The following is a 53522-nucleotide window of genomic DNA, read 5'->3' as shown; positions in this document are numbered from 1 at the left end:
TTCCCAATTTGCCCGGCGCTCGCCGACGAAAGTGCAAGGTTTTTGAACCTCTGGATGCTATAGTCTTGCACTTGCTTGGTGAAAAAATGCTCAAAACCCTTACCTAGACTATGTTTCACTTTTGTTCAGCAAGCCCTAACTTAAAGCCAAGTCTTCTGGTGTATTGCAGTTAAACAGCATTTCGGGTTCTGATAAAGGCAAAACTTCTACAGGATATTGCCCAAGCCATTGCTGAAACGAGCGCCCCCCTTGGTTGATAAACTCTAAAAGTTGTGGCAAACAGCGACGGCGATAGAAACCACACAGAGGTTCCCAGCCTTTGGGATGATCAGCTAAGGCTGCGATCGCATTATCCCCCACGGTATCAAGTTTAGTTATCCAATCTTGCAACACCTCAACCCGCAACCTCGGCAAATCGCAAGCTAGCAGCAGCACCCATTCTGTCTCTACTTCGGCTAGTCCTTGAGCAAAACCAACTACAGGCCCGTGGGCTAGAGATTCTCCAGATAAAGGTACTTCCCGAATCAGCTGACAACTAGGCAAAAGCAAGTGTTGATAGCGTTCTGGCCAAGGAGTTACTACATAAACAATATCAGCACAGCTTTGAGCGATCGCACAAACTTGCTCCAACAACGGCACTCCTTGGATGGGAATCAAGGCTTTATCTTGACCCATGCGAGAACTCTTACCGCCGGCTAATACAATGGCGGTTAATTCGCTTCTGGTCGTCATAGTTATTTTTTGCAGGTCGATGCAACTAAGATGCGAGTCGATACAACTAAGATGCGAGTCGATACAACTAAGATGCGAGTCGATGCAACTAAGATGCGAGTCGATGCAACTAAGATGCTCATGTAAAGACGCGATAAATTGCCGTCTCTACAGAGAATGTACTCGTCAATTATTCCTTCATAGACTTAAAAATCATCCTCTATTTTGACTTTGCTGCACTTGCTGGAATAAATGTTCTACACTTTCTGCTGGTGCCAGACACTTCAAACCTTGGCAAACTAACCCAACGCTTTTCTCTGGTAAATCAGATGTTACAGCAAACACAGCCGTTGGTAAAAACTTGGGGATCAGAGAGTTTATTTGCTCAGTTGTGCTGCGAATCAAGGTAGAATTCCGATACCAATCCAAAGCTGTAAACAAGCTAGGACAAGCTTGGGGAGCGCGATGCATCACACTGGCAAAAGCTTTTAAACCAAGTTCCGCTAAATCCAAATAATCTAGATTATCGGTGAGTAGGGCAAGACGGACAAGGTTAGCGATCGCAACTCCATTAGCTGATGGTGTGGCATTATCTGCGTAACTACGCTCTTTGACAATTAAATCTTGACTAGAATCGCTTGATGTGTTATTATATCCACCTAGTTCTATATTCCAGAGGAATTGGTTAAATTCATCTTGGATAGCGATCGCTTTTTCTAGCCATTGCTTCTGCTCAGGGTTGGAAGCTTGTAAATCCAATAGAGCTTTAATAAAAAAGGCGTAATCTTCAGACTGAGCTAAAACAGTTGGTTCTCCTTGATAATTGAGTCTGTGGAAACGCCCATCCACAAACTGATTTTTCAATATAAAATTCGCCGCTTGTGCCGCTAGTTCCAGATATAACGGTTGTTGGAAAACCCCAGCAGCCCTAGCCAGCCCCGAAATCATCAAGCTATTCCAAGCGACAATCATCTTCGTATCTGTCACCGAGGGAATGCGACCTAGCCAGTTAGCGGTTTTTGCTTCCTGGTTGTTACGAGCCGGGGGAAAAGTTTCCAGTGACTCAGAACTAACGCCATAACGAGCGGTAAACAGCTTGCTCAGTGACCTTTCCAGCGTTGCACTCAGTTGCCCTAAATGGCGTCTTTGTAACACATTACTACTTTCAAAGTTACCGTTAGGTGTCACCGTAAACTGTTGTTGTAATTCCGTTAGTTCTTCAGACGTTAGCAGTTGTTGTAGTTCGCTGTAACTCCAGACGTAAAAAGTTCCTTCTTCTGGTTCTACTGCCGTGGAATCAGTGAAACTGTCGGCATCTTGAGCAGCATAGAAGTAACCTTCAGGTGCAGTCATTTCCCGCTTCAGCCATTGTATAGTACCAGCGATCGCTCTTTCAAACGCTGGTTCTTGGACTCCAGCACTCCACAAAGAAGCTAGATACTCCACAATCTGTCCATTGTCGTAGAGCATCTTTTCAAAGTGGGGTACTGTCCAAGTCGGGTCAACAGTATAGCGATAAAAGCCACCACCCACATGGTCATAAATGCCGCCCAGTGCTAGGTCTAATCCTCTCTGGGTACAAATTTGCTTGCCATCATACCCAGATTCAAAATTAAATCGAGTTCCCCGCAGTGCTAATTCTGTATAAGGAATCATCGGAAACCTATTGCCGGCTTGACTAGGGGTAATTATGCCTGTACTGGTTTCCCAACCTTGGCGAAGTAATTCACGGTCTTCTAGCTCGGTTGTTGTACCATCTTGCAACACCGCAGACGTGAGCAGCGACTCAATAATTAAGGCTTTGCGTTGCTGTAAGTCCTCTTTTTCTGTATCGTAATAACGGCGAAGGGCTTGCAGTACTTGCATAAATCCCGGACGACCATAGCGCGGGTCTACAGGGAAGTAAGTACCAGCGTAAAACGGTACTAAATCTTCAGGGGAAAGAAAAATATTTAAAGGCCAACCCCCTTGACCGCTGATCATCTGCAAAGCTTGCATATAGATGCTATCGAGGTCAGGTCTTTCTTCCCTGTCTACCTTGATGGGAAGAAAGTTGGTATTCATGTAGTCAGCGATCGCTATATCCGAAAAAGCCTCGCCTTCCATCACAGTACACCAGTGGCAACTAGAGTAGCCAATGGAGAGAAAAATTGGTTTATTTTGTGCCCTTGCAGTTGCAAGTGCTTCGTCACACCAAGGCCACCAATCAATCGGGTTTTCGGCGTGTTTGCGGAGATAGAGGCTCTTAGCTTCAGCAAGGCGATTAGTCATGATTAAATGCAAGTAGTTGCCTTCTTTGCTCAGTCTACCCTGTTCCCCAAAACTGTAGGGGCAATTCATGAATTGCCCCTACCTAAAAATCATTCTTTTCAGCTATTGTTTGCGTAAGCTCAGTTGTGATTGCTATTAATAACACTGATGGATTAGCGATCGCCTTTAGCCCAACGGCCTGATGTTCCCGAACGACCACTGGGCTTTTTGCCACTTGCCACGGTTCGCGGTGCCGATTGTTTAACCGATGGCTGTGGTAAAGGTTTAGCAGTAGAACGAGCCGGAGGCAAGCCTCCTTTTGGTTTGGATCGATGTTTGCGTCCATCTGGAACTGCTTCCGCCTGGCTGGGGAAATTGGCTTCAAAGCCAGCGACTACTTCAAATGGCAAGCGCTGTTCAATCAGTTTTTCGATATCTGCCAACAGCTGGGATTCATCAGCGCACACCAGGGATACGGCTTCACCTGACGCACCAGCGCGACCAGTGCGACCAATACGATGAACATAATCTTCCGCTACATTAGGCAGATTAAAATTGACCACATGGGGCAGTTCGTTGATATCAAGACCGCGAGATGCAATATCGGTTGCCACCAGTACCCTTACACTGCCGTTCTTAAACTTTGCTAGAGCGTGGGTACGCGCCGATTGGCTCTTGTTACCGTGGATGGCCAATGCTTGAATGCGATCGTCGGCCAATTGCTTTACCAGACGGTCTGCACCATATTTGGTGCGAGTAAACACCAGCACTTGCTCCCAATTGTTTTGCCGTATCAGGTGAGCAAGCAATTGATGCTTTTTGTCACGGTCTACCTTGTAGACTTTCTGTACCACTGTGTCGGCGGTAACGTTGCGGCGTGCCACCTCGATTAGCGTCGGGTGATTGAGTAGCCCAGCAGCAAGTTCCTTGATTTTTTCTGAGAAGGTGGCGAAAAATAGCAAGTTCTGTCGCTGTTTAGGCAGAAGCGAGAGAATGCGGCGAATATCACGAATAAAGCCCATATCTAGCATCCGATCTGCTTCATCCAGCACTAACACCTCAATCTGCGACAAGTTCACCGTGCCCTGCTGCACGTGGTCTAGCAGTCGTCCTGGGGTAGCAACCAGAATATCCACGCGGCTGTTTAAACGCCGTTTTTGCTGACTAATGCTGACCCCACCGAACATTACCATTGAGTTCAGTTTTAGGTACTTGCCATAAGAAAGCACGCTCTCCTCTACTTGTGCAGCGAGTTCACGAGTCGGCGTGAGAATTAGCGCCCGGATCGGGGAACATCCATTAGATGTGCTTTTAACGGTTTTGTCGGACGACAACCGATGCAGGAGCGGCAGGGTGAAGCTAGCAGTCTTTCCAGTCCCAGTTTGGGCACCAGCTAGCAAATCAGCACCCGACAAGACGGCAGGAATCGCCTGCATCTGGATTGGTGTGGGTTTGGTGTACCCTCGCTCGGTAACGGCACGGATAATTTCATTGGACAAGCCGAGAGTAGAAAAAGACATAAAACTCCAGAATTAGCATCGGCCTGTCGCCAGTGGCGGCATCAGTTTGAGGCGGACGGATGGTTTGAAAGGCTTTCTGGGCAGTAAACGCCAAAACTGAAAACGAATGACCGCAATTCTATATTTTAACAGAGTGTAGTTCCTTGTGTCGTGATGTTTTCAGACTTTATATCAGTGTTTGTCTGGTTGCCTACACCTGTACAATTTGTGAACTATTTTTACTGAAAAGATCGTAATACTAAGCTAACGAGATTTATTGACGTTTCCGGTATAGGTGATGCTGTCTTTGTCTGTATAGTATTTGGGCTAAGTCCTGCTATCAGGTGCAGTAAGAAGGTGATGATGGCAGCTTGTACAAATTTTTCCAGCATGGCACGTCTCTTTGGGTGGATAGTATTTCAAATAGGAGTCAAATAAGGTAGTTATTCTGAATACATCTCCGTACTATCTATTTACCGAATTTAACAAAAATAACTTGATATCTATTCAGGATTTCCTTGAAAAATGTTTAAAATGTTACTGATCGGTAACAAAATTCCCTGAGCAAGTCGAATTTCGGTTATCGGTCTGATACCACATCATCAAAGTTGTAAAGTAAATGCCAAGACGTGGGGTTGGGGACAGTAAGAGTTTTTAGATTTGTTCTTCTATTAAAAATGGGGACATTTTTTTAGACACCTTTTGCTGCTAAAAAGTGTCCTTGTCATAAATAAAAACCCCTTCGTCCCTTCAAAAAAGGGGACAAAGGGGGTTAATTATTGTGATCAAGCCTCATACTTACAAAATTGTAGTTCTGAGCGCCAGTCAGTTACGTTACCTAAAAAGATTTAGCCACGAGTCGATTCAACCCGGCCATAAAATATCCCACGAATCTTGACTTCTTTAGGTTCGCCAGCACCTAAATCAGTATCAGATGGCTGTTCGCTCTGGAAAGTACCAGCAATTTCACCACTACCTCTATCTATTTTAGCTATTTGCAGAGAAATCTTGCCAGTAAGATTTTCAGCACGCTTGACGTTAGTGCGAGTCAGTTCTTCATCATCCGCTTGGGCGGGGAGAGCCACGGCATTATCATAGCCACTGACGACACCACGACCTTTAGGATCTAGGAAGGCAGCACCACGATAGGAAGGAACTTTGAAAGTACCTTCAAAGTCGGTGGAGGTGTTAATACTGGTCAAACTGGGTTGTGTTTGAGCAACCAAGTCTTTGATGGTGAAGAGGAAAGGTACTCGCTCACCACCAGGGAGTTGCACAGTGATGGCTTGGAAGTCAAGACCATCAGTTTCGACAAAGGTCAAGCTATTATCTGGGTTGATTTTTAGGTCGCCTTGCACCTGGTCAATGGTAGAAGTGTATCTAGTCAACAATTTGCCAGCCACAAATTCTGCTTGTTGCCGTTTATTAGCTGGTTCTTCTTTGATGAAGAAGCTAGTTGGTTCTAAGCAAAGTTCTTTGATGGCATAGGACTGGCTAGAATCAATGGAAATGGAACCACGGCTTGTTTCTGCTAGTTGGGGGCATTTGTTAGCCAAGCCAGTGCCTCGAATTTGGTCGTAAGTTAGTACATCTCTACTACTAGTAGCAGGAGCATCACTACAAGCAGTTATTAGCCCCAGGCACAAAGCCAAGAATGCAACAATTAAAGCGCGATACCTCATGGTCAACCTCAATCTCAAAAATTAATATCTAAGTTGTAAATTGGTAGCATTTGTTAGAGTTGGGCGAGTGACTAAGCCCCACAGAGGAGCATAAGTCATTGCCTCAAGAAACGCGAAGAGAAATGTCTGCTTCGCACTTTGCTTTTGCCGATCACAAAAGCGGCATCGCCCAAGTCTTTTTGTATTATGTATGTGACGCTACTACATACAGCCCATTGTTTGATGGGCAAATTAGCCAGATCATACGATTTTTTTTAACTCAAAATCAAAGTACTCAAAATTCAAGAAACACATCTAGCTGCTGTGGAGGCGATGCTAAAGGTTACTGCGCTCTTTTAGGAGCGATCGCAATTACCTTTGAAAAGATACAAATCTAGTTATATTCACCCCTGGCTAAGGCAAGTCAGGGATGGCGGGACAAAGTGAGTTCAAAAAAAACCATCTAGAAGCTCATAGAAAGTAAATCTTATTTACTGCTTGTCTAGAGTCACAGCTAATAAATCTCGGCTGGTAGACTAGGGAAAATTAAAAATCTCCGGTAAATTTGAGTTGACCTCATTTATACGGAAGGGTGGCATGAACGATAACAAAAATATGGAATCAGGGAAGTTGCCCTGTAAACTCCAAGCGATCATAACTGTGGTGGATGATGCAACTACAGGTTGTCAAGGCGATACTGTAGCTCTTTTGGCTTTGCTGCGGCAATTGGAGCAGTTACACCGAGAGATCCGGGATGGGGTTTTTCAAGAGAGTTTGCCTGTTAACCGTCAGCAACTCTACTCACTACTGAAAGATATTGAGTCTGAGGGAGGCTGGCCTTACATTGAGCGGATGAAAATACAAGCATTTTTAAAGAATTTGCCACAAGAAGCTGCCAAAGAAAATAGCGATGAGGTGTTGGAGAGCGATCGCTCCCTTGCTGATTAGCTAGAAAATTATTTTCTAGCTCTAAATTAACAACTCTGATCGCCTCATCAGCCGCTAAATCAAGAGCGGTTATTCATTGAGGCTTTAAGAGTCATTAATCAATTGTAATTTTCCCCCTGCCCCCTGCGGTTTATGCCATCACAAAGAAGGCGATCGCTTTTTTCCAGATTGCGGTTGTGCTTGAGATAATCACCCACCCAGTCGCAACCACGAACAAGCAGATCACCAAGATTTAAATTCCACAGAATTATCGTGTTGTCATCACTAGCTGATGCTAGTGTTTGACCATCTGGGCTAAAACTGACACTTAATACTGGGGCGTGATGCCCATTGAGACTTTTAATTAATTTGCCTTCCCGACTCCACAGTTTCACTGTACTGTCCCAACTGGCAACGGCGAGCAATTCACCATTAGGATTAAATGTTACAGCGTTAACGCTATCGCTATACCCCTTTAATAAGGTTTTTAACAACGTACCATCCCGTCGCCACAGTTTCACGGTGTTGTCCCAGCTGGCAGAAGCTAGCAACTCGTCAGTGGGACTAAAGCTGACACCTAACACCCAGCTGTCATGGGGCGAGAAAGTTTTAAGCAAAGTACCATCCCGTTGCCAAAGTTTAACAGTTTGGTCGTCACTGGCAGAGGCTAGAACCTGACTATCAGGACTGAAATTCACGCTATTCACCCAACCTTCATGCCCCACTAAGGTTTTAAGCAACTTGCCCTTGCGGTTCCAAAGTTTCACTGTTTTGTCTTTGCTAGCTGATGCCAAAAACTGACCATCAGGGCTGAAATTCACGCTCATCACACTATCACTATGTCCGTGGAGAGTCATGATTAAAGTACCGTCAAGCCGCCAAAGTTTTACAGTTTTGTCATAACTTCCTGAAGCCAGCATTTCACCTTTTGGATCAAAACTGACACTAGGGACTTTATCTGTGTGGCCAACCAAAGTTTTGTAAAGTCGGGTTTTGACCTCGCCATTACTGGTGTATCGTTGCCAAAGTTTGACAGTGCGATCGCCACTACCAGAAGCTAGCATATGGCCATCGGGACTCCACGCAACGCTCAAAACTCGCTTCTGATGTCCTTGGAGAATAGACGGTGTTGGGGCATCTAAACTCCATAGTTTCACGCTTTTGTCGAAACTTCCTGAAGCCAGCAATTTGTTATTTGGACTGAAAGCTACGCTGGCAACAGCATCGCTGTGTCCCTTGAAGGTTTTGAGTAAGATACCAGTAATACTCCAGATGTTTATGGTATTATCTTCGCTTCCTGAAGCTAACTTTTTACCATCGGAACTGAAACTCAAACTCCACACTGTATCAGTATGCTGCTGTAGAGTTTTGTAGAGGCGAAAGTCAAAACCGTCTTTACTGCTGTTGCGCTCTTCCGAACTTCTGAGCGGCCACCGAGGTTCTGAGCGCAGGCTTCCTCGGTTCAGACTTCTGAAAAGCCGCTGTTCAGACTTCTCTGTGCGCCAAAGTTTCACTGTCTTATCTCGACCTGTTGACGCCAACAATTTACCATCAGGGCTAAAAACAACTACAGTTACACCTTGCTGATGTCCCTGTAAAGTTGTAACGAGGCTACCATCCCGTCGCCAGATTTTCACTGTCTTGTCGTCGCTAGCCGAGGCGATGAATTGACCATCGGGACTGAAGCTTACCCAGTTAACCCACCCTCGATGTCCTCTGAGGATTTTTACTAAGCTACCGTCTTTGCGCCAAAGTTTTACGGTTGCATCCTTACTGCCAGTAGCCAACAATTCCCCGTCAGGACTGAAATTAACGCTATAAACCCAATCTCCATGTCCTTTGAGAGTTTTATCTGGCTTGGGGTAAAATTCACCTGTAATCGGATTTTTTCGCCAGATTTGCACTGTTTTATCGAGACTAGCTGAAGCTAAAGTTTGACCATCAGGGCTGAAATTTACACAGGTTACAGCATCAGTGTGACCTTTGAGGGTTTGGAGTAAGGTGCCGTCAGGACGCCAAATTTTCACCGTCCGATCTCGGCTACCTGATGCCAACAACTTACCATCTGGGCTGAAAGTTACTCCCCAGACAATATCAGTGTGTCCTTCTAGGCGGTTAACCTCCGTGACTCCATAAACTGCCTGTTGCAGGGCTGTCACCACCCGCATTCGGGTATCTGGCTGCACGACCTCTGCCTGTTTAAGTCCTCTCCAAGCCCGCAAACCTTCTAATAGGGCATCAAATTCTTTATTAGAGGCAAATAAAGCTTCGCTAGCAGCAGTGATTCCACTAATGTTCAAATTGGTTTCACTGCGTTCAGCTCGTAGAGTTTGGCGGATTGCTGCTCTTTTCTGTAAGTTAGCTTGCCACCATAATGCTGCTATTGTTCCCCCCATGATTGCCAGAACTGCGCCCGCCATCCGTGCTTCCCCCAGTCGCCGTTGCAACACCAAATTGAGTTGCTTTTGACTAAGTTTTTGGGCTACTTCAGCTCTAGTTTTTTCAAGTTTGATTTTTTCTAATTCAGCGAATATACCATAGTTGTTCTGTTGGCGAATTGGTTCAACTAAATAATCGTGAACTAACTGGTAGCGATCGCCTAATTCTTCTCTGACTCGCAACACCAACCCAGAACCCACCAATATTTCTAATATCAGTTCCCCAACTGTCTCAAAGCTTGATCTTGTATCTATATCGTGATTATTAACTAATATACCAGCTAAATCAGCTTTAGTTTTTAACGGTCGTGTGCCCTTTTCATCAGTTAACTCAAATAATAATCTCCAACTTAACTCTTCATTTTCCTGACCACAGTCTTTGATAACCTCTCCAAGCCAGCGTTCCACCAATTTTGCCGAGCCACCGCAAAGCTTATATTGTGCAAGTGTGGTAATATTTTCTATTTGTAGTTGAGCGCCGACTATTTGTAATTCAATTGGATGTACTTCGTCTAATTCTCCTGTTAAATCCTGCACTAATCGATTAATTAATTCCTCACTCAGTTCATAATGTGAACGTTGAGTAAGACTGTGAATTATAGCTTTAGCATCCTGGCTAGAGAATTTTCCTAAATAGTAGCGAATGTCCTTATCGAGAATATTTTTATTAATTACGCCTAAATCATATGATCCAGCACTATTTTTCTGGCTCAAACGTTCAAATTCTAATAAATGATGTAAATAATCTTCTCGTAATGAAAGAATAATTTTTACAAATGAAATATTTAAACATTCACTAAAAAATTTATAAAATTCTATTCTTTGTGTGGCAGGATTACTAACAAAGAAAAATTCTTCAAACTGATCTAATATGATAATTATTGTATAATTACGCTCACATACTAAACGAATTTTTTCTAAGAGTATAGTAGGTGTAGAGTCAAAACTAACCGATATTCCTGTGTATGCCAGCGCTTGGTTTATACTGCTGATTAAGATTGTCATCCAATCAGTATAAACAGACAAAACAATAGGTACAGGAATGCGTTCACCGATAAGTTTTCCCTTAAGTGCTGGGACTAAACCAGCTTTGAGAAGTGAACTTTTACCTACACCGGATGGCCCATAAATTACTGTGAGTTTGTAGTCAGCGCGGGTAATTCTTTCAATTAAGCGATTCACATCTTGTTGGCGTCCAGAAGCAGATATTTCTTGGGCAACTTCCTCAGGAATAAACGGTATTTTGTGAGGTTCCAGTACTGGGTTAATTCTGGGGCGTTGCGGCTGCAATTGACTTGCCCCAATGAAGGCACGAAAGCCATACTGATGTTCTATTTTAATTTTTTCTTGCTTCAGGTTAAAAGCTTCTGTATATTCATGACGCTCAAAAAAGTAAAGCGATCGCAGTTCCTCTAAAATCTCTAAGTAAAGTGATGGCTGATATTGTAGCTCACAAACGACCTTCGCCCATTCCAGGTTATTCATAGCTTCTTCAAATTGACCGAGATGCCGCTGTGCACGTGCTAGCAAGAGAAGATACCAACTTTCTTGTTGTCGTCTTCGCAAAGCGTCTCGCAGAGACACTTGTGTTACTTCTTCAGAGATAGAAAGTGCTGTATTTGCTAATTCGTGAGTTAGTATCCAATTCGACTCAGAAGCCGCCACATTTGCCAAAAAGCCATAATTTTGAGCAACTTGTGCGGGAGTTCCATAAGTTTTATGTAGATGTAATGACTTTTGAGCTAATTCTTTTAACTCATCCCAGGCTTGTAAGCGTTGCAGCATTTCACAAGCAGGCAAAATGAATTTAGCAACTAAGTCTTGTCTTTGTACCTCTTCCAATAACTCCAAGCATTGTTTAAACCACAACAGAGCATGTTGGCAATAGCTACTAGTATTCTGGTATAAGTCTGCCATTCGGTGATAGCAAAGCCCCAGGTGGAATAATACTATTGCTTGCTTGAGTAAAGACGAGCAAGGAGTAGGTTGTGGACATGAGAGGGATAAAGAAGAATCACTCTCCCACTCTGCTACTCTGCTTGCTTCCTGCTGCCACAACGCTAGGCTTCTTTGATAATTAGCTAAAGCACCATTGATTTGATCATTGGCGTATTTATCTCGCCCCAAAACAAATTCTAAACTAGCTTCTAATCCTGGTGTTAATTGAACGCTATACAGACGCAGCAAATCATTACGGGCTGATTCTATTTCGTGGCGGTGTTGGGACTTGGGATCTAATTCTAAGAAGGCATTAGATAAAAATGTTTCAGCACCTGCTTGTAAAACTTTGGCAAATAGAGATTCTTCTTCTTGATGGATCAAAGCAACTAAATCTGCTTTGGCCATTTCAAATTTAATCGTGGTTGCAGCCCAGCTTTTGAAATCAGGCGCTAATTTAGAAAGTAATGATCCCACTTCATCTTGTAGCCACAACACTACTGGAAATGGGAAAGTTATGGCATAGATATCTCGCGCTTTATTGATGCCTGTAAGTAAGTTTTCCAAGTCGATAGTTGCCTCAATACCAAAAACCATCACAGCAGATGGCAAAGAGTCTGTAACGACGGCAGGATTATCTAAAGATAGTTCTGAAATTATTGTGCTGTGTAAGGAAGTAATTGATGGATTGAGAACGATTTCTCTAATATTGATGTCTTTGGTGGTCGAGCGAATATTATCTAACATTTGCTCACGTAATTGCCCATAGTTACATCGAACTAAAATTAGGGCAAATTGACCTTCAGAAAGTGCGATCGCTCTAATCAGTCTTTGCAAAGTATCCTGATTTTCTTTGGCGTGGACGTGTAGCTGCTTGTCATTAGTCATTGGTTATAGGGCATTGGTTATAGGGCATTGGAAATTGGTCATTAATGCAATGACAAATGACATTTAATTACGAATTAGAATTAGTAATTATTGTTGACTCGCCCAAGACTGTTACTTGTTTTGTTGCCAAGCCAAAACTTTTACTGTTTCTGCCAAGGCTGGACTGATGCCAAACCAGCGCCCTAGAGAATCACGATATTCAAATAGATACATACTTCTTAGTAAGCTTTGGTAGTCAGACTCGCCTTTAACTCTCTGCTGCTGCACTACTTCAAACAATAATTCCCACTGGGATTCATCAATAGCTAATAGCAGATCATCGCGGTAGTCCTTAATCACGGCTTCTAAGCAGTCCTTAGAAAAAGGTGGATCTTGTCGTTGCAAGCAGCTATAAAGTAGACCCAATAAGTTACGAATGTGACCACCACTAACGCGACATATACGATCCAAGGTTTGGGAGTGATCAAATAATTCTGTAATTAGTGAAAGCCTTCCATTCAAAGGAACTTCTGGAAAAGCTCTAGCTAGAACTAACTGGCGCACTAATGACATCCCTGGTTCATAGTCGCTGCCATCTCTTTGCCGAACCAATACCATCGGCAGTACTTTAGGCGCAATCCCTCCCCCCAGGCGATTTTTCAGCGTCTCGTACTCATTAGAAAAAATTAACGTTAGGGGAATTGTGTAAACTACGTGGCACTTGAGTCGGCGTAACTGTTCGCCTCGGTCGATGAAGAGATATTCTGGTTGCGATCGCCCCGATGCTAAGGGACGCATATCTACCCGATCCAAATTATCTACAATCACTACCAGTCCTTTTTGGCCCCGTAGCTTTAGCTGTTCAATAGCTTTTTCTAAAATTTCTTCGTTAATCGCTTGCAAAATACTACTGGTACGTGGTTCCAGATATTGCCTCAGTTGATTACGCGTCTGGGTGCTATCTTTGGTTTTGGCGGTAATTTTGGCAATACCCAAGGACAACTCTGCTTGTCCAGAAAGCTCTATTGGGGTTTGCAAAAAATCACCCACTTCTTTAAGCAAATTGGTAAAGTAACCAGCTTTAAGTTTGATGGCAATGCCTTCTAAACTAGCACTGACTTGACGGGCTACACTCAGCAAAATATCGCTGATATCAATATCCGCCATGTCTAAGTCTTGACTGGACTCAAAATAAACCACATGAAATCCCGCCAATTCTAGTTCTGTCTTGAGGCGCTGCAATTCCGTTGACTTACCGCAGCCAATGTGACCCGTAAATAACTGGCAGGTAGGCTCATCAGGGGAAATCCGGCAGATAGTCCGTTGCAATTCTTCGACAATCTTGCAACCACGTACATCAGCAAAATCTATGTAATACTGCCGATCTAGGACGTTGCTTATATTTAGCGTGTAGCTAGGGTTACACGCTTTATAAAAACGTGACAAATTTAATGTTGTTCTCATGTATGTATATGTGTATGTAGATGCAGGTAAGCTTAAATTTTTATACAAACAATCTCTACGTAAGATGTAAATATACGACTAATTCGCAAGTTGGTAGTGTCTTACAAGGGACAGCATTTCGTGCAGGATTGCTGTCAGGAGTATGGTAGAGATTTAATTAACCCTAATAGCCTTAAGCATATCTGTCCTTTTTGCACCTGCTATTGAGATTTTGACAATCTCTAGTTTTGTTTAATCTGGCAAAACCTTTAAGACTTAGTAAATTAGTAAAAAAAGCTACAAGAGTGCATGGTTCTCAGTTTGTATAGCTGACGAGTATAACTAGTATGAATTATAGCAAGGCACACAGAGATTTAGGAGTGCTTGTTAAGCATTTCACATTTTATTTGTCAAGAAAACAAAATCCTAGACATTTCAGTTAATATTTTGTAATCTTTAGGGAAAAATCTTCAAAAATACTTGTCAAAAAAACTATAGTGAGTTAAGAATGGACACCGGAAACTTTAATAGGAACGATGACTAGCGCGATGATTTTTGTGTAGTTACTATAAAGTGTTACAAAAAATCTTGAGGAGAGTAGCTAAAAAATGCCAACAGTGTTTACTGAAATTAAGAATGATCCGAGCGCGTCAAGGAATTTGGATTGTAATCAGAAAGGGGTTTGAATGGCTGGCATAATATCAGTTTCCCGCACGGATCTAGCCCAGCGTCGTCAGAAATTACGTCGGCAGCGGCAAATGAGGATTATTCAGGCTATTTGGCGAACCTTTGCGATTACTGGTTTAGCGGGTGGATTGCTGTGGGTGGCAATTCAACCAGTGTGGATGCTAAAAGCTCCTAAACAAATAGTGATGAAATCAGGTAATAAATTACTGTCGGATGAGACTGCTCAATCATTGTTGGTGCTATCTTACCCTCAGTCTTTGTGGCGGATTGAACCGTCAGCGATCGCTAACTCTTTGAAGAAACAACCAACTATTGCCCAAGCGCTCGTTAGACGCCGCCTGTTTCCTCCTGGACTAATCATCGAAATCCAAGAACGAGTTCCTGTAGCGGTGACTCAAACACCTGGCAACAAAAAAGTAACAATCGGCTTACTAGATGCAAGTGGGGTCTGGATGCCCTTAGAAAAATATACATCATTGAATCCCACCAGCAAATTACCCAATCTTAAAGTCATTGGATCACCAAAACAATACTGCCTCTACTGGACTCGACTTCATCAAGCTGTCAGCCAAAGTCCCGTAAAAGTGATGGAAATTGATTGCCAAAATCCGACGAATTTAATTTTGAAAACAGAACTAGGAAATGTGCATCTCGGTGTTTCGGGACTCCAATTGTCTAAACAAATTAAGGTACTCGCCCAAATGCGCCATTTAGCAGCAAAACTTAATTCTAGTCAAATAAAATATATTGATCTGAAAAATCCAGAATTTCCCTTAGTACAAATGAACCAAGAAGACCAAAAATTAACTCCCAAAATCTCTAAAAACATCTAGTGTGTTTAATGTATTGATAGCTCTTAGTAAATTAAGAAGCTCTATGCTGATAAATATATTTATTATTTTCAGTTTTTCAGCAAAGGGTACGAAAACTGGCATTAACTTCTAATTAAAATGAGAAGATAAATCATAAAATCTCTATTGCGAGTCAAACACTCTCAATTATCACCCTAACATCTAAATATAAGGGTGCAAGATGTCGGACAATCCAATGATGGTCTGTGGCGTGCAAAACTCCTTCTGTCCATACATTCTTTGACTGAACCCAATGCGGAAAAAAGAAAAATGCTTAAGTTTTTTATTAATATCCGACTACGAGCCGAGGACGCTGATGAAAACGGCTTGCGCCATCATCGAAGTGCAGAGCCAAAAACGCTCTAGTTCTGGTTTAAACATTGCCTCTAGGCAATCAGTTTGGACTAATCTGTGCCGTAATTCCTATTGGGTGACGAAACCTCTTGGGAAATATTGATTTGTTGACCGCACTAGTGTAGGTTCTCGTAGGATAGACTATTGCTTCAACAAAGTGTCCATTAAGACCCCCAAACAACAAATTAATCAGGTATTGTCTGACAAGTAAATTCTTGCTTATTTTAACCTTAAAGATAAGTAATTAGAAGGTAAAATTTGTGTCTAAAGTTGCAATCATCCCCAATGGTGAAACCTATTAACAATATTATTATTGAGGCAGAGAAGAAACGCTGTAGTGTATCTTTACAACTTATACCCTCTGCTAAGAATAATGAAGAGATTAGTGTCTGCTTGAAGTTATACAGGTCAATTTTAGATAAAGGTAAGTATACTTTTCTAGAATTGGCTATGCGATCGGCTGCATTAAAAGCTCATCCCATAGCAAATTTTCGTACCGCCAATTCTGTTAGGCTTGGCAGTAGTGAAAACAATAAAAGACAGTGCCATAGTATTGTGGCACTGTCAAACTATAGTTGACTCTTAAGTGAATAACACCCGAAAAAGCCGTTTATCTACCCCTTCAAAAATCCAATGACGCTTGATAATAACCAAGGACTTACCTATAAAAATTCCCAATCTACGGGACAACCGGGGTTTTCTCTGTCAGTTAACTCGACCAATCCCTTTAATAACTCTGGGCTGAACTTCGGACAAAATCACGATGGTAAAAAGATTTCTGCTGAAAATAGCCGAATTGGCGAGATTGTACCTGGTCGGGTCGCCAACATCAAAGTGATTGGTGTCGGTGGCGGCGGTGGCAATGCTGTTAACCGCATGATCGAGTCTGATGTCTCTGGGGTAGAGTTTTGGTCTATTAACACTGATGCCCAAGCTCTTACCTTAGCCGGCGCTCCAAGTAGATTGCAAATTGGACAGAAGCTAACGCGGGGTTTAGGCGCAGGTGGTAATCCTGCCATTGGTCAAAAGGCAGCTGAGGAATCACGAGACGAAATTGCTACAGCTTTGGAGGGAGCAGACTTAGTATTTATCACTGCTGGTATGGGGGGTGGTACTGGGACAGGTGCAGCTCCAATCGTGGCAGAAGTAGCTAAAGAAATGGGCGCTCTGACTGTTGGTGTAGTCACACGTCCATTTGTGTTTGAGGGACGCCGCCGCACCAGCCAAGCGGAACAAGGTATTGAAGGACTAAAAAGTAGAGTAGATACACTGATCATTATCCCGAACAATAAACTGCTGGAAGTGATCCCCGAACAAACGCCTGTACAAGAAGCTTTTCGCTATGCAGATGATGTACTGCGTCAAGGAGTACAAGGTATTTCTGATATAATTACGATCCCCGGTTTGGTAAACGTTGACTTTGCTGATGTCCGAGCTGTGATGGCAGATGCCGGATCGGCATTGATGGGAATTGGCGTGAGCTCTGGAAAATCTAGAGCCAGAGAAGCTGCGATCGCAGCTATTTCTTCACCCTTACTAGAATGTTCTATTGAAGGCGCTAGAGGAGTTGTCTTTAATATTACTGGTGGTACTGACCTCACCTTGCATGAAGTGAATGCTGCCGCAGAAGCAATCTATGAAGTAGTTGATCCCAACGCCAATATTATTTTTGGGGCTGTAATTGATGACAGGCTTCAAGGTGAGGTGAGAATTACTGTAATTGCCACTGGATTTACAGGTGAAGTACAAGCTGTGCCACAACAAAACGTGGCTAGTGTTCGGGTAGCACCTAATACTCCGAAACGAACAACACAGCAACCCGCAGTTAATTCCCCAACCTCAACTCCAACTCCAACTCCAACTCCAGAACCAAAAGAAAAGCCTGGATTGGATATACCTGATTTTCTCAGAAACCGACGCACACCACGGAATTAAGAGATTTTGGATTTTAAATCTTAGATAAAATTAGCAGTCTCAGGTCAGGCTGAATGCTGTATAAAATCTGCTAGTTCCAGGGTTTTACCAAGGACCGAGGTAAGCAATGCGTTGCCATACCCAATTTTGACAATTGGTAAAAAAACTTGTCAACGCTACTTTATAGAATGAACTTGCACAGGAGTCTGCTGATTCCCTTGTCCATCTGTGCTTTTGCAACAAAAAAATAGGAAGGACTGCCCAATTACGGATGCGTAGGCGTAGCCCGTCGTAGATGTAGCGCAATCTCTAACTTTGCGAGGCATTAAACTTAATATGGCGATTGCACATGGTTAAGGTGTTCGATCTGCTGGCATAAATCACACAACTCGTCGATGGGTTCTGGGCGGTGCTTGAGAAAGTATCTCAGATTTAATTCCTTAGTACTCCAGTTGGTGATCCGGATCATAGTTAGGGTCTAGAGCCACCCTTTTATTTAAGTCTGGTAGTGGTCAAGTAGCTAGTAGCTCCTTGCTGAATACCTTATAAGGTCTGTGTTGGATTAGGAATTGGGGAGATGAGGGGGATGAGAAAATCTCAATGCCCAATGCCCTATTAAACCTTAATTTTGGCGAACAAAGACTCGTATTGTTTTGTTGCTGGTAGGAGTAAGGGAAGCAAAAATTCACTTTTATCGAAAACTTTGCGTAGGCGTAGCCCGTCGTAGACATCGCTCTGTAACAGACTCCCCAATGGTTCTTGGATATCAGAAGCGACAATATTTGTAGAAATTGGCGAATTACTTTTGGTCAGCACAGAAATTTGTTTAGCGGTGCTTGGTTGCCAACAAAAATCAATCCATTGATCTGATAACGTACCCTTAGCAATACCTGCGGGACGTACCCACAAGTCTGCCCAGATTGCTGTTCCTGACTTGGGGATAACTGCGGCAAGTTGCGAATAACGCCCCAAAATTGGCAGTACATCGCTTGACCAACCAACTGCTACCCAAGTGTCTCCCATAATTAGAGGTTCCAAGTAGTTATCGGAACTGTAGAACTTCACCTGTTGGTTTAATGTCCGTAATTCCTTTTCTAAGTCTGGAACTTGGTCAAGATTCTCTGTATTATAAGATTTTCCCAGCTTCTTTAAGACCAAACCAATAACTTCTCGTGGTTGATTGAGTAGAGAAATGCGTTGCTGTAGTCCATCTCGCCACAAATCACTCCAATCTCTGGGCGTCCATCCCAATTCTCGGAACTTGTCACGGTTATAAACAATCACCGTGCTACCCCAGCGGTAAGGTGCACCCCACACCTTTCCTTGAGTATCCAAGTTACCTTGGTCGTTGCGCGTTACCAGTTTCTTCCATCTTTCATCCAAAGCAGACCACTGCTTTAATTGGTTTCCCTGTACCTCTTGGAGTGGCTGAATCAATTTTTGCTCAATAGCTGCTTTTAGCCAGTAATCTCCCAATGTTACTAGGTCTACGTCAGTTGCTTTTTGACCTTGCCTAAATGGTATAAAGCGACTCCACCCCTGTTCATCAGAGGTTTTTGGTTTCTGCTGCCAATTTTGTAATTCCTTAAATAAATCCTCTATATGTTCAACTGGAGCAAACTTTAATTGCACCTGTTGCTGCAAACTTTTATGAAATTGATTAACTACCTGACCAGGTATTGAACCTTTTAATAACTGTACTTTTAGTTGCGTCCGGTTGTTTCCACCACAGCCAAAAAGCAGTTGTGAAAGTGCCAGTGTACTTGTACTTAACAAAAAAGACCGTCGATCCATTGATTTTGGATTTGAGATTTTTGATTATACCTAATATTAAGCAGAGATTTGCCAAAAGCTGACTAACTGAAAAAGTTTAGTTGCAAAATTTTTAACATTTTTAGGACTTACGCATTGACAGAAAAGCCTAAATGACAGATATGCTTTTTAAGCCTTTTATCTAGATTTTTCAACTACCTTTTTGCGATGCCTGGGTTGGGCTACGCCTATGCAACTAGTAAAGGATGGTTTGTAAAAGGCTGAAATGACCTATTTGTGTTACTACACAAGATGATTTGTTTGTACAGTGCGTAAGTCCTAAAAAAGTTAAACACATTGTTACATATATTTATATAAGAATGTGATATATATACTTAACTTATGCCTTTCAGTCGATACCTCACTATGCAAACAAAAAAAAAACAACTCTAAGACTGGTATCCTTAGGGTATTGTATGTTTCAAAAACCAAGATTTTCTTATTAATCTGCGTTTTTATCATTAGTGTTTTTGGCATCTTGTTATCAAATTGGTTGATGACAAGTCAGACAGCTTTCGCAAAAATTGACTTTTTGCAATTCCTCCCTTCTTCACTGATAATAAGGTTTACCCAGTTGAGAAAATTGGTACTAATCCAGCCCGCGCCCAGTCTCGCTTGGCACTGGTGAAATTCTTAGTGCCTACCAAGCTATACAGTTTCAATAATCCTGTTCCCATACCTGCTGATGCAAAAGTGTTGGATGTCCCAACCCCATCTGATAGCCCTATTAATCAACGACCAAATGGTGGTTACAAAACTACTTCCTTACGTGGCCTTTATTTAAACCCACCCTATTTACATGATGGTGGTGTAGCAGTACGGGCTGGTAGTTTAAAATTTGACTCTAAGGGCGATTTCACTATTGTTGATTCGACTGGTTTAGGGTTGCCTGGCACTCTGCGCCAAAGTATACCAGCCGATGCTGTTAGCAGCTTACGGGCTTTAGTCGATAGGGAACTTCGTGCCAAAGTCATCAATGCTAACAAAGCTGATCGGGACTTAGTAAGTAGTAACCTTGATGGTACAGGTCATAAATTTTATGTAGATAGACGGGCTGGATTTAATTCCAACCAGCAAACAGACCTGATTAATTTCTTGCTAGCACTTGATGACAATCCTGGAAGCTTTTAATTCAAGTTACGGCTGATATCTTAATGTTAATACCAAGTCGTCTACGGATACGTCATGAACGCGACTTGGTATTACTTCAAGCAAGAGTAATAGAGCAAGCATATTTTAAAGCAATCATAAATCGGAGATGCACCATGAATCTTATCGATGGATGCCTTTATGGGGCTTCTTCTAAAAAGCTACTCTTTGGCTTTCGCTTTGTCCACCAGCCAAAACCAAGAGCAATCAATGAGCCACCTACTGTGTAAGGTTCGGGAACAGATCGTGGACTGACACTAAAGCTGCCATAATCTACATCACTTGAAAGCTCTGAATAACCTTCAGTGAAACTACTGTAAAATACGTTAACGTTTCCATTTCCGTCTTCCCCGTTTCCCGAAACTATGTAAGAAAAACCGTTTTGAGTTAACAGCGGCGTACTTGCATTCAAGAAATTATCATTAATACCGTATGTACCCGGGGAGAGCAACCCGATTATTGTCTCGGTAATTCCTTGGACTTTTCTTGTGCCACTGATTCCTGTGATTGTGTAATTATTGTTTATGGCATCTAGATCGGTAGTAGTAAGGATGCCGCTAGCGAAAATCGGTGTACTATTTGCCTCATAACTGGGAAAAGAGTACTGAAAATCAAATAGCTGTACAGCTTGTGCCGCAGAAGACGCACCAATACCAGTGATGCCCATAACAGCACTAGCGGTAGCAATGCCAAGATTTTTAACTAATTTCATCAAATAACTCTCCCGAAACAAGAAAGCAAACATACTAGCATAAATGCCCAAAATTTATCCAAAGCTCTTTGAGTCCCGTAGTTTTGTTGTTAACTATTGATTTGGCGAAGGCGTTCAAGTTGGCCTTCAATGGCTGCTAAAAGTTGATGTTGCTGCCAATCTTGGCTAAGATGGGCAGCGATGCAAGCTGCCCCAGCGCCCATGCCTTCTTTGACAAAGCCCTGCTCATAAGCTCGAAGTTGGGGATAACGAGAATCAGCAAAGCTCAGATGAGTTGCTAGTAGGGGAGGGGTTCCTCCACTCTGAGTTAAACGGCCTTTTTCTAAGCTGAGGGCTAAGTCAACCGTAGCACCAGTAGGATCTTCTGCTACCCAACGGGTTGTGCCTACAAGCACTTCTTCTGGTTGCCATGCCAAGTCATAAGCTTGAGCGATCGCACTCATCAGCGCATAAACTGCCAGCATTTGCGTTCCACCAGCCAGCATTACACCACAACTACGACTAGCTGCGATCGCCATCCCAGCTACCACCACCTGCATCGGATCACCCACGGCGGCGACGAGTTCTAGAGGATCAATGGAATTTTGGATTGGAGATCGGAAGTTTATCTCCCCCTGCTCCTTGCTTTCTCTCATCTTCTCCAGCCCAGTTTGCACTAGCGCCCACTTTTGCGCGTGGTTACAAACAGGGTGACTACTGTTAATTTTTCCGGCAGCTTCTATACCCAAACCAGTTAAGATTGCCAGGGCAGTTGTAGTGCCTCCAACGACGCACTCACCGACAATCAAATACCCCTGTTGGATATTAGCAGCAAGGCGTTCTCCCCAAAGTAGCCCTTGTTCAAACAAGTGGTGTACTGTTGCGATTTCCATTGCAGCACCTCCACTTAAACACCTAGCAGGAGCGCCACCTAAATCAATTACTGGTACAGCAGGAGGCTGGGGTAAACCAGCATTAAACAAATGAATTGGGATCTTTAATGACTCAAAGACAGCGCGAGAAATCAATACAGGTGAAGCCCCAGCCGCCAATGGTGGTAGGGGATATTGGGGCTTATATTCCGCGCCGTAATACAAAAACTCGGCATCGGCACAAGCAGTATATTTCCGATCCTCTGGAGTGCTACCAGCTGCTGAAATTCCTGGAATTAAACCAGTTTCAGTAAATCCTAAAACACAGGCAAATACTGGTAGACAACCACAATATCGTCGCAGCCATTCTTGGGCTTGTTTTTTTTGGGTATAAATACTAATCAAGTCATTAGTCATTAGTCATTAGTCATTAGTCATTGGGCATTGGGCATTGGTAATTAGTCATTAGTCATTAGTCATTGTTTAACCAAGGACAAAGGACAAATGACAAATGACAAATAACTATCCTTCATTATCCATGAGGACTTGTACCCAACGTGGTGGACGGGGAATAGGGTTGCCCAGGCGCTCAAAAAGCAACCATGCTGCTAGGTGTACCACAAAAAGGTAGATAAAGTTGTTGAGTAAAATTAGAGCGATCGCCCCCACTTGAATCAAAAACACACTGGGACTCGCCAATATACTCAGCTTCAAAAATAACCACTCGATGAACTCAGTTACCTGGGTAATCACATAAATCCACAGGTCTTCACCTGACAAAACAGATAGCAACCACAGCCGAAAAAAGACCCCCAAAGTACCCAACAGCGTACCTAAGGTAATAGAAACAATCCAGGGAACACGGCGACGATACCACGTCGCTCCCAAAAGCACACCCATAAAGCCGTAGGGCATGACAAACAGCAAACTGCGGGCTGGCCCCATCAATACCATCAGCAGTAACCCGGAGGTGAGTGCTGCCATCCATGCCGCACGTTTGCCCCAACGCAGATAAACTAGAGCGATCGGGACTGGAAAAAATATCCGCAAAACTGGCCCCAAGGGAAAGTAGAAATTAATAAACCAAATCAAGCTAGCGGTACTGGCTAAAAACGCTGTTTCCACCATCTTCAAGGGCGCATCAGCTTTCAGTTGAGGATGCATTAACTGCTGTTCTTTGTCTAACCAATGATCGCGGGAAGTTTGAGATTCAGGGGATGGATCTTCCTCCGGCTGATCTGGCAGAGAATCTAAAATACTCATATTTAACAAGTTGTTAAACTATCATTTTTTCTAAGGCTGACAAATCGGGGATACAAATAGTATCTTGATCCCGTTTAATCAACCCTTTTTTTTCTAGCCTTGTCAATACTCGTGTCACCGTTTCCCGCGCCAGTCCGCTTAAACTACTCAATTCCCGATGAGGTAAATTGGGGATTTCGGTTCCTGTTTGCCCTTTTTTTCCCTGTCCTTCTGCCAGAAACAGCAACGTATCTGCCACCCGTGACTGGCTATCAGATTCCCGTAATCGCAATCGGCGATTTACTTGCCGCAAACGTCGTGCCATGAGTTGCGCCAATCGAATTCCTGCCAAGGGTTCTATATGAAGTAGCTTGACAAAATCCTGAGCAGGCATACTGCCGATTACTGTCGGAGCCAGGGTAATTACATCTGTGGAGCGAGGTACTTCATCTAGCGCCGCCATTTCACCAAACAATTCCCCTTTGCCAAGAATATTCAGCGTTACCTCTTTTCCTTCCAGATTGTAGGTGCGAATTTTTACCCAGCCGTCCATAATAAAATACACAGAACCGCTCCAGTCATTTTCCAGCAAAATCACCTGATTGGCTGGGTGAGTGCGGGCAACAAGATGGATGAGGACTGATTTTACAACAACTTCTGGCAACCCTTGAAAAAAGGGAGCCGACGTGATCATCCAAGAATTAGCCTGTGCCTGCAAGCTAGATCGGTCTTCCATTACGACATCTTTATTCAAGCTGCTATATATACAACAAACAAGAGCGTCATTTTAAGCCTAAGCTATCAAGCACAGTCTCCTTTCAAAGGGAAAACTAAACTATGCTACATAAGAAAGCGACAAGAGCGTTTTTCTAAACAATTTTTACCTATAGGTTTAAATGGGGTAAAAGTTTTGCAAAAAGTTGTTAATAACCTTGTGTAGTATTGCTTAGGGGCTAGCTAGACTGCAAACTTGATTAGTTAAGAATATAGGCAAACAACATCAATGATAACTAAAGTGAGTAAATTATTGCTCACGTATTTTAGCGGGTTTCCAAAGTTTATAGATGCAACACTTAGGGTAACGCCCAATAGTAATGTGTGTATCGCAAGACTACAATTATCTTTAAACAAACGCTGACTGAAGATTGCCACGAATCCCAGCAATCCATAACATAATGACAGTCACAAGTCCAACAGCGGCTTTTGCTACTCAAAACTTCTCCTATGGTCAATGCTGCCCGTAGCAAGATCCCCATAGGGTACGGTGATTGTAAAGTAGTTGTCAGATTATTGACATACAGTTCTAGCTAAGGTATTTTAAAGTGACTTCCAGTGCAGATGAAATTCAAAAGCTGATCGCAGACATTGACAATTTACTTGCCAGTGGTGGCAAGCGCCTGTCTAGATTTCTGCCTGGTCAGGCGCAAGAGCCTAAAGAGGTTTTAGAACGAATTCGCAACTTCTTAGTGAGGCTACAAGAAAAAGAGACATTAGAGAGCGGCATCCAAAATCAGCCTTCTGGAGAACCGCCATCGCTTTTGTTAACAAAATTACTTGATCAAGGTAATAACCAGTATCCACTACCGCAGCCCGAACTCAATCAGGAGCAGAGTACTGTTGGAGCCGGACAATTAAAAAATGAATTTTCGAGCTTGATACAGCCATTGCGATCGGAATTAGAGGGGCTATTGCAAGAGCGAAGCACTCTCGTACAGGAAATTAGGCAACTAGAGCAAAGGCGATTACAAAACTACTCTTTAGCGCAGCAGTTGACAAACCAGGAGCAGATGATTACCGAGTTTTTACAGGTACTCATGAGTCGCCTTGTGCCAAGTTTAACGCCATTGGTAGCAAAAACTTGGGAGAATTCTGCCAATTCTTCAGAAGTAACTAATCAAGCAACCTCTGCAACTCAACCTTTTTTAGAATCATCAGACGGTGTGGAGCGGTTAACCCATCTGGCTAGGGAGTTGGATCAACGTCTATTATCACTAGATGGGACTGTGAATGTTGTTTTTGAGGGACTACAGCGTAACATTAATACCTATTACGAGTCCTTATCGCAAGCGCTGGCAAGAATGCATAGCAAGGGAATGCAAGGCGAAGAGTTGATGGCCAGCTTTCTCAACAATTTGATCCAACATTTGCAGCAACAATCCCCCAATTTCCAGCCATCTTTCCTTGGGGTAGAATCTGAAACACTGCCTCCATTACCATCATTGGCTGATTCAGGCGATAGTAGCACTGGAGTTGCGCCCCAACCCCTAGAGCTTATACAGCCAGAAACTTCATCTTCACTCACAATTAATCCTGAACAACAGGATACTACTCTCACAGATGATCTAGATGCAGTACTGTTTCAGCTTGGCTTAGACTCGCCTCAATCTTCTGGAAACCCGACCAAATTACCGCAAGATATTTCTGCGTTAATTGGTGATGAAGTAGACCAACTTTACGCCAGTTTATTCGGTACTGATGATGTTAATAACCCAAGCCTTGAGGTTGCCATAAATGACTTATCTGCTTCTGTCACAGCCTCTCCACCAATATTGAAGATCGCTGAGGACGCACCTGCCCCTCTAACCGTGGATTCTGCGGTTGTGACACCAGATACAGGTCTTTTGGATTTGAGCAATGCTGACCCACAAATAAACCAAGAAACTCCAGTAGAAACCACAGATTTATCAGATTCAGCCGAAGCACTATTTTTTCAAGAGGATACTGACTTAGACTCGCCTTTTAACTTTTCTACACTACAAGAAGTTTCGGCAACAAACAGTTTGGTGCAACTTGGCACTCAGCCAGCTAGTGCTGATACAATTACTACTCTGACTGAGCTATGGGCTGATGCAGGTAGTGATCAGCAACTGTTGGAAGTGTCATCCTCTATGGATAATGTCACAACTACAGCACCAGTCACCTCCGAAGTCGCAGAAATTGCGATCGCAAAACCCATCGATCACGTAGCGTCTGGCAGAGAAGATATCGCCACAGATGATCAGCCAGAATCGTCTTTAGATAATTACATTGCTGCTTCGCCCCAGGAAAACTTGCTTTCTGTTGAGTCAAACCAGGCTTCAGTCGTGCCTGATATTTATTTAGACGAAGAACAGTTACAGCAATTAGATCGGGATTTAGCTAATTTTGATCAGCAGCTAAATTCTGAGTCGCAGCCAGCGACTAACTTAGATGGTTTCTCGGAACTAATTGGTAAAACTCAAGACACAATCTCCACAATTTCCTCTGAAAATCTTGAAATAGCAGAAAATACCTCAACTGCCGCTTTCTCCAATTTGGCAGTTCCCCAGGTAGAAACTGAAAAAAAGGAAGTCACAACTCCTGTTCAAGAAAGTTCTTTACCTCCAATTTCCAACTCCATAAACAATCCAGAAGTTTCGCTCAATGTTCTAGAATCAGTCTGGTATTTAGGAATTGATTTAGGTACAACAGGAATTTCTGCCGCATTATTAAATCGCTCGACTTTTGTTGTACATCCTATCTACTGGTCAGCAGAAAATCCCCCAGGAACAACTTCCTTCCAGCAATCATTTCGTTTACCAACAGAAGTTTATCTGCCTACAGCTTCTATACCCCAGGGCGAAAATGAAAGCATTGAAGTACATGAGCAGACAGCACCTGCGGCTGTTGCTCAGGAAAAAGTATCTGACCCCTCGCCTACTACTTCTGCACCATCTAAATCAACAACAGATCCGACGACAAACAATCTTTACTCGGCACAGTTGAAGCCCTATTTACAAGTAGCTATTCCCTACAAGAGTGAGCGACAAAAATGGGAACCTGTTTTGCAATTAAATGAATTTTCGGCAGGGCCTTTGATTTGGGTTGTGCGATCGCTCTCTAAACTCCTGTTGACCCTCAAATCCGATCAGACTAGTACCACCCCTAGTTTAATCGCTGCTGCTGTTGGCATCGACGAACAAAATTTTTCGCAGATTATCAATAATATTGCTGGTGTGATTTGCACCTGTCCATCTAGTTGGTCGGAACAATACCGCTTCAACGTCCGGGAAGCTTTACTCACCAGCAAACTGATCCAACATCCGCAGCAAGTCTTTTTTGTGGAAGAAGCGATCGCTAGTTTACTCCCGGAACTCGATGCTGCTGACGGTGAGCAAGTAAAATTAAGCGCTCGTCAAGGTTCTCATCCGGCAAAAACCAGCGAACATCCCATTGTTGGCAACACCCTCGTCATTAATATTGGGGCAACTGCTACAGAAATGTTACTGGTCGATATACCAGAAAGCCTGCTACAATTGACATACAATGATTTCATGCTCCACAGTTTTGCATACGCTGGCAAGGGAATTGAACAAGATATTATTTGCCAGCTGCTATTGCCACCGAAATCTCGGCAATCCCGAAGAGAAACACAAGGCGATGCCTCCGGCGGGCTAAACCTACGCCAAAACATTACCAGTAATCTTTGGCAATGGCAACCCTCAATTCCCGGTTTAGACCAAATGCGCTGGGAGAGTTTAAAGTTAGAAGAATTAGAACTACCGCGAGTCGGGGAGCCAGATATCACCGCTCGGATTCGCCTCCAACAGCGTCTAGAAAGTTCTCTACTGGGACAGGCGGTATTAGATGCGGCACTAGCTCTGAAGCTGATTTTGCAACACCAAGACTCTTTTACCCTGGAATTGGCTGATCAGCAGTGGATTCTGCAGCGAAGAGATTTAGAAAGTCAGGTATTTATCCCCTTTGTGCGTCGCCTGAATCGAGAACTCAACAAGTTATTGGTAGCTCGTGGCATCCCCACAGAAGCAATTAATCAAGCTATCTTGACCGGTGGTGTGGCTTGTGTCGGCACGGTGAACCGCTGGCTAAAGCAAAAACTCCCCAACGCTAAGATTATTCAAGATTTATATCTGGGCGAAAACGGCGCTCCCAATTGCAGTCGGGTTGCTTATGGCTTGGCGATGCTGCCTCTACATCCTCAGATGTTAGATATACCCAGGCAACAGTACACTGATTATTTCCTGTTTACAGAATTGCTGCGGCTGTTACCAGACCGACCCTTATCTTTTGGTGAAGTTATCCAGTTATTTGAGGGTCGTGGGATCAATACCCGCACTTGTCAGCAACGGCTGCTAGCTTTTTTGGAAGGTGAACTACCTTCCGGCTTGATACCTTCAGTCACAGACTCAACTTGGCTTACCCAGAGTTCCCAAGAAAATCCCGACTACAAAGCGATCGCTACGGCACCACTTTTTGAGAAACAAGGCAGTCTCACCTATCGTCCCAATTCCCAACAACTTTTGTCTTTGCGTCATTATCTAGATGCGATCAAGGCTAGTAATCAACAATCACTAGAGGAACCATATACAGTGAATTTTGCCTTAGCTCCTCACAAACATATTCGGTAGATGGAGAAATGGGGGTGAGAAATTCTACTCACCCGACTATTTCGCTTATTCACTCACCACAGAAGCACTGCTCTCTTGAGCTTCTTGCCAAAGTTTTTGCAAAAAGAACTCAGCGCGATCGCTCATTGTGGTGACAAACACACCTACAGCATCCTCGGAACTGTTTGATAGCCAAGAACCCCGCAGAGTGACTTCTATATATTCGGCATCGCAGGCACTAAGGGCAATGATTTCTCTGTCACCTCTTTTTACCTCAACCTTGAGCAACTCTACTTCTAGCAAATCAACAGGAAGCAAGAAGGAGGCGGTAATGGGTTCAATGCAAAAACTTTGCCCAACTCGCAGGGACAAAATCACTCGTTGCGCTACCCATTCTTCTAGCGACTGAGTAAGACATTCTAAATAAAAGCTGCTTTCAGTGTAAGTTAATTTCAGCATTCTTTATGCTCTCCTGTGATTCCAGGTTTGCTTGCACATCTATCCAAAACTATTCAACAATTGCTCTAACACTTGCATTGCGATCGCCATTAGGCGGGTGCTTTGCACATAGTTGCCTTGGCGCAACCTCTGGTAGAGAAGATATCGTCACAGATCGACTCCCAATACGGTTCGGTTAAGACTTGATCCCCCCAACCCCCCTTAAAAAGGGTGGGCTAAGAATAGCTCTATTTCCCCCTTTTTAAGGGGGAGCCAGTCCGCCCTTGCGGTTTCCCCACTTGAAGGATCTGGCGTGGACTAAGGGGGATCTTTAAGGACTATGCACCTTATCCGAACCGTATTAGATCCACTCCTGATAAAAAAACCCCCGCTTCAAATTTGGGTGAAGCGGGGGTGAGAAATTGACCGGAAAACTTTCTGGTCTTATATCGGTACAGTATTTCTTTGCCTGTACCCCCCGCTTGCTTCATCTAGTTGTGGTCTTGCAATCAGTAGACTAATGCTGAGATATCTAAAATCATAATTACCCTCTGTGATTTGCCGATGATTTTGGCTGCCATCGCCCATAAATAAATACTCCACTTCCATAGCGGCTGATTCCCAATTGCCTCGGCAATTGGTGGCACACAAAGAAGTGGAGATGGGGTAAATGGATTTCACAGAAAATTTCACCTATTAAACATTCCTTTAAACATACTACACTTGTATTACTATCCTGTCTATACCTTCTAAGGAGAAAAAGTGATGCATACAATCGCTCGCACCCCAACAACTGATATGGAAGTTACCAGCATCCGCTTGGAGCGGGAACTCAAAGATAAACTCAAAGAAATAGCTGGCAATCAAGGGTATCAAGCTCTGATCCGAGATATCCTTTGGAATTATGTCCAGCAAAAATCAGGTGAGTGGAAGCCTCGATTTTCGCAAGCTGACATTCGAGCTAGCATAGCTGCCACAGCTCAACAAGAAGAACGCTGTGTACTAACAGGTCAACTAATTCAACCCCAACAACCGATGTTGTTAGGACTGACGAGGAATGGCGATATGGTTCCTCTGAGTGTCGAGAGTTTGGCTGGATAGTCTTATGTTCGATTGAACACAGCCCAGTTATCCTTACTGATAATTGGGCTGTATTCAAAATTTAGCTTTATTCAAGGTAACACAGATAAAAAGGGTCGCCTTTTAAATATCCTAATATTAAGAATTGATATTACAATAATTTTGATTAAATTAAGTATTTATACGGTTAAATTTCTCAAGCTTTTGCCTTAATTCTAGAGAAAATACGGTTTATGTATACTTCACAGAGAAGATATCCTAAGTCAAAGTTAGTTAATTATTTCAATATAAAAAAGAAGCCATAAGTAAGCTGGCTGAGGCATTCTAGGATATCTTAAGTATTTCATTACCTATGTATCAATTTGCCTAATATAGCGAGAATTTGGCCATCTGACATGGAAAAGGGCTATAACGGGTGAGAGAAAGTATTCATCCAATATTTGTCAATTATTAGGGTGTAGTAAGACAACTAGTGGTAAAGAAGAAATATGCCAAAAGGTTGGGTACACAAACAATGGAGTTATTATCGGAGGGCGTGCCAGGAATGAAAAAGCCTTTATCGTCACCGCCACAGTACGTAGATGACATAGATCAACCACAACGTCACAAAGTCAAGCTGATGCAGCATCAGGAAGCACCTGTCCGCCAGTTAATACAAAAGATTAACCAAATTATTGTCAATAGCTCAACTACGGCATTGATGCTGCAAGATATTGCTCAATTGCTAGGAGTTGTTTTTCAAGTAGATTGCTGCTGCTTGGTTTCAGTAACGGGTGAGACATCCGACGAAGCGACTACTACCAATTGGTGTGCTGATGAGTATCTAGGTTTGCCACACCAAGAAGAGATGTTTTCGATGGAACAGTTGCTTATGCACTCGCCAGTGGTGCAATGTGCTGCTGAAACATTGACTATTGAAGATATTCCGATCATTCAGAATAGTTTGATAATTGGCTGTAAATATTTGCCACTACCAATAAAAGCAGTATTGGCAATTCCCACCCAGTTTGGTGGCAATAATAATGGGGTGATTAGTCTGATTAAATTCCAACGTTATGATTGGAGTGAATCAGAAAAGCAACTGCTTAAAGAAGTGGAGTCGTCTTGCGCGATCGCTTTTTCTCGCGTAGCCCAAGCCCAGCTAATTGCTTATCAACAACAGTCTTTGGAAAAGAGCAACCAATATCAAAACTTAATCAAGCAATTAACAATACTGAATCGCAGCAACTGGGAGCAAAATCAAATGCTCCAGTTAATTATTGCCTCTACTGCTGAATCTCTACAAGCAGATCGAGGTTTGCTCATACAGCTGAAATACACAGATCCACGATTTAGGACTCAAGGTAAAAAACAAATTCCCAAAGCGAAAGCTACAGTAATCGGCCAATGGGCTAGGGAAATACAAAGTTTCCGCACTAGTGAACTAAATAGCTTAGATCAATCTTTCTGGCTTTCAGACTGCGGTTTATGCCAGCGTGCTTTTATAGATCCAGGAAAAGCAGTAATCTTCGATGACTATACAGACCAAAACGATACCTTTACAGTAGCTCCATTATTTGAAATAGAGAAATTGCCTGCTGTATTATTAATGCCATTAGAAAGTCAAGGCCAAATCTTAGGATTCTTGGTGCTACAGCAATCTGTTACTCGTAGTTGGCAACCAGCAGAATTAAATCTTGTGGAAATGGTTTGCGCTCAAGTGAGTAAGGCCATAATTCAGTCACAGACATTGCGCCAAGTCCAAACTTTGGTAGATGATCGGACGGCGAAACTACAGAGTAGTCTGAAAATTGAGCAAAAATTGCGTGAAACACTAAAGCAGCAGTTTGCGGAAATGCGGAAACTTAGCGAACTCAAAGATGAGTTTTTGAGCAACATGAGCGATCGCTTACGCTATCCTCTGACAAATATGCGGATGTCAATTCGTAATTTACGTTTGCCAGGAATAGCACCAGAACGTCAAGGTAAATATCTGGATATCCTAGAGCAGGAATGTACAAAGGAAATCAACTTGATTAATGACTTGTTGACACTCCAAAAACTAGAGTCGCTTCACCAAGCCCCACAATTAGAAACTATAAATTTAAATACTAAAATCCAGGATATAGCAGCATCTTTTGAGACAAAACTCGCAGAGAGGGGATTAAAAATTTCGGTATGTTTACCAGAAGATTCGCTAGAACTACAAACTGAACCAGAGAGTTTTGACCGCATTCTCCAAGAGTTATTAACTAATGCCTGTAAATACTCAGAGCATGATACTATCGTTCATCTGCAAGCTAGTCATCGAGTTGATCAACTAATTGATCAAGTTATCATGAAAGTGACGAATACAGGACGTGCCATTTCCGAAGAGGAAGCGACTTACATCTTTGACAAGTTCCGTCGCGGAAAAGGGCGCTGGACTCCGGGTACTGGCTTAGGACTTGCTTTGGTCAAGTCTTTAGTTCAGCATCTAGATGGGGCGATCGCTGTTGAAAGTCTCCAAATTTCGGATTCTCAACAAAGCGAAATTTGCTTCACCCTGACTCTGCCCCAATTTTCTAATGAAAGCAAACCATAATTCTGAAAGTGATTAAAGAACAAAACACAACCGAGAATTTTGATTTCCCATCTCCTAGTGATGACACCAATCTAGAAGAGGATTTGCCTGCTGATGCAGTTGCTTTGGCAGCGAAGGTAGAGATTAAAATTGAGAAAATAGCCCAGCGACAGCGGCAAATTAGTGCTACAATCCAAATCCTCCAACCAGTAGAACACATCTGGAAGGTTCTCACAGATTATGAAGCCTTACCTGATTTTCTTCCCAACCTTGCCAAGAGTCGTCTAATCGCACACCCTAATGGTGGTATTCGACTGGAGCAAATAGGCTCCCAGCGTTTACTAAATATCAATTTTTGTGCGCGTGTAGTTTTGGATCTGGAAGAATACTTCCCTAAAGAAATTAGTTTTCGCATGGTAGAGGGAGATTTTAAAGGCTTTTCGGGTAGCTGGTGCTTAGAGCCTTATTCCCTGGGTGAGTATATAGGAACAAATCTTTGCTACACAATTCAAGTTTGGCCTAAACTTACTATGCCAGTAGCAATCATTGAAAACCGCCTGAGCAAAGATTTACGGTTAAATCTTTTAGCTATTCATCAACGTGTAGAACACTTAGCCAGCAAAAAACCTGATGTTTAGTTATACTATTATTCAGTAAGAATCCTGAATGATAGTTTTGATTGAAAAGTTACAACCAAAAACACCTTGGTTTTTTATTTTTTAAAAGTACCCCCAGGGGAATTCGAATCCCCGTTACCTCCGTGAAAGGGAGGTGTCCTAGGCCTCTAGACGATGGGGGCATAAGACTCAGACCTTTTATAAGGTAACGAATTTCCTGGCTTATGTCAACAGGTTTTGCCAAAAAAAGTTGGTGGCAGCTAAACTGGGTGAAGGCTAAAGCTTGAATAGGATACACAGCATGGAGACACAAAAAGAAGTCCATAGAAGCTTGTCCGGCTACTATACAAGTTCTCCGTTCGCGGAGCGTCCCGCAGGTGCGTCGGCATCCGGCAATGGGAACTTTGGGGAAGGCGAAGATAGAAAAAACGCTACATTCAATAGGGGATAAAGGGTATGATGTTGTACCCTGTAGAGTTAATATCTATGATTTTTTACAAAAGATTTTGAAAGAAATCGCTCAAAATCTCCAACATGGAAGCATCTTTTGAAATCACCCTACAAGTGGCGATCGCAGTCCTTGCAGGCATTAGCGCCCAAGTACTGGCTGCATACTTTCGCATACCCGGCATTGTTTTGTTATTGCTGTTAGGCATCCTGCTTGGCTCTGATGGCATAGGGCTATTGCATCCCCATTTACTAGGCAGCGGACTAGAGGTTATTGTCGCCTTAGCTACGGCAATAATTTTGTTTGAAGGCGGACTCAATTTGGATCTGCGAGAGTTAGGCAGAGTTTCAGTTAGCCTACAATTGCTCGTGACTCTAGGAACGCTAATCACACTGCTTGGTGGGAGTATGGCTGCTCACTGGCTGGGTGAATTTCCCTGGAACATAGCTTTTCTCTATGCTTCCATAGTCGTGGTGACAGGCCCAACCGTCGTTGGACCCCTGCTCAAACAAATCAATGTAGATCGGCAAGTGGCAACACTATTAGAAGGGGAAGGGGTTTTAATTGACCCTGTAGGAGCGATTCTCGCCTTCGTTGTCCTCGATACAATTTTAAACGGCGATGCTGACCCAATGAATGCGATCGCAGGTTTACTCATGCGTCTGGGTGTGGGTGCGGCAATTGGTGGTGCTGGCGGTTATGTGATGAGTTTGATTTTTAAACGCGCCAATTTCCTGTCATTCGAGCTAAAAAACTTAGTAGTGCTAGCAATACTGTGGAGTCTGTTTACCCTATCGCAAATGATCCGCAGTGAGTCGGGAGTAATGACAACAGTAGTTGCAGGAGCAGTCTTTGCTAACTCTTCAGTCCCAGAAGAACGCTTGTTGAGGAGCTTTAAGGGTCAGTTAACAATTCTCAGCGTCTCGGTGCTATTCATCTTATTAGCAGCTGACCTATCCATTGCTAGTGTGTTTGCTTTGGGTTGGGGTAGTTTATTCACCGTTTTGGTACTAATGTTCGTCGTTCGCCCGATTAATATCCTCTTGTGTACTTGGAATAGTAATCTTAACTGGCGACAGAAACTATTTTTAAGCTGGGTTGCTCCGAGAGGAATTGTTGCTGCTTCCATAGCTTCTTTTTTTGCGATTTCGCTAACACAGCGCGGCATTAACGGCGGTGACTCGATCAAAGCTTTAGTTTTCCTGACAATTATCATGACTGTCGTCTCCCAAGGTCTAACAGCTGGCTGGGTTGCTAAATGGCTACAAATCACTTCCAAAGATGCAACTGGGATAGTGATTGTGGGTTGTAATCCCTTGAGTCTTTTGATTGCCCGGTTCTTTCAAGAACGGGAAGAAAATGTGGTGATGATTGATACTGACCCCCAACGTCTTGTCCAAGCTGAGGCGCAAAATCTGCGGGTTATCGCTAGCAGTGCGTTGGATGCTGCTGTTTTGGAAGAGGCGGGACTTGCATCTATGGGTACTTTTTTGGCTATGACTAGTAATGGCGAGGTAAATTTCGTTTTGGCTCAACGCGCGGCTGAGGAGTTTAATCCGCCGCGTGTCTTAGCTGTTTTTCCTCGTGATCCGCAAGCGAGTACCTCGGTTAGTAATAAAGTTAATCAAGCTTTTATCCCAGACTTAGCAATTAAGACTTGGAATGAATATTTGAATGATGGGCGAGTCAAGTTAGGAACAACCACCTTAACTGAGTCAGAATTTTCTAATCAAAATGAGCGTATCCAAGAAATGATTAAGACTGGGGCGTTGATACCGCTAGTGGTAGAACGAAAAGAACGCTTACAGGTAGTGCCAGTAAAATACGAGTGGGAAGTTGGCGATCGCATTATCTACTTGTTGCACGATCCAAGACCTAAGCTTTTAAAACGCTTGTCTGGCGCTAACCAGTCTACTCGCCTCTCTTTAGAAAAGTTACCGGAAGTTGAAGAAGTCCCCCTCGCCAAAATATCTGAACTTTTTACTACTGACACCCCTGGGGCATAAGGGGACATCGGAGCAGGGGGAGAATAAATACTGGCTCCTCCTAACTCCTAACTTCCCAATCTGCTTGATACATTTGCCATTCTTGCCACAGTAAAGCCGATAAATGCACTATGGCAAGAATTAGCGTCACCATCGAAATTAGGTAACTGTGTATTGTGTAAAGATGTCCGACAGTAACTGTGTTAATCGCTCCACCCCCAGTCAGGATCTCGCGCAGTTGTCCACCAATAAAAGGAATAGCTTCGATGGTTCCTAGTTCAATGTTAAAACGCCAGTATCCTTCCTGAGTCCAATCTAGGATCATCGCACTCCAATCCAGTCCGATCGCACTTAGGGTAAACAAAATCCCACTAATCCAAGCCACTAGCCAACTTTTGCGAAATTGCCGACCTAAAAACATCACTACAATTTGAATCAGGGCGATCGCAATTACCGCGTTACCAGCAATATCATGGGCTCTCCGAAACAACCAGCCGTATGGCAGTTGTGTATTAATCATCTTTAAGGAATTGTAAGCTCCGCCGGCTGTCGGTTCGTAATAAAAAGCCAGCAAAACTCCGGTAGATACATAAATTAAACACAGAGTCAAAATTACGACTGATAATATCGTCGCTATTCGTCGCAAAATCCGATCAAACTGGGTGCTTTGCATAGCTCACCCCTCCTGTTCTTAACTAATTATTTATTCTTACTTACAATTTTAGCTAAGAAATATTAATAAATGTTGCATTTATTAGAAAAAATAAAGTTTTTTAAATCAAATATTGCACCCAATTTTTTAAGGGTTCTGGTGAACCATACCAAATGCCGGGACTTCTGGGAGAATGCCTCACACCTTCAATCACCAGATTTTCTGCTCCTTCCAAATGAGCCGCTTCAATGGGTGTGATTCCATCTCCCCAAGTGTTGCCCTCACCACAAGTTAATTGGTAACTACTGTAAGCTAACCAGCTACCGCGTCGTCTTTCTCCAAAGATAGTTTTGCCAGCGACACAAACGTAACGAACGTTTTTATAAAAAGCTCCTGGGTAGTTATTGGTGACAAAATCTAAATTGAAGCGCGTCCAGCGTTCTTGGCTAATATGGGGTGTACCCAAGGTGATGAGAGTGGCAACTAATGGATGCGCTTCCCTGAGAAATGGTTTAACATCACCGCGTGCTAAATAGGGCTTTTCTCCCATGTAAATGCGGGATATCCAACCTCCGGCTGAGTGACCAATCAAGTTAATTTGAGTAGCATTATATTGCTGCAATGTATCCTTGATTGTGCGATCAAGTTGTTGCAAAATCGGTGTTACGGATCTTCCTCCAAGAGTGGGAAACCAGTCACGTCGTCGCAGTGGTACTGTGACGGCAGTGAAACCTAACTGTTGTAGGGATTCTTCTAATTGGCGATAAGCGATCGCGCTTTCTAGATATCCAGGCAAAATAACTATCGGTAACGGCATTTTTAATTTTGGCTGCAATGATTGAGGGTTTGAAGTTTTTTGACGATGAAACAGTCAGGATTTAGGAGCTAGAATTGCGATCGTATGACTGACTCCTTTCATAAAAACCCAAATAGCTTGGGTGAGGTTTAAAACTAGAATGTCAATAAAATTGTACAATTTGCAACAGTTTTAGGGGTCGCTGATGTGGTAGTATTTTTACATAGGGCTGAGTCTAGGACGAGCAAGTGTGCCATCTGTTAAAAAAGTATAGTTAACTACAAAACAGTATAAAAGACAAGGCAACCTCAGCAGATGTGGTGATTTACTCAGACTTGTGCTGCTTTAACTGAAACTTTATAGATATCCAAGATACTAGTAAGTTGGCACAATAAAACCAAACTATGTAGATATTAATCAACTAGGCTAAAACCCTATTCCCTCCTGCTTTATCCAGCGAAATATTTTGACGCCGACCTACTTTTTAAGTGTGTGCGTTATTTAAGAATAAAAAATCAAAAGAAGTAATTTTTCAAATATCTCTTTAGGAAGCTCAACATTGAAAATATGATCCAGCGTCATTGATTAATTAAAAGTTTGAATAAATGGCAATTTTGGCGTTTTGATTGCCAGCGCAGGAAGTTATTATTTCCTGATAGGGATGTATATGTTGCAATATACTGCAATATATTCTAAAAAAGAAAATCGCTAGTCAACTGCAACTGATCCGAGTGAACGATAACAGTTATGTCTTACGCCTCCCTACTGAAAAATATACCAGACATCATCAGCCAGCCAATTGGGATAGCAGCTTTAGCCTCCCTTGGTATGCATGGTGCGATCGCCATGATTGTGCCATTGATGCCTATGGAGTCTAACAAGTCCAAAGAAACAGCATCATCAAAAACAGTCGGAATTCTGGAATTGAGCCAAGCCGACCAAAGCCGTTTGCCGCAAAGCACACCTCAAGTTGGTTTACAACAATTTCCCCCAGTAGCGCCGCTTTCTCCTCCGAATTTTAGCGCTCAAAGTGTTTTACCTCCATTGGCACCACCACTGCCATCCAGTCAGCTAGTGCTGCCTCCGCTACCCCCATCATCGAATAACTATCGGATCTCCTCATTGCCTACAAGGCAGTCTTTGCGGATGATTCCTAGTGAAAATCTGCGATTTGATGCCTCTAAATTTGACAGGTCTAAATTCAACGCTAGCCCCAAATTCTCTCCATCAGTTTCTCCTTTGAATGAAAGTAATTCTAAATACGATGTAACTAAGCCGCTGCCTATAAGCAGGTTGCCAGAATTGCAGTCGCAGAAAATACCTGATGATATTCTACAGAATGCCCAATCTCCGAGCCTCTCTGACACGAATTCAAGCACAATAGCACAGAGAAATACTACTCCAGAAATGACGCAAACAAGTAATGATGCGTCTAAATTTTCTCAAAACCCGCTGATAAATTCTCTTAAACAAGCTCCAAGGGTTGAGAAGACTTTAATTGGAACTAGGGGAAGTGCGCCTCAAGCAGCCTCGTTGAAGGGAACTCAACAGGCGATTGCACAGCTAGACTCCTACGCAAACCTGAGAAAAGAAGTTCTGCAAGAATACCCCAATGCTGAACAAAAACCAGTTATCCGCGAAACATTACCCGCGGATAAACCGAATCTTGAAGGTGCTGTTTTGGGTGTATTAGTGGTAGATCCTGATGGCAAGGTCTTAGATATCAAGTTCCAAGACAAGTTTATCTCCCCGGAATTGCGAACAAAAGCCAGGGAATTCTTCAACAAACAATCCCCCAAGGGAGATAAACAGATCAGTTCTTATCCATTTAACCTGCTTTTCCAAAACAACAGTAACAACACTACTGGGGCTACTCTAGAGCAAAAGCCCTCGTCATTATCTATACCAAGAGTCAATAGCAATCAGCTTTTACCCTCACCAGCAAGTACTTTTAAACCATTACCTGAGCTGCGAATCAAAAACAACCAACCTGCGTCCTCACCGACGGGTACACTCAAACCATTAGCTGCACCAAGAGTCAATGGCAATCAGCCTGCGTTCTCACAGACAGGTATTCCAAAATCATTACCTGAACTACAAATCAGAAAAAACCAGCCTGCGTCCTCATCGGCAGGTACTCTCAAACCTTTAGCTGCACCGGAAGTCAATAGCAATCAACCTACACCCGTGGCTGAATCGGAGCAAAAATTAGTAGAACAATTGCGCGAAGTGAAAGAAAATAGACAAAAGTCTAATCCAGAAAAATAATCAGCAGCAGGTGATTTTGGATTAAGAACAAGCTAAAAGTTATGAATGATAAAGATTTTGAATTTATCATTCATCTTTAGAGTATCGTTTTTAGCAGTTGACGAATTGGCGATCGCTAGTTCGTCATAAATATACTGAGCTTTGAAGTTCGTTAGAAGTTTCTAAGAAGTTAGAACTTACGCATTGACAAAAAATACCAAATATGAATATGGTTAAAAGCCACATCTTTCGTAAGGGTTTAGCAATGCTCATAGGTGTCAGCTTAACGTAAAAGCTTACCCTGATAAGAAGAGTGAAAATTTTTCCATGTACCGCCTAGCTTTTTGATCCCCCCTAACCCCCCTTAAAAAAGGGGGAAATAGAATCTTGTGCCCCCTTTTTAAGGGGGTTGGGGGATCTAAAACGACGATAAATTCTAATGTTTGAGCTTAAGTTGACACCAATGAGCAATGCTAAACCCCTACAGCGTGGTCTATTTACGTAGTATACCGCCGAAGGCATCATAAGGATAATTAATAAAAGCCTGAAACAGCCTATTTTCCTTAATTCACATCACAGTTAATTTGTATAGTGCATAAGTCCTAGAAGTAAATGCATTAAGGGATTTCCAACAAATAAATTATCGTATACAGCACTTCCGGCGGCTATGAGGTACATCCTCAAAGCTGAAAGCTATGACAGGAGAGGGGCAAAAGGAAAATTGTATTGCATAATAGCCGGAAGCGCTGTATTGTAGGGTGGGCTGAAAAGCCAACCTTTAAATACTGACAGCCTTTTTATACTCACCCTAAAAGGACTAAACAGTAGAACTGTATTACCAGCCTTGTTCTGCATTTTGAAAAACGTAAGCAGCTACCTCTAGAATCTCCTGAGGACTTAACTTGTCTTTAAAAGCAGGCATGGCATTTTTACCATTCTGCACTTGATAGATAATCGCCTGGATTGAGTCGTGATCATAATTTTCTAGGTACTTTGACAATGCTTCCTTTTTCAAAGTTTTCTGGCTAATTAGGATATTACCGCCCCCTATGTGGCAAGAAGCACAGTTAGCCTCGAAAATTTTAGCCCCGTTGGATGTTTCGGCAGCTAGTGCTGGACTAATGAATGTAAATTTGAATAGAGCGATCGCCAACAGTAAGATTAATAAAAGTATTCTCAAAATAATTTCCTCGCAACAAGCCTCCAGCAAGAGTATAAACGCGATTAATCTCTGATTAAGTTAAATTTGAGCAAAATTGGCGGTAACAAGTTCACCTCTCCATGAGCGCAGGTTGCTTATGGTCTTAGGCTGGGATAAAACTCGTTACCGCCATTTATCCATTTTTTGCATCACTCTAGGAGTGTGGCATCTTCCTCTTTGCTAATTTCATTGACAAAATTATTTATTTTGTGTCAACGACGATGTTTCTAGCTTTGGACAGTAATTGTACCAACCATGCCAGCACCACGGTGAGGTTCGCAGTAGAAGGTGTAGTCACCAGCAGGCGCGTCTGCGGGGAAAGTTGTTTTTGTGGTTTGACCAGCACTCATCATCAACTGCTTATGAGATAGGGATTTGGCTAAATCAGCACTCTTAGTGGGATTTTTGGCAGCATCAAACACAACATTATGGGGAGGAACTTTGTTGTTCACCCATTCAACTGTGTCGCCTGGTTGAATTGTCAACTTTTTCGGTTCAAATGCCAGCATTCCTTTATCGCTACCCAATTTAACCTTATATGTTTCAGCCGAAGCGCTGGGAGTAAAAACAGCGAAGCTGCTAACAACTAAAAGGATTGTCAACACAGCTAAACTAAGGCGTCGCCAGCTTGCCGAAATTAATTTCATGGCTCTCTCCTAATAAACAATTTTTTTTCCTTTCTCATTTTAAATAAAATCAACGCCAAATATGACAATCTGTCATAGATACAATTTTTTTTTAAGGATGGGGAGCAATTTATTGCAAAAAGCTGTGTAATCAGTAGGGAATGGGGAATGGGGAATGGGGAATGAATTCTTCCCAATGCCCAATGCCCTATTCCCAATAGTTCAGTACTAATTCAGGGATTTAGTAATAGATTTTTCCGCCTCCCCACTTAGTGCCAACAATTTTCGGTTGTAAGAGAATATGACCGGCGATCGCCTCCAAGTTATCATCCGTCAGATTTCGCATTGCTGGGAAAATATCTTCGCTCTTGATACTGGGGTGGATTTCGGAAATCTCTTCTTCCCCGTCGTAAGTAGTGGGATTTTTCAGGTAATCCACCAAGCCTTCGACGTTGTTACGGTTGGGTGTTGCCAGTGCTAGGTCTTCTGGAGCGAGTCCCACGTTTTGGTTTGTCTTGGTAACTCCCCCAGCATGACATTGGGCGCAAGCGTAATTAAATAAGCGTTTGCCTTCTTTGACTTGTTTAAGGCTAAGTACGACGGTATCACCTTGAGCATTTGATGGCACTGTTCGGATCGCTTCGTCCAGTTCCACTGCTGCCGCGCTACCGACAATCAACTGAAACGTGAGTAAAACAGTAACTACAACAACGCCAATTAGTCTTTTAAACATTGTTTCCCCTTAAATATTTTAACGTTCAACACAGCTAAGAACGCGATTCTCAATCTCCAAGCTGCTAATTGCTAATGACTCATTATTTTTTGTCATTAGCTATCAGTGATTAGCCAAAGCCGAGATAACCCTTTAAGTGACTTCGTGATCACCCACCAACTCGCTAGTACCTTTTGGGCATATTTCAGACGATATTTGGAAAATAATTGCCTTTGCATCCTCTAACGCCAAACGGGTCTTTTGGTGTTTGTAGGCAATTAAGAGTTGGTTACACAGAGAAAACAATTTTTCTACAGGAATGCTGTAGTTGGCTGATATCTCTGCGATCGATAGGTCTGCAAAACCCATAGTGCTTATTAACTGAAATTGATAGGTAGAGATTGAGTCGCTGTAATACCAATATCACGTTAAGAGTGCAATTTGTTGCCTAAAATCCGGTTTGGGCATGGGGCATGGGGCATTGGGCATGGGGCATGGGGAGAAATAACTAATGCAATACGCTTGGGACAAGCCCAAAGCCCTATAACTATTAACCTTTTCCTCCGGTAAACGTGACGCTTTGAATAAAGTAACGATTAAAAAAGGCGTAAATGCCTAAAGCCGGCAAGGTGAAGACCATAGAGGCCGCCATAATATAGTTCCAATAACTGATGTATTGACCTTTGAAGGTGTTCAGCCCCAAGGGGAGGGTAAACATTTCTGGGTCAAATAAAATAACTATAGGCAGTAGAAAATTATTCCAACTTCCCATAAACACAAAAACTGCCTGTGCTGCCAGTGCTGGTTTTGCCAAAGGTAAGACAATATGTCGGAAAATTCCCAAGGGATTTAAGCCATCCAGTTGAGCTGCTTCTTCTAATTCTTTAGGAAAATTAACAAAAAACTGCCGCATCATGAAGATGAAAGTGGCATTTACCATACTGGGTACAATCATCCCTTGGTAAGAATTCAGCCAGCCGATCGCTTTCAAAATCAAAAATGTTGGAATTAAGGTGATTTGCGCCGGTACTGCCAGTACTGCCAAAATTAGGAAAAACCAAAAGCGTTTACCCACAAAGCGCAGTCTCGCCAAGGCATAACCTGCCATTGAATTTAATAACAAGTTTAAAAGAGTGACGCTGGCGGCAATTACCACACTGTTGAACAACCAGCGCCAAAATAACGGTTCTTGGAGAAAGATTTGCCTGTAATTGTCGAGAGTGAAATTTTTAGGGAGAAAATTAGGTTCACCGCCGACAATCTCTCTTAGCGGCTTAAATGATGCTGAAAGTGCCCAGAGGAAGGGAATTAGAGTGATCAGGGCATAGAGTGTCAGCAATAGGTATAACAGGGCTTTGAGCCAGGAGAAACTAGCGATTTTAGTCAAATCCGTTCGCCTCCAAAAAGTCGCCGCTGAATCAAGGTGATGCTAATGATCACCGCTGCCAACAAAAAGGCGATCGCAGCTGCATATCCCATTTGTAAATTCCGAAACACAGCTTGGTAAATTAGTAGCACCACAGTTAAGGTGGCGTTGTTTGGCCCGCCAGTACCGCCAGAGAAAATGTAGGACTGATCAAACAATTGAAAAGTGCCAATCACCCCTACTGCTACCACAAAGAAGGTTACAGGCTGAAGCAAAGGAATAGTGATGTTGATAAACTTTTGCCATCCATTTGCCCCATCAAGTTCTGCTGCCTCATATAGTGTTTGAGAGATATCCTGCAACGCTGCCAGATAAATCACCATGAAAAATGGCGCAGTTGACCAAATGTTCATGATCATAATGCCTTTGAGCGCAACTGCCGGATCACCCAACCAGTTATAAGTAGGTAGCCCCAGAAAAGCGAGAAAATCGTTTAGTAGTCCATCGGTGTTATAAATCCACATGAAGATGAGCGTCAGCACTGCTGAAGAAGTGACTGTCGGCAAAAAATAGACGATGCGCCACCAGTTTTTACCACGAATCCCCGAATTCAGAGTTACAGCCAGAATTAAAGCCAGGATAGTTTGAGCTGGTACAACAATGGCTACATATTCTGCGGTGTTTCTCAAAGCAATCCAAACCCGTTCATCTTCAGCTAATCGCCCGAAGTTCCGAAAACCGATGAACTCGTACTCAATACCGCCGAGAAGTTGAACTTTTTGCAGGGAAAGAAAAATGGCGTAGAGAATTGGTAAGACTACAAAAGTTCCTAAAACTAGAATGGTGGGCATCATAAATATGTACCCAGCAAAGTCTTCTGTGATATTCCACCTGGGGTTACTCCGTCGTCTCCTAATTTCAAACACTATTTAACCTCTGCCTAATCCAGCAATAACCTGACTGTAACGATAGGTCATGCATGATTATTTATCGTACTCCGTGTCAATAACTCGGAACTTTGTACTTGCTATCAAGCCTTAAAAAGGGTAACTAACTTTGCTTTGTGTTGTCTATTACATGACAAAACAAGTACAAAATGCCCAATGTCGCAGCATTTAGTGATGAGATGAGCGAAATAGATGACTATGTTCGGGATGATATAAACGCGATCGCCCTGTTGCTGGCAAGAGTGCTGGACTGATTATATAAAGTGTAGTGCGAATTAATTTCTCTTGATGAGTACAGTCTGCCATTTGGTTAAGGGGGACAACCCTGATTTTTTCATCAGGCCATCCGATGCGAAAGCAAATCGCAATGGGGGTTTCGGCTGGATAGTGTTCGAGTAGTTTGGCTTGGGCATTTTCGACGTGACGCGCACTGAGATATAAGCAGAGGCTAGCCTGATGTGCCGCCAGAGAGGCTAATTCTTCAGTGGCGGGGACTTCTGTACGTCCGCTGATGCGTGTCAAAATGATGGTTTGGACTAAACCAGGGACAGTCAGTTCTATTTTGAGTTTGGCAGCAGCAGCTTGAAAGGCGCTGATACCAGGTATAACTTCAAAAGGAATATTTGCCTCTGCTAGGAGGTGCATTTGCTCGTGGATGGCGCTGTAGAGACTAGGATCGCCAGAATGGAGACGGACTAGAGATTTTTGCTGCGATCGCACCCTATCGATCATAATCGGCAAAATCTCTTCTAAAGTCTGATTCGCAGTCCTAATGATCTCCGCATCTTGGCGGCAAAGTGACAAAATCTGTTCGGGTATTAGGGAATCAGCAAATAAAATTACATCAGCAACAGCCAGTAGTTTCTGCGCCTTAACCGTTAATAAATCAGGATCTCCTGGGCCTGCTCCCACAATGTACACAGATGGTTCCATAGCATATAGTGTGTTTTTAGAGCTGAGGTTCTCTGTATATTCACTTCTAAAAGAACACACGGCAATTCCTCAAAAATTTTTTTTGGCAAATTCTTCAGTATCTTTCCGGATTCACCCTCTTTCGATAGTAGAGAGTAATGGTAGATGCACCCTGGTTAAGCCCTAGAGAATATTCTGGGGCATTTTTTATTTTTCATTCATCCTGCCCCACTACCTACCTACTCTCTATTCCCCTCATTTCCCTGAGCAGTAGGAACGACATCAGGTAAAGGGCGTTTGAGTAAATAAAGCCAAGCTAACCCAAATAATCCCAACAAAATTCCTAGACAACTGACTACTTGTGCTATCCGTAACGGACCTAGCATCAAGCTATCAGTGCGAAAACCTTCTATCCACAAGCGTCCTAAGCTGTAGGCTGGCCAGTAAACTAAAAACAGCGTGCCTACCTTCAAACGTGGCTTACCGGATAAAGACCGGAAAAATAACGTTATTAGCAGCGCAAACACCATTAAATCCCATAGAGATTCGTAGAGGAAAGTGGGATGAAAGTAATCGAAACTAGCATACTCTAGAGGACGATGGTCTGGTGGAATATACAGCTTCCAGGGTAAATCAGTGGGATCGCCAAAAGCTTCAGAATTGAAGAAATTGCCCCAACGCCCAAGCGCTTGCCCGAAAATTAGCGAAGGTGCTACTAAATCCGCCAGTTGCCAGAAAGAAACCTGCTTAATTTTGGCAAAGATTAAAGCTGCCAAAGCACCACCCAGAATCGCTCCGTGAATGGCAATACCTCCTTCCCAGATAGCAAATATTTTTCCTGGAGTTGGGGCATATTTTGACCACTCAAACAAAACGTAATATAGACGTGCGCCGGGAATTGCCCCAATCAACAACCAAAAGAATAAATCGCCTAGCAACTCTGGATCAACATTACGACGCTTTGCCAAATTCTGGGAAAGGATAACGCCAATCAACACTGCTGTAGCAATCAACAAGCCATACCAGCGGATAGTTAGTGGCCCTATTTTCACCAGAATCGGTCCTGGAGAAGTAAATTGAAACGCCAAGGGCAAGGTGGAAAAATCCAGTGCCATGAAAAATTACCTAGAAAAGTTCGTTAACTACCCGCGTACTTTACTAAGTACGGAGTTTCTTAAGCCTGAAATACCGGAGCTACACTTGAATCCTCCACAATATTGTGGACACGCAAGTAAAAATCCAACATCCATATTTAGGAGTCTAATTCCTAACGCCTAGTTGAGCATAACTTATGCCACAAGAACAATTGACCAACTGAGTGCTAAGTTCCGCAACTTCTAAGCAGCGGCTTTTGCCGATCTAAACTTCGGTGACTTTTAACTCAGCACTCTTTATTTTTGCACTTTTACTCAGAACACAAGATGGTAGATTTGAGTAAGTTACACAAAACGGTTTCGATATAATCACCTAAACAACTTTGATATATCTAAAATTGTGATTGCCATTTATCCTGGTAGCTTCGACCCCATCACCTTGGGACACCTTGACCTCATCCAGCGCGGTAGTCGGCTGTTTGAACGGGTGATTGTCGCTGTACTGCGGAATCCTAACAAAATGCCACTTTTTAGCGTCCAGCAACGGCTAGAGCAGATCCGTGTTTCTACACAACATCTACCTAATATAGAAGTAGACAGCTTCGACGGTCTGACTGTCAACTATGCCCAAATGCGACAAGCACAAGTTCTGCTCCGGGGTTTACGGGCTGTGTCAGATTTTGAAGTGGAACTGCAAATGGCTCACACTAATAAAACTCTTTCTACCGAAATAGAAACAGTTTTTTTCGCAACCTCAAATGAGTATAGTTTTTTAAGTAGTAGTGTGGTAAAAGAGATTGCAAGGTTTGGTGGTTCTATCGATCATCTCGTTCCCCAACACATTGCCCTAGATATATACCAATGCTACAATCACAACTCTCCAATGTTGAACCCAATCTCAACGGAAGCAACCCTCCCCCTGAAGAGTATCTCAGTGGATCGAGAAGCATAGATATTCAGCAGGAACTCAACCGCCTAGAGGAAATGGTTCTCTCTAGTCTGAGAATTCCGCTGACGGGACGCACACTAATAGACGAAGAAAAGCTACTAGATCAGCTTGATTACATCCGGCTGGCCTTACCATCACTTTTTCAAGAAGCAGCGGCGATTTTGAAACAAAAGGAGGAAATTCTGCTGGAAGCAGAAGAGTATGGGCAGCAACTTGTTGAAGCAGCGCAAGCAAAAAGAGCGCAAATTTTAGCTGAAAGCGATATTATTCAACGGGCAGAACAAGAAGCTGAACAACTGCGGCGACAAGTTCAACAAGAGTGTGAGGCAATAATGCAAGAAACTCTCACCGAAATTGACCGCAAGCGGTATGCTTGTCAGCAAGAGTTAGACCAAATACGACAAACTGCGATCGCTCACGCTCAAGAAATTGAAGATGGTGCTGATGTATATGCTGATGGCGTTTTGGGAAATATCGAGCAGGATCTCAAAGAGATGTTGCGAATTATCACCAACGGACGGCAACAATTGCAAATTGATAACCTCACCCAGCGCAATTCACCCCCTGGCAAGAAAAAATAGAGGTTCTAAGGAGAGATGGGAAAAGATTATAAGTTGGGTTTCGCTATTGCTTAACCCAACAATTTTTATTAAGGAAGACTTTTGAAGAACCTACCTAGTAACAGATTTAAAATTTTAGCTTGTAATTAAGCAGGATTTTTAATAAATGTTCACTTTCGCTCAAGTTAACTTTGGAGTAAATCTAGTTGGTTTAATTGGAATTATTTGCTTTGGGCAATTATTTACTTGATTTTAACAGTAGCTTGGCTAGCCCAACGTGGAACCAGACTTAGAGGTTGGGCTTTAGCCCTTTACATTATCCAACTTATATTTACGCCAATTATAATGTTGTTAAGTGGAGCAATCTTGTTGTATCAAGGTTGGCGTTTAGATCCAATTCTTCAATTTGAGCAATTTTTATTGTTGATATTAATTCTTTACCTGAGTATCAAAGATATTGTAATTAATGCAGTTTATAGAGATAGATAATTTTATAATTTGGTGTAGAGACGTAAAATTTTGCGTCTCTACCAAGAATACGGTGTTTTTACACAAGACGACTACAAAGTATATGTAAAATCTTCCACTAGCATACCGGGAGCTAAAATACCTCCAAGTTGGCGACTTTCGTATGTACCGACTTCAGGAATGAATTCTTGAAAAGTGGTAAAATCGACTAAGTTTTCTCCCCAGAAGCGGTAGAGACTTTCATCAAAACGCAAGTTTTCAATGGGGGCAATAATTTCTCCCCTTTCTACCCAAAAACAAGCATAACGGGTCATACCTGTGATTCTACCAGTTTGGCGATCGCTCCAATTCAAGTAATGCAAATTCGATAAATATAATCCGGTATCCAAACTCGGAATAATTTGCTCAAATCCTAAATTTCCCGGACTCACTTCTGGCGCTCGTAAAGTCTCTGAAGCATTAGCGCCATTACTAATTTTTTGATATTCCTTAGCAGTCCGGGAATTAACTAGAGTATTTATCAAATCTCCTTTTTCTATTATAGGTATCTCTGGTGCTGCTATTTCTCCCAATTCATTAAATCGCGGTACTAATCCCCGTTGAAAGTTTTCTTTTAAACTAAATGCGGTCGAAAGTTGTTTTTCTTCACGCCATAGAGCAGCTAAAGCACTGTTTCCTTGTTGGATATCAGCTTCGCTTAAAGATCCCCAAGAAAGCATCATTAATAAATCTGCAACAGCAGCAGGTGCAAAATAAGTTTTGTATTGTCCCCGTGGCAATTCTTTAGCTGAACGAGAGAGCAATTCTAGTTGCTTTTTGGCTTCGCTGATTTTGGCTAAATAAGCAGATTTATCCCAATCACTCCCTGCAAATGTACCCTTAACTGCTTGTCCAGATGTAGTGAATAGAGAATAATCTAAGGTAAAAGAATCAGTAGCAAACCAGTGTTTCTGTCCGTTGGAATCACCATAAGCTTTAATTACTTTTCCTCCTGCATATATACCAGTAAAATCCAATCCAGCAACTAGTTCTAGCACCGTTGGCACTACTGCTTCCGCCGCCAATAAATTTCCAAAGTGTACTTCCCGGCTGGTATTAGTTCCTGATGGTAAAACTAGATATGGATCGATAGGTAATAGAAGAAGTTCGTCACGTAGTTCCTGTAAAGCAGCATATGCTAACTGCCAATCTATATCCCAATTTCCAGTAAAGGGAAACTGCCGAATACTACTGCGTTGATCTGCCATTAAAGTTAGTTCGAGCCAACCATCAGTTACACAACCAGTTTGTCGAACTTTCGCATAATTGAAACGAGTAAATTGACTTCTTTCACTGCTTAGTCTGACAGTGAATTGTTCATTTTCTGCTTTTTTGATAAGCAGAGTTTCAATTAGTCGATTAAAGCTGACTTCTAACGCAGATAATTCCTCAATTTTCATAAATATTAAATATTAATAGGGAATAGGGAGAAGGAGAAAATTAGGAGTTAGAGGAATTTTTGTAAGTAGCTAGGCATAAATAAATTAAAGTTTGTAGTAAGGACTTTAGTCCTGAAAATCCTTGCTTTGAACGATGAATTGCTCACTACGAACTAGGATTTTATTTTATGTTTAATTATGCCTACCTACTTAATTCAAAACTCCTAACTCTTGTATTTGCGCTTTTCAAGTTCCTCCACCAAAAACTTCGACATTGGCAAATACACAAACAGGTGAACCATGTCCTACCCAAATAGCCTGATTTGGTTCTCCTTTACCACAATAAGGAGTACCATACATTTGCCAGTTTTCAGCATTTCCTACTTGAATTAAGCTGTGCCAAAATTCCGGTGTTATGGCACGATAGTTAGGATTACGAAGGGTTTTGGTGAATTTGCCATTTTCAATTAATTTGGCATACTCGCAACCAAATTGAAATTTATAGCGGCGATCGTCAATTGACCAAGATCGGTTAGATTCCATATAAACGCCGTGTTCTATCCCAGCAATAATGTCTTCAAAGGTAGCATTCAGAGGTTCTAAATTTAAGTTTGCCATGCGATCGATCGCTGGTCGATTCCATGAGGAAGCACGGGCACAGGCAACTCCTGGTACACCTGCTCTTACCTGACTCTCTAAACTGCCCAAACCTCTTTGGAGTACACCTTCTTTGACCAAATATTCCCGCGTTGCTACAGCACCGATATCATCAAAGCCATAGCTGGCAAATTCACCAGGCACAGTGGGATCAAAGGTAATGTTCATTAATGGCGAACCATATACTAGGTTGCCAAAATCACTTTTGTTAACAAAGCTGCCCCCAGCATAATTACGCTCATCTCCCAAAATTCGGTCAATTTCTAGGGGATGTCCAACACTTTCATGGATTTGCAGCATCATTTGATCTGGTGCTAAAACTAAATTGGTACGCGTGTTTGGGCATTCGTCTGCTGTCAAGAGTTCTACTGCTTGTTCTCCAATTTCCCGCACCCGATGCCATAAGTCTTCTTGTTTTAAAAGCTCTAGTCCGCCTTGATAACAGTTTGCTTGCGAACCGTTGTTGCTACGCTGTTGTACGATCGCACCATCTTGGGCAGTGGCTCCATAATTAGTGCCTATAGATAGAATTTTTTGATACACTTCTGAGCCGTTGCTGCTGACAAACCAAGACTCCCTCTCGGTTGTGCTGGCACTGGCTATGGTTTGTACAATTTTGTCGTCAACTTTCAGCGTTTGGCAAATGCGAACCAGTAAATCGTTGAGTTCTCCCGGACTCAGAGCATCCAATGGCTCAAGAAATGGAGAGTGATATTCACCAACGACTTTAGGGCGCTCACTTTCACCAAAAGGATGTATCCACCATTCACTGGCTGCTAGTGCCTGGTTATAGGCTGTTTGAGCAGCAGTTTGGAGGGAAGACAGATCCAAAGAGTTTGTAGCTGCATAACCCAGACAGCCATTAACCAAAACTTCCAGCATGGCTCCGACAGTGAAGGATTTGCCGTTTAACTGGGGTAAGCCATCACGGACTGCACGGGTAGTAGAAGTTTCCTTTACGGCTCTAATACCAATCCAATCAGCAGGAATGTCGAAACTAGCGATCGCTTTTTTAAGTTCAGTCCACATAATTTAATAATTTGGGAATGGGGCATTGGGCATTGGGCATTGGGCATTGGGAAGAATTCAATTCCTAATCCCTAGTTTCCAGTACCCTCTAATTCCGATGCCAGCGTGTGCCATCACGGCTATCAATTAGCGTAATACTTTGTGCTTGAAGTTCGTCACGAATGCGATCACTTTCGGCAAAATTCTTAGCAATACGTGCTTGTTGCCTTTGCTGAATTTTCGCTTCAATGTCCGCATCGCTTAAACCATTACTCGTGTGAGTTTCGGCTTCTATCTGGGCTTCTAAACCCAAGACTCCAGCTAATGTGACAAGAGTTTGCCATTGCCGTTGTAACTCCTCTGGTGATGTTTTGGTTTGCCCTTCATGCACAAGAATATTTCCCTCACGGCGTAGTTCTTTGGCTAGTTCAAACAGCACTGTTAATCCACCAGGAAAATTAAAGTCGTTATTCACAGTTTCTTGGAAGCGCTCAACATCTGAATTTTGGATTAGGGAATTTTCCGCATCTTCCACTTCCCAGCCTAGTTTTTCACCGTATTGGTAGCCAAAAAGCAAACCTTCTTTAATGGTGTGCCAACCGTTTGTTGCTGCGGCGATCGCTTCATCGGTAAAATCTATGGGTGTGCTATATTGAGCGGTCAGCACAAATAACCGCACTGCCATCGGGTTAACTCCTCGATCCAGTAAGTCTCGAATAGTGGTAAAGTTGCCCAAAGATTTAGACATTTTTTCCCCATCTACCTTCACCATACCGTTATGTAACCAGTAACGAGCTAGGGGTTTTCCTGTCACAGCTTCAGATTGGGCAATTTCGTTTTCGTGATGGGGAAAAATCAAGTCAGCACCACCAGCATGAATATCTATGGTATCACCCAAGCGATCGCGCACCATTGCCGAGCATTCAATGTGCCATCCCGGACGACCTGCGCCCCAAGGTGATTCCCAAGCAGGTTCTCCCGGTTTTGCTGCCTTCCACAAAGCAAAATCAAAGGGATCTTTCTTTTTCTGGTACTCTGGATCTTCGACGTTGACGCCGCAGCTACGCCCGTCGTAGACATCGCTTTTCCCCGCTTGAATATCTTCTAACTTGCGTCCAGAAAGCTTGCCATACTCAGAAAACTGTCGGACTGCATAATACACATCGCCGCCAGCAGGGTAGGCAAAACCCTTATTTTCTAACTCATGAATTAACCGTTGAATGCCATTCATCGTGTGGGTAGCGCGGGGATACTCATCAGCTTCTTTGATCCCCAGCCGCGCCATATCCTCAAAATATGCTTTGATGAAGCGATCGGCTACAACTTCCATTGATGAATGTTCAAGACAAGCTCGATTCAGAATCTTGTCATCAATATCAGTAAAATTTTGGACATATCGGACTTCATAGCCGATAAACTGGAGGTATCGGCGTACTACGTCCCAAACGATGCAAGCTCTGGCATGACCCAAATGGCAGTAATCATATACCGTCACGCCGCAGTAATACATCTTAACCTTGCCTGGTTCGACTGTTTCAAACGGTTCTTGACGACGGGTGAGGGTATTGTAAAGGGTTAGGGTCATAACAGAGTAATGCTGAAATAAGGAGATACGTAATAATAGGGTAAGGCAGCTGGGATGACAGTCCAGCATCCCTATGCTAGTGTTTTCTGGACTATCTGCGCTACATTACTATTTTTTGACTATTTGATAACAGCGCTATGCAATCAGCAGTTACACCCGACTCTTCCGCAATGGATACGCCCAAACAAGGAATGCCAGTAACAATCATTACGGGTTTCCTCGGTAGTGGCAAGACGACTTTACTTAATCATATCCTCAACAACCAACAGGGTTTAAAAACCGCTGTTCTAGTGAATGAATTTGGTGAAATTGGCATCGACAACGAGCTAATTGTTTCCACTGGTGAAAACATGGTGGAGCTAAGTAATGGTTGTATCTGCTGCACTATTAATAATGATTTAGTAGATGCAGTTTACAAAGTTTTAGAACGCCAAGAAAATCTAGATTATCTAGTAGTGGAAACAACTGGATTGGCAGATCCGCTACCAGTAGCGTTAACATTTTTGGGCACAGAATTGCGGGATTTAACCCGCTTGGATTCG

At 42.8% G+C, this 53522-nt stretch carries 42 protein-coding genes and 1 tRNA gene; 16 read left to right on the top strand and 27 right to left on the bottom strand.

What is annotated here, in order from left to right; translation table 11 throughout:
* Nucleotides 1-135: 135 nt before the first annotated feature.
* The 4 genes from ACEW80_RS14175 to ACEW80_RS14160 all read right to left on the bottom strand — a co-directional run bounded on the left by ACEW80_RS14175 (nt 136) and on the right by ACEW80_RS14160 (nt 6142).
* Nucleotides 136-732, bottom strand: coding sequence for a molybdenum cofactor guanylyltransferase (locus tag ACEW80_RS14175; RefSeq protein ID WP_373527197.1), 597 nt, complete (start codon nt 730-732; stop codon nt 136-138).
* A gap of 192 nt (nt 733-924) precedes the next feature.
* On the bottom strand, nt 925-2982 hold the full coding sequence (locus tag ACEW80_RS14170; RefSeq protein WP_373527199.1) for a thioredoxin domain-containing protein: 2058 nt from the start codon (nt 2980-2982) through the stop codon (nt 925-927).
* A 152-nt stretch (nt 2983-3134) separates the two neighbouring features.
* Nucleotides 3135-4481 carry a DEAD/DEAH box helicase gene (locus tag ACEW80_RS14165; protein WP_373527196.1) on the bottom strand — a complete coding sequence of 449 codons (1347 nt, stop codon included), beginning with the start codon at nt 4479-4481 and terminating at the stop codon, nt 3135-3137.
* 827 nt (nt 4482-5308) lie between these two features.
* On the bottom strand, nt 5309-6142 hold the full coding sequence (locus ACEW80_RS14160; protein WP_373527195.1) for a photosystem II manganese-stabilizing polypeptide: 834 nt from the start codon (nt 6140-6142) through the stop codon (nt 5309-5311).
* Nucleotides 6143-6240: 98 nt separating this feature from the next.
* Between ACEW80_RS14160 and ACEW80_RS14155 the strand changes: the two genes are divergently transcribed.
* Complete coding sequence (locus ACEW80_RS14155; RefSeq protein WP_373527194.1) at nt 6241-6519, top strand: hypothetical protein; 279 nt, start codon at nt 6241-6243, stop codon at nt 6517-6519.
* Between the two features lie 199 nt (nt 6520-6718).
* Complete coding sequence (locus tag ACEW80_RS14150; protein WP_373527193.1) at nt 6719-7069, top strand: hypothetical protein; 351 nt, start codon at nt 6719-6721, stop codon at nt 7067-7069.
* A 98-nt stretch (nt 7070-7167) separates the two neighbouring features.
* On the opposite strand, the gene ACEW80_RS14145 is transcribed toward ACEW80_RS14150, so the two are convergent.
* Nucleotides 7168-12312 carry a hypothetical protein gene (locus ACEW80_RS14145; protein ID WP_373527192.1) on the bottom strand — a complete coding sequence of 1715 codons (5145 nt, stop codon included), beginning with the start codon at nt 12310-12312 and terminating at the stop codon, nt 7168-7170.
* Between the two features lie 111 nt (nt 12313-12423).
* Nucleotides 12424-13755 carry a P-loop NTPase fold protein gene (locus tag ACEW80_RS14140; RefSeq protein ID WP_373527191.1) on the bottom strand — a complete coding sequence of 444 codons (1332 nt, stop codon included), beginning with the start codon at nt 13753-13755 and terminating at the stop codon, nt 12424-12426.
* Nucleotides 13756-14420: 665 nt separating this feature from the next.
* On the opposite strand from ACEW80_RS14140, the gene ACEW80_RS14135 reads away from it, so the two are divergent.
* The 3 genes from ACEW80_RS14135 (at nt 14421) to ftsZ (ending at nt 17561) form a co-directional block, all read left to right on the top strand.
* On the top strand, nt 14421-15254 hold the full coding sequence (locus ACEW80_RS14135) for a cell division protein FtsQ/DivIB (protein WP_373527190.1): 834 nt from the start codon (nt 14421-14423) through the stop codon (nt 15252-15254).
* A 657-nt stretch (nt 15255-15911) separates the two neighbouring features.
* Complete coding sequence (locus ACEW80_RS14130; RefSeq protein ID WP_373527189.1) at nt 15912-16205, top strand: hypothetical protein; 294 nt, start codon at nt 15912-15914, stop codon at nt 16203-16205.
* A gap of 54 nt (nt 16206-16259) precedes the next feature.
* Nucleotides 16260-17561, top strand: a complete 1302-nt coding sequence (ftsZ, locus tag ACEW80_RS14125; RefSeq protein ID WP_373527188.1) for a cell division protein FtsZ — start codon at nt 16260-16262, stop codon at nt 17559-17561.
* Between the two features lie 594 nt (nt 17562-18155).
* On the opposite strand, the gene ACEW80_RS14120 is transcribed toward ftsZ, so the two are convergent.
* Complete coding sequence (locus ACEW80_RS14120) at nt 18156-19334, bottom strand: extracellular solute-binding protein (protein ID WP_373527187.1); 1179 nt, start codon at nt 19332-19334, stop codon at nt 18156-18158.
* A gap of 654 nt (nt 19335-19988) precedes the next feature.
* On the opposite strand from ACEW80_RS14120, the gene ACEW80_RS14115 reads away from it, so the two are divergent.
* On the top strand, nt 19989-20483 hold the full coding sequence (locus ACEW80_RS14115) for a hypothetical protein (protein ID WP_373527186.1): 495 nt from the start codon (nt 19989-19991) through the stop codon (nt 20481-20483).
* A 157-nt stretch (nt 20484-20640) separates the two neighbouring features.
* On the opposite strand, the gene ACEW80_RS14110 is transcribed toward ACEW80_RS14115, so the two are convergent.
* From ACEW80_RS14110 to ACEW80_RS14095, 4 genes are all read right to left on the bottom strand, one after another.
* Complete coding sequence (locus ACEW80_RS14110) at nt 20641-21213, bottom strand: PEP-CTERM sorting domain-containing protein (RefSeq protein ID WP_373527185.1); 573 nt, start codon at nt 21211-21213, stop codon at nt 20641-20643.
* 89 nt (nt 21214-21302) lie between these two features.
* On the bottom strand, nt 21303-22481 hold the full coding sequence (gene cobT / locus ACEW80_RS14105) for a nicotinate mononucleotide-dependent phosphoribosyltransferase CobT (protein ID WP_373527184.1): 1179 nt from the start codon (nt 22479-22481) through the stop codon (nt 21303-21305).
* Between the two features lie 105 nt (nt 22482-22586).
* Nucleotides 22587-23327 carry a DUF2232 domain-containing protein gene (locus ACEW80_RS14100; RefSeq protein WP_373527183.1) on the bottom strand — a complete coding sequence of 247 codons (741 nt, stop codon included), beginning with the start codon at nt 23325-23327 and terminating at the stop codon, nt 22587-22589.
* 13 nt (nt 23328-23340) lie between these two features.
* Nucleotides 23341-24042, bottom strand: a complete 702-nt coding sequence (locus ACEW80_RS14095) for a Crp/Fnr family transcriptional regulator (RefSeq protein WP_373527182.1) — start codon at nt 24040-24042, stop codon at nt 23341-23343.
* A 586-nt stretch (nt 24043-24628) separates the two neighbouring features.
* Between ACEW80_RS14095 and ACEW80_RS14090 the strand changes: the two genes are divergently transcribed.
* Nucleotides 24629-28693: a hypothetical protein gene (locus tag ACEW80_RS14090; RefSeq protein ID WP_373527181.1), complete on the top strand. Its 4065-nt coding sequence runs from the start codon at nt 24629-24631 to the stop codon at nt 28691-28693.
* A 45-nt stretch (nt 28694-28738) separates the two neighbouring features.
* Here the strand turns inward: ACEW80_RS14090 and ACEW80_RS14085 are convergent, their stop codons facing one another.
* Both ACEW80_RS14085 and ACEW80_RS14080 read right to left on the bottom strand, forming a co-directional pair.
* Nucleotides 28739-29131, bottom strand: a complete 393-nt coding sequence (locus ACEW80_RS14085) for an alr0857 family protein (protein WP_373527180.1) — start codon at nt 29129-29131, stop codon at nt 28739-28741.
* Nucleotides 29132-29554: 423 nt separating this feature from the next.
* Nucleotides 29555-29803 carry a hypothetical protein gene (locus ACEW80_RS14080; protein WP_373527179.1) on the bottom strand — a complete coding sequence of 83 codons (249 nt, stop codon included), beginning with the start codon at nt 29801-29803 and terminating at the stop codon, nt 29555-29557.
* A 72-nt stretch (nt 29804-29875) separates the two neighbouring features.
* Between ACEW80_RS14080 and ACEW80_RS14075 the strand changes: the two genes are divergently transcribed.
* From ACEW80_RS14075 to ACEW80_RS14065, 3 genes are all read left to right on the top strand, one after another.
* Nucleotides 29876-30211, top strand: a complete 336-nt coding sequence (locus tag ACEW80_RS14075; protein ID WP_373527178.1) for a hypothetical protein — start codon at nt 29876-29878, stop codon at nt 30209-30211.
* Between the two features lie 523 nt (nt 30212-30734).
* Nucleotides 30735-32753 carry a GAF domain-containing protein gene (locus tag ACEW80_RS14070; protein WP_373527198.1) on the top strand — a complete coding sequence of 673 codons (2019 nt, stop codon included), beginning with the start codon at nt 30735-30737 and terminating at the stop codon, nt 32751-32753.
* Between the two features lie 8 nt (nt 32754-32761).
* Nucleotides 32762-33370, top strand: a complete 609-nt coding sequence (locus ACEW80_RS14065) for an SRPBCC family protein (protein ID WP_373527177.1) — start codon at nt 32762-32764, stop codon at nt 33368-33370.
* 88 nt (nt 33371-33458) lie between these two features.
* Here the strand turns inward: ACEW80_RS14065 and ACEW80_RS14060 are convergent.
* A tRNA-Glu gene (locus ACEW80_RS14060) sits at nt 33459-33531 on the bottom strand.
* Between the two features lie 352 nt (nt 33532-33883).
* On the opposite strand from ACEW80_RS14060, the gene ACEW80_RS14055 reads away from it, so the two are divergent.
* A complete protein-coding gene (locus ACEW80_RS14055) occupies nt 33884-35803 on the top strand; it encodes a cation:proton antiporter (RefSeq protein WP_373527176.1) in 1920 nt (639 codons plus the stop codon).
* Between the two features lie 40 nt (nt 35804-35843).
* Here the strand turns inward: ACEW80_RS14055 and ACEW80_RS14050 are convergent, their stop codons facing one another.
* Complete coding sequence (locus ACEW80_RS14050; RefSeq protein WP_373527175.1) at nt 35844-36455, bottom strand: cytochrome b N-terminal domain-containing protein; 612 nt, start codon at nt 36453-36455, stop codon at nt 35844-35846.
* Between the two features lie 100 nt (nt 36456-36555).
* Nucleotides 36556-37251: an esterase/lipase family protein gene (locus ACEW80_RS14045; RefSeq protein WP_373527174.1), complete on the bottom strand. Its 696-nt coding sequence runs from the start codon at nt 37249-37251 to the stop codon at nt 36556-36558.
* 726 nt (nt 37252-37977) lie between these two features.
* On the opposite strand from ACEW80_RS14045, the gene ACEW80_RS14040 reads away from it, so the two are divergent.
* Nucleotides 37978-39498 (top strand): hypothetical protein, encoded by a 1521-nt coding sequence (locus ACEW80_RS14040; RefSeq protein ID WP_373527173.1) that lies wholly within the window; start codon nt 37978-37980, stop codon nt 39496-39498.
* A gap of 814 nt (nt 39499-40312) precedes the next feature.
* Here ACEW80_RS14040 and petJ read toward each other — a convergent pair.
* The 8 genes from petJ to lgt all read right to left on the bottom strand — a co-directional run bounded on the left by petJ (nt 40313) and on the right by lgt (nt 46356).
* A complete protein-coding gene (gene petJ, locus ACEW80_RS14035; RefSeq protein WP_373527172.1) occupies nt 40313-40657 on the bottom strand; it encodes a cytochrome c6 PetJ in 345 nt (114 codons plus the stop codon).
* 248 nt (nt 40658-40905) lie between these two features.
* On the bottom strand, nt 40906-41325 hold the full coding sequence (gene petE, locus ACEW80_RS14030; RefSeq protein WP_373527171.1) for a plastocyanin: 420 nt from the start codon (nt 41323-41325) through the stop codon (nt 40906-40908).
* Nucleotides 41326-41545: 220 nt separating this feature from the next.
* Complete coding sequence (gene psbV / locus ACEW80_RS14025; protein WP_373527170.1) at nt 41546-42037, bottom strand: photosystem II cytochrome c-550; 492 nt, start codon at nt 42035-42037, stop codon at nt 41546-41548.
* 132 nt (nt 42038-42169) lie between these two features.
* Nucleotides 42170-42385, bottom strand: a complete 216-nt coding sequence (locus ACEW80_RS14020) for a hypothetical protein (RefSeq protein WP_373527169.1) — start codon at nt 42383-42385, stop codon at nt 42170-42172.
* Between the two features lie 181 nt (nt 42386-42566).
* Nucleotides 42567-43403, bottom strand: a complete 837-nt coding sequence (locus ACEW80_RS14015; protein ID WP_373527168.1) for a carbohydrate ABC transporter permease — start codon at nt 43401-43403, stop codon at nt 42567-42569.
* The gene (locus ACEW80_RS14010; protein ID WP_373527167.1) at nt 43400-44308 is read right to left on the bottom strand and encodes a carbohydrate ABC transporter permease; all 909 of its coding nucleotides are present in this window, start codon (nt 44306-44308) and stop codon (nt 43400-43402) included. The genes ACEW80_RS14015 and ACEW80_RS14010 overlap by 4 nt, the downstream gene beginning before the upstream one ends.
* A 189-nt stretch (nt 44309-44497) precedes the next feature.
* Entirely contained in the window at nt 44498-45262 is a 765-nt protein-coding gene (cobM, locus tag ACEW80_RS14005; protein ID WP_373527166.1) for a precorrin-4 C(11)-methyltransferase, read from the bottom strand.
* Nucleotides 45263-45480: 218 nt separating this feature from the next.
* Nucleotides 45481-46356, bottom strand: a complete 876-nt coding sequence (gene lgt, locus ACEW80_RS14000) for a prolipoprotein diacylglyceryl transferase (RefSeq protein WP_373527165.1) — start codon at nt 46354-46356, stop codon at nt 45481-45483.
* Nucleotides 46357-46735: 379 nt separating this feature from the next.
* Between lgt and coaD the strand changes: the two genes are divergently transcribed.
* From coaD to ACEW80_RS13985, 3 genes are all read left to right on the top strand, one after another.
* On the top strand, nt 46736-47287 hold the full coding sequence (coaD, locus tag ACEW80_RS13995; RefSeq protein WP_373527164.1) for a pantetheine-phosphate adenylyltransferase: 552 nt from the start codon (nt 46736-46738) through the stop codon (nt 47285-47287).
* A complete protein-coding gene (locus tag ACEW80_RS13990) occupies nt 47197-47865 on the top strand; it encodes a DivIVA domain-containing protein (protein ID WP_373527163.1) in 669 nt (222 codons plus the stop codon). The genes coaD and ACEW80_RS13990 overlap by 91 nt, the downstream gene beginning before the upstream one ends.
* 225 nt (nt 47866-48090) lie before the next feature.
* Complete coding sequence (locus ACEW80_RS13985; RefSeq protein WP_373527162.1) at nt 48091-48333, top strand: Ycf66 family protein; 243 nt, start codon at nt 48091-48093, stop codon at nt 48331-48333.
* Between the two features lie 71 nt (nt 48334-48404).
* Here ACEW80_RS13985 and ACEW80_RS13980 read toward each other — a convergent pair whose 3' ends face one another.
* The 3 genes from ACEW80_RS13980 to cysS all read right to left on the bottom strand — a co-directional run bounded on the left by ACEW80_RS13980 (nt 48405) and on the right by cysS (nt 52980).
* Entirely contained in the window at nt 48405-49751 is a 1347-nt protein-coding gene (locus ACEW80_RS13980; RefSeq protein WP_373527161.1) for a TldD/PmbA family protein, read from the bottom strand.
* A 225-nt stretch (nt 49752-49976) separates the two neighbouring features.
* Nucleotides 49977-51416 carry a TldD/PmbA family protein gene (locus ACEW80_RS13975; RefSeq protein WP_373527160.1) on the bottom strand — a complete coding sequence of 480 codons (1440 nt, stop codon included), beginning with the start codon at nt 51414-51416 and terminating at the stop codon, nt 49977-49979.
* An 88-nt stretch (nt 51417-51504) separates the two neighbouring features.
* Nucleotides 51505-52980, bottom strand: a complete 1476-nt coding sequence (cysS, locus tag ACEW80_RS13970; protein WP_373527159.1) for a cysteine--tRNA ligase — start codon at nt 52978-52980, stop codon at nt 51505-51507.
* Between the two features lie 137 nt (nt 52981-53117).
* On the opposite strand from cysS, the gene ACEW80_RS13965 reads away from it, so the two are divergent.
* Nucleotides 53118-53522 (top strand): GTP-binding protein (locus tag ACEW80_RS13965; RefSeq protein ID WP_373527158.1); only part of this gene is annotated, 405 nt, incomplete at its 3' end.

It is taken from the genome of Nostoc sp. (genome assembly GCF_041747015.1).
Lineage (GTDB): Bacteria > Cyanobacteriota > Cyanobacteriia > Cyanobacteriales > Nostocaceae > Nostoc.
The sequence above is the reverse complement of the archived record's forward strand: the minus strand, read 5'-3'. Positions and strand labels throughout refer to the sequence as shown.

Bases quoted from the DNA above. Each gene is read 5' to 3' on its own strand.
- ACEW80_RS14175 (WP_373527197.1), bottom strand. From the start codon at position 732: ATGACGACCAGAAGCGAATTAACCGCCATTGTATTAGCCGGCGGTAAG.
- ACEW80_RS14170 (WP_373527199.1), bottom strand. From the start codon at position 2,982: ATGACTAATCGCCTTGCTGAAGCTAAGAGCCTCTATCTCCGCAAACAC.
- ACEW80_RS14165 (WP_373527196.1), bottom strand. From the start codon at position 4,481: ATGTCTTTTTCTACTCTCGGCTTGTCCAATGAAATTATCCGTGCCGTT.
- ACEW80_RS14160 (WP_373527195.1), bottom strand. From the start codon at position 6,142: ATGAGGTATCGCGCTTTAATTGTTGCATTCTTGGCTTTGTGCCTGGGG.
- ACEW80_RS14150 (WP_373527193.1), top strand. From the start codon at position 6,719: ATGAACGATAACAAAAATATGGAATCAGGGAAGTTGCCCTGTAAACTC.
- ACEW80_RS14145 (WP_373527192.1), bottom strand. From the start codon at position 12,312: ATGACTAATGACAAGCAGCTACACGTCCACGCCAAAGAAAATCAGGAT.
- ACEW80_RS14140 (WP_373527191.1), bottom strand. From the start codon at position 13,755: ATGAGAACAACATTAAATTTGTCACGTTTTTATAAAGCGTGTAACCCT.
- ACEW80_RS14135 (WP_373527190.1), top strand. From the start codon at position 14,421: ATGGCTGGCATAATATCAGTTTCCCGCACGGATCTAGCCCAGCGTCGT.
- ACEW80_RS14130 (WP_373527189.1), top strand. From the start codon at position 15,912: ATGGTGAAACCTATTAACAATATTATTATTGAGGCAGAGAAGAAACGC.
- ftsZ (WP_373527188.1), top strand. From the start codon at position 16,260: ATGACGCTTGATAATAACCAAGGACTTACCTATAAAAATTCCCAATCT.
- ACEW80_RS14120 (WP_373527187.1), bottom strand. From the start codon at position 19,334: ATGGATCGACGGTCTTTTTTGTTAAGTACAAGTACACTGGCACTTTCA.
- ACEW80_RS14110 (WP_373527185.1), bottom strand. From the start codon at position 21,213: ATGAAATTAGTTAAAAATCTTGGCATTGCTACCGCTAGTGCTGTTATG.
- cobT (WP_373527184.1), bottom strand. From the start codon at position 22,481: ATGACTAATGACTTGATTAGTATTTATACCCAAAAAAAACAAGCCCAA.
- ACEW80_RS14100 (WP_373527183.1), bottom strand. From the start codon at position 23,327: ATGAGTATTTTAGATTCTCTGCCAGATCAGCCGGAGGAAGATCCATCC.
- ACEW80_RS14095 (WP_373527182.1), bottom strand. From the start codon at position 24,042: ATGGAAGACCGATCTAGCTTGCAGGCACAGGCTAATTCTTGGATGATC.
- ACEW80_RS14085 (WP_373527180.1), bottom strand. From the start codon at position 29,131: ATGCTGAAATTAACTTACACTGAAAGCAGCTTTTATTTAGAATGTCTT.
- ACEW80_RS14075 (WP_373527178.1), top strand. From the start codon at position 29,876: ATGCATACAATCGCTCGCACCCCAACAACTGATATGGAAGTTACCAGC.
- ACEW80_RS14070 (WP_373527198.1), top strand. From the start codon at position 30,735: ATGAAAAAGCCTTTATCGTCACCGCCACAGTACGTAGATGACATAGAT.
- ACEW80_RS14055 (WP_373527176.1), top strand. From the start codon at position 33,884: ATGGAAGCATCTTTTGAAATCACCCTACAAGTGGCGATCGCAGTCCTT.
- ACEW80_RS14050 (WP_373527175.1), bottom strand. From the start codon at position 36,455: ATGCAAAGCACCCAGTTTGATCGGATTTTGCGACGAATAGCGACGATA.
- ACEW80_RS14045 (WP_373527174.1), bottom strand. From the start codon at position 37,251: ATGCCGTTACCGATAGTTATTTTGCCTGGATATCTAGAAAGCGCGATC.
- ACEW80_RS14040 (WP_373527173.1), top strand. From the start codon at position 37,978: ATGTCTTACGCCTCCCTACTGAAAAATATACCAGACATCATCAGCCAG.
- petE (WP_373527171.1), bottom strand. From the start codon at position 41,325: ATGAAATTAATTTCGGCAAGCTGGCGACGCCTTAGTTTAGCTGTGTTG.
- psbV (WP_373527170.1), bottom strand. From the start codon at position 42,037: ATGTTTAAAAGACTAATTGGCGTTGTTGTAGTTACTGTTTTACTCACG.
- ACEW80_RS14020 (WP_373527169.1), bottom strand. From the start codon at position 42,385: ATGGGTTTTGCAGACCTATCGATCGCAGAGATATCAGCCAACTACAGC.
- cobM (WP_373527166.1), bottom strand. From the start codon at position 45,262: ATGGAACCATCTGTGTACATTGTGGGAGCAGGCCCAGGAGATCCTGAT.
- lgt (WP_373527165.1), bottom strand. From the start codon at position 46,356: ATGGCACTGGATTTTTCCACCTTGCCCTTGGCGTTTCAATTTACTTCT.
- ACEW80_RS13990 (WP_373527163.1), top strand. From the start codon at position 47,197: ATGCTACAATCACAACTCTCCAATGTTGAACCCAATCTCAACGGAAGC.
- ACEW80_RS13980 (WP_373527161.1), bottom strand. From the start codon at position 49,751: ATGAAAATTGAGGAATTATCTGCGTTAGAAGTCAGCTTTAATCGACTA.
- ACEW80_RS13975 (WP_373527160.1), bottom strand. From the start codon at position 51,416: ATGTGGACTGAACTTAAAAAAGCGATCGCTAGTTTCGACATTCCTGCT.
- cysS (WP_373527159.1), bottom strand. From the start codon at position 52,980: ATGACCCTAACCCTTTACAATACCCTCACCCGTCGTCAAGAACCGTTT.